The 57,671-nt window shown below is 54.2% G+C and carries 47 protein-coding genes and 2 riboswitches (1 of these 49 running past the window's edge); of the genes, 29 read left to right on the plus strand and 18 right to left on the minus strand.

Annotated elements, in window-relative coordinates; genetic code table 11:
• The 7 genes from H7U12_RS14930 to H7U12_RS14960 all read left to right on the plus strand — a co-directional run.
• Positions 1-728, plus strand: a 728-nt coding sequence (locus H7U12_RS14930) for an inositol-3-phosphate synthase (RefSeq protein ID WP_186639419.1), incomplete at its 5' end; no start/stop codon positions are given.
• 7 nt (positions 729-735) lie between these two features.
• The gene (locus H7U12_RS14935) at positions 736-1,194 is read left to right on the plus strand and encodes a phosphatidylglycerophosphatase A family protein (protein WP_186639420.1); all 459 of its coding nucleotides are present in this window, start codon (positions 736-738) and stop codon (positions 1,192-1,194) included.
• Entirely contained in the window at positions 1,195-1,566 is a 372-nt protein-coding gene (locus H7U12_RS14940) for a GtrA family protein (protein ID WP_186639421.1), read from the plus strand.
• Positions 1,553-4,156 carry a DUF5686 and carboxypeptidase-like regulatory domain-containing protein gene (locus tag H7U12_RS14945; protein ID WP_186639422.1) on the plus strand — a complete coding sequence of 868 codons (2,604 nt, stop codon included), beginning with the start codon at positions 1,553-1,555 and terminating at the stop codon, positions 4,154-4,156. The genes H7U12_RS14940 and H7U12_RS14945 overlap by 14 nt, the downstream gene beginning before the upstream one ends.
• A gap of 11 nt (positions 4,157-4,167) precedes the next feature.
• Positions 4,168-4,902 carry a CDP-alcohol phosphatidyltransferase family protein gene (locus H7U12_RS14950; protein WP_186639423.1) on the plus strand — a complete coding sequence of 245 codons (735 nt, stop codon included), beginning with the start codon at positions 4,168-4,170 and terminating at the stop codon, positions 4,900-4,902.
• 11 nt (positions 4,903-4,913) lie between these two features.
• Positions 4,914-5,480 (plus strand): DUF4833 domain-containing protein, encoded by a 567-nt coding sequence (locus H7U12_RS14955; RefSeq protein WP_186639424.1) that lies wholly within the window; start codon positions 4,914-4,916, stop codon positions 5,478-5,480.
• Between the two features lie 145 nt (positions 5,481-5,625).
• Positions 5,626-6,576, plus strand: a complete 951-nt coding sequence (locus H7U12_RS14960) for a phosphatase PAP2 family protein (RefSeq protein ID WP_241749430.1) — start codon at positions 5,626-5,628, stop codon at positions 6,574-6,576.
• Between the two features lie 252 nt (positions 6,577-6,828).
• On the opposite strand, the gene H7U12_RS14965 is transcribed toward H7U12_RS14960, so the two are convergent.
• Both H7U12_RS14965 and mgrA read right to left on the minus strand, forming a co-directional pair.
• Entirely contained in the window at positions 6,829-7,638 is an 810-nt protein-coding gene (locus tag H7U12_RS14965) for an NIPSNAP family protein (RefSeq protein WP_186639425.1), read from the minus strand.
• A 211-nt stretch (positions 7,639-7,849) separates the two neighbouring features.
• Positions 7,850-8,839 (minus strand): L-glyceraldehyde 3-phosphate reductase, encoded by a 990-nt coding sequence (gene mgrA / locus H7U12_RS14970; protein WP_186639426.1) that lies wholly within the window; start codon positions 8,837-8,839, stop codon positions 7,850-7,852.
• Positions 8,840-9,085: 246 nt separating this feature from the next.
• On the opposite strand from mgrA, the gene H7U12_RS14975 reads away from it, so the two are divergent.
• Together H7U12_RS14975 and H7U12_RS14980 are read left to right on the plus strand one after the other, a co-directional pair.
• A complete protein-coding gene (locus H7U12_RS14975) occupies positions 9,086-11,020 on the plus strand; it encodes a PAS domain-containing sensor histidine kinase (protein ID WP_186639427.1) in 1,935 nt (644 codons plus the stop codon).
• Between the two features lie 62 nt (positions 11,021-11,082).
• Complete coding sequence (locus H7U12_RS14980; protein ID WP_186639428.1) at positions 11,083-11,796, plus strand: outer membrane beta-barrel protein; 714 nt, start codon at positions 11,083-11,085, stop codon at positions 11,794-11,796.
• 150 nt (positions 11,797-11,946) lie between these two features.
• Here H7U12_RS14980 and H7U12_RS14985 read toward each other — a convergent pair whose 3' ends face one another.
• A complete protein-coding gene (locus tag H7U12_RS14985) occupies positions 11,947-12,801 on the minus strand; it encodes a dienelactone hydrolase family protein (protein WP_186639429.1) in 855 nt (284 codons plus the stop codon).
• Positions 12,802-13,237: 436 nt separating this feature from the next.
• Entirely contained in the window at positions 13,238-15,532 is a 2,295-nt protein-coding gene (locus tag H7U12_RS14990) for a GH92 family glycosyl hydrolase (protein ID WP_186639430.1), read from the minus strand.
• A 292-nt stretch (positions 15,533-15,824) separates the two neighbouring features.
• Here H7U12_RS14990 and H7U12_RS14995 point away from each other — a divergent pair, with 292 nt between their 5' ends.
• The 3 genes from H7U12_RS14995 (at position 15,825) to H7U12_RS15005 (ending at position 19,776) form a co-directional block, all read left to right on the plus strand.
• Positions 15,825-16,844: a zinc-dependent alcohol dehydrogenase family protein gene (locus tag H7U12_RS14995; protein ID WP_186639431.1), complete on the plus strand. Its 1,020-nt coding sequence runs from the start codon at positions 15,825-15,827 to the stop codon at positions 16,842-16,844.
• A gap of 496 nt (positions 16,845-17,340) precedes the next feature.
• On the plus strand, positions 17,341-18,717 hold the full coding sequence (locus H7U12_RS15000; RefSeq protein ID WP_186639433.1) for an APC family permease: 1,377 nt from the start codon (positions 17,341-17,343) through the stop codon (positions 18,715-18,717).
• Positions 18,718-18,792: 75 nt separating this feature from the next.
• Positions 18,793-19,776, plus strand: a complete 984-nt coding sequence (locus H7U12_RS15005) for an aldo/keto reductase (protein ID WP_186639435.1) — start codon at positions 18,793-18,795, stop codon at positions 19,774-19,776.
• A 497-nt stretch (positions 19,777-20,273) separates the two neighbouring features.
• On the opposite strand, the gene H7U12_RS15010 is transcribed toward H7U12_RS15005, so the two are convergent.
• Complete coding sequence (locus tag H7U12_RS15010; RefSeq protein WP_186639437.1) at positions 20,274-21,224, minus strand: NADP-dependent oxidoreductase; 951 nt, start codon at positions 21,222-21,224, stop codon at positions 20,274-20,276.
• A 279-nt stretch (positions 21,225-21,503) separates the two neighbouring features.
• On the opposite strand from H7U12_RS15010, the gene H7U12_RS15015 reads away from it, so the two are divergent.
• From H7U12_RS15015 to H7U12_RS15030, 4 genes are all read left to right on the plus strand, one after another.
• Complete coding sequence (locus H7U12_RS15015) at positions 21,504-22,967, plus strand: aminoacyl-histidine dipeptidase (protein WP_186639439.1); 1,464 nt, start codon at positions 21,504-21,506, stop codon at positions 22,965-22,967.
• Positions 22,968-23,524: 557 nt separating this feature from the next.
• Positions 23,525-24,583 (plus strand): J domain-containing protein, encoded by a 1,059-nt coding sequence (locus H7U12_RS15020; RefSeq protein ID WP_186639441.1) that lies wholly within the window; start codon positions 23,525-23,527, stop codon positions 24,581-24,583.
• A gap of 178 nt (positions 24,584-24,761) precedes the next feature.
• A complete protein-coding gene (locus H7U12_RS15025; protein WP_186639443.1) occupies positions 24,762-24,953 on the plus strand; it encodes a CsbD family protein in 192 nt (63 codons plus the stop codon).
• Between the two features lie 230 nt (positions 24,954-25,183).
• Complete coding sequence (locus tag H7U12_RS15030) at positions 25,184-25,600, plus strand: hypothetical protein (protein WP_186639445.1); 417 nt, start codon at positions 25,184-25,186, stop codon at positions 25,598-25,600.
• Between the two features lie 425 nt (positions 25,601-26,025).
• Here the strand turns inward: H7U12_RS15030 and H7U12_RS15035 are convergent, their stop codons facing one another.
• Positions 26,026-26,304 carry a hypothetical protein gene (locus H7U12_RS15035; RefSeq protein ID WP_186639447.1) on the minus strand — a complete coding sequence of 93 codons (279 nt, stop codon included), beginning with the start codon at positions 26,302-26,304 and terminating at the stop codon, positions 26,026-26,028.
• A 276-nt stretch (positions 26,305-26,580) separates the two neighbouring features.
• On the opposite strand from H7U12_RS15035, the gene H7U12_RS15040 reads away from it, so the two are divergent.
• Entirely contained in the window at positions 26,581-27,876 is a 1,296-nt protein-coding gene (locus H7U12_RS15040; RefSeq protein WP_186639449.1) for a TCR/Tet family MFS transporter, read from the plus strand.
• On the opposite strand, the gene arsC is transcribed toward H7U12_RS15040, so the two are convergent.
• Positions 27,866-28,207: an arsenate reductase (glutaredoxin) gene (arsC, locus tag H7U12_RS15045; RefSeq protein ID WP_186639451.1), complete on the minus strand. Its 342-nt coding sequence runs from the start codon at positions 28,205-28,207 to the stop codon at positions 27,866-27,868. The two genes, H7U12_RS15040 and arsC, sit on opposite strands and share 11 nt — an antisense overlap.
• 296 nt (positions 28,208-28,503) lie before the next feature.
• Between arsC and H7U12_RS15050 the strand changes: the two genes are divergently transcribed.
• From H7U12_RS15050 to H7U12_RS15085, 8 genes are all read left to right on the plus strand, one after another.
• A complete protein-coding gene (locus H7U12_RS15050) occupies positions 28,504-29,544 on the plus strand; it encodes a threonine aldolase family protein (protein ID WP_186639453.1) in 1,041 nt (346 codons plus the stop codon).
• A 655-nt stretch (positions 29,545-30,199) separates the two neighbouring features.
• Complete coding sequence (locus H7U12_RS15055; protein WP_186639456.1) at positions 30,200-30,964, plus strand: hypothetical protein; 765 nt, start codon at positions 30,200-30,202, stop codon at positions 30,962-30,964.
• Between the two features lie 322 nt (positions 30,965-31,286).
• On the plus strand, positions 31,287-31,796 hold the full coding sequence (locus tag H7U12_RS15060) for an RNA polymerase sigma factor (RefSeq protein WP_186639458.1): 510 nt from the start codon (positions 31,287-31,289) through the stop codon (positions 31,794-31,796).
• Entirely contained in the window at positions 31,790-32,377 is a 588-nt protein-coding gene (locus H7U12_RS15065; RefSeq protein ID WP_186639460.1) for a hypothetical protein, read from the plus strand. The genes H7U12_RS15060 and H7U12_RS15065 overlap by 7 nt, the downstream gene beginning before the upstream one ends.
• 197 nt (positions 32,378-32,574) lie before the next feature.
• On the plus strand, positions 32,575-33,249 hold the full coding sequence (locus tag H7U12_RS15070; protein ID WP_186639462.1) for a Crp/Fnr family transcriptional regulator: 675 nt from the start codon (positions 32,575-32,577) through the stop codon (positions 33,247-33,249).
• The gene (locus H7U12_RS15075) at positions 33,230-33,946 is read left to right on the plus strand and encodes a CatA-like O-acetyltransferase (RefSeq protein WP_186639464.1); all 717 of its coding nucleotides are present in this window, start codon (positions 33,230-33,232) and stop codon (positions 33,944-33,946) included. Before H7U12_RS15070 ends, H7U12_RS15075 begins: the two co-directional genes overlap by 20 nt.
• A 73-nt stretch (positions 33,947-34,019) precedes the next feature.
• Positions 34,020-34,262, plus strand: a complete 243-nt coding sequence (locus H7U12_RS15080; RefSeq protein WP_186639466.1) for a hypothetical protein — start codon at positions 34,020-34,022, stop codon at positions 34,260-34,262.
• A 332-nt stretch (positions 34,263-34,594) separates the two neighbouring features.
• A complete protein-coding gene (locus tag H7U12_RS15085) occupies positions 34,595-36,763 on the plus strand; it encodes a S9 family peptidase (RefSeq protein WP_186639468.1) in 2,169 nt (722 codons plus the stop codon).
• Between the two features lie 244 nt (positions 36,764-37,007).
• Here H7U12_RS15085 and H7U12_RS15090 read toward each other — a convergent pair whose 3' ends face one another.
• The 6 genes from H7U12_RS15090 to H7U12_RS15115 form a co-directional block, all read right to left on the minus strand.
• Positions 37,008-38,204, minus strand: coding sequence for an anhydro-N-acetylmuramic acid kinase (locus H7U12_RS15090; protein WP_186639470.1), 1,197 nt, complete (start codon positions 38,202-38,204; stop codon positions 37,008-37,010).
• A 492-nt stretch (positions 38,205-38,696) separates the two neighbouring features.
• Positions 38,697-39,782, minus strand: a complete 1,086-nt coding sequence (locus H7U12_RS15095; protein WP_186639472.1) for a fatty acid desaturase family protein — start codon at positions 39,780-39,782, stop codon at positions 38,697-38,699.
• A 199-nt stretch (positions 39,783-39,981) separates the two neighbouring features.
• Positions 39,982-40,932, minus strand: coding sequence for an alpha/beta hydrolase (locus tag H7U12_RS15100; RefSeq protein ID WP_186639474.1), 951 nt, complete (start codon positions 40,930-40,932; stop codon positions 39,982-39,984).
• A gap of 108 nt (positions 40,933-41,040) precedes the next feature.
• On the minus strand, positions 41,041-41,547 hold the full coding sequence (locus H7U12_RS15105; RefSeq protein ID WP_186639476.1) for a DinB family protein: 507 nt from the start codon (positions 41,545-41,547) through the stop codon (positions 41,041-41,043).
• A 96-nt stretch (positions 41,548-41,643) separates the two neighbouring features.
• Positions 41,644-43,137: a peptide MFS transporter gene (locus H7U12_RS15110; RefSeq protein ID WP_186639478.1), complete on the minus strand. Its 1,494-nt coding sequence runs from the start codon at positions 43,135-43,137 to the stop codon at positions 41,644-41,646.
• A 256-nt stretch (positions 43,138-43,393) separates the two neighbouring features.
• A complete protein-coding gene (locus H7U12_RS15115) occupies positions 43,394-44,242 on the minus strand; it encodes a CPBP family intramembrane glutamic endopeptidase (protein ID WP_186639480.1) in 849 nt (282 codons plus the stop codon).
• Between the two features lie 48 nt (positions 44,243-44,290).
• Between H7U12_RS15115 and H7U12_RS15120 the strand changes: the two genes are divergently transcribed.
• Positions 44,291-44,536: a hypothetical protein gene (locus H7U12_RS15120; RefSeq protein ID WP_186639482.1), complete on the plus strand. Its 246-nt coding sequence runs from the start codon at positions 44,291-44,293 to the stop codon at positions 44,534-44,536.
• 74 nt (positions 44,537-44,610) lie between these two features.
• Here the strand turns inward: H7U12_RS15120 and H7U12_RS15125 are convergent, their stop codons facing one another.
• On the minus strand, positions 44,611-45,279 hold the full coding sequence (locus H7U12_RS15125) for a hypothetical protein (protein WP_186639484.1): 669 nt from the start codon (positions 45,277-45,279) through the stop codon (positions 44,611-44,613).
• A 363-nt stretch (positions 45,280-45,642) separates the two neighbouring features.
• A riboswitch (SAM riboswitch) is annotated at positions 45,643-45,748 on the plus strand.
• A gap of 375 nt (positions 45,749-46,123) precedes the next feature.
• Here H7U12_RS15125 and H7U12_RS15130 point away from each other — a divergent pair.
• Positions 46,124-48,724: a M14 family metallopeptidase gene (locus H7U12_RS15130; protein ID WP_186639486.1), complete on the plus strand. Its 2,601-nt coding sequence runs from the start codon at positions 46,124-46,126 to the stop codon at positions 48,722-48,724.
• Positions 48,725-49,408: 684 nt separating this feature from the next.
• Here the strand turns inward: H7U12_RS15130 and H7U12_RS15135 are convergent.
• Positions 49,409-50,785: a RagB/SusD family nutrient uptake outer membrane protein gene (locus H7U12_RS15135; RefSeq protein WP_186639488.1), complete on the minus strand. Its 1,377-nt coding sequence runs from the start codon at positions 50,783-50,785 to the stop codon at positions 49,409-49,411.
• Between the two features lie 10 nt (positions 50,786-50,795).
• Positions 50,796-53,756 (minus strand): SusC/RagA family TonB-linked outer membrane protein, encoded by a 2,961-nt coding sequence (locus H7U12_RS15140; RefSeq protein ID WP_241749439.1) that lies wholly within the window; start codon positions 53,754-53,756, stop codon positions 50,796-50,798.
• 479 nt (positions 53,757-54,235) lie between these two features.
• Positions 54,236-54,339, minus strand: a riboswitch (SAM riboswitch).
• Positions 54,340-55,273: 934 nt separating this feature from the next.
• Between H7U12_RS15140 and H7U12_RS15145 the strand changes: the two genes are divergently transcribed.
• Positions 55,274-55,756 (plus strand): phospholipase D-like domain-containing protein, encoded by a 483-nt coding sequence (locus H7U12_RS15145; RefSeq protein ID WP_186639493.1) that lies wholly within the window; start codon positions 55,274-55,276, stop codon positions 55,754-55,756.
• 20 nt (positions 55,757-55,776) lie between these two features.
• Here H7U12_RS15145 and H7U12_RS15150 read toward each other — a convergent pair whose 3' ends face one another.
• On the minus strand, positions 55,777-56,115 hold the full coding sequence (locus tag H7U12_RS15150) for a hypothetical protein (protein ID WP_186639496.1): 339 nt from the start codon (positions 56,113-56,115) through the stop codon (positions 55,777-55,779).
• Positions 56,116-56,256: 141 nt separating this feature from the next.
• Positions 56,257-56,556 (minus strand): hypothetical protein, encoded by a 300-nt coding sequence (locus tag H7U12_RS15155; RefSeq protein WP_186639498.1) that lies wholly within the window; start codon positions 56,554-56,556, stop codon positions 56,257-56,259.
• A gap of 570 nt (positions 56,557-57,126) precedes the next feature.
• Here H7U12_RS15155 and H7U12_RS15160 point away from each other — a divergent pair.
• Positions 57,127-57,671, plus strand: partial view of an isoaspartyl peptidase/L-asparaginase family protein gene (locus H7U12_RS15160; protein WP_186639500.1) — the 5' portion only. Its footprint extends 379 nt past the window's final position; 545 of the gene's 924 nt are visible here — the first part of the coding sequence; it begins with the start codon at positions 57,127-57,129; its stop codon lies off the right edge, out of view.

Here is a 57,671-nt window from a genome sequence, read left to right on the forward strand (position 1 = left end):
TGATCTACGCCTACGCCGCCATCAAGACGGGCGTTCCCTTCGCCAACGGCGCGCCTAACCTGACGGTGGACATCCCCGCCATCGTGGAGCTGGCGAAAGAGCACGGCATCGCGGTCTCGGGCAAGGACTTCAAGACCGGCCAGACGCTGATGAAGACCATCCTGGCCCCGGGCCTGCACGCGCGGGCGCTGGGCGTGAAGGGCTGGTTCTCCTCCAACATCCTGGGCAACCGCGACGGCTACGTTCTGGACCACCCCGAGAACTTCAAGACCAAGGAGGTGAGCAAGCTGAGCGTGCTGGACGAGATCTTCCGCCCCGAGTCCAACCCCGAGCTCTACGGGGACATGTACCACAAGGTCAGGATCAACTACTACCCGCCCCACGGCGACAACAAGGAGAGCTGGGACAACATCGACATCTTCGGCTGGCTGGGCTACCAGATGCAGATCAAGATCAACTTCCTGTGCCGCGACTCCATCCTGGCAGCGCCGCTGGTGCTGGACCTGGCCCTGTTCACGGACCTTGCGCAGCGCGCGGGCATGAGCGGCATCCAGGAGTGGCTGAGCTTCTACTACAAGTCCCCGCAGACGGCGGAGGGCCTGGCCCCCGAGCACGACATCTTCAAGCAGCTCATGAAGCTGCAGAACACCCTGCGCCACATGATGGGCGAGGACCTCATCACCCACCTGGGCCTCGACTACTACCAGGAACTCGTAGACACCCTGTAGTACCTGCATGATCCAACTACACAAACTCATTTCCACCAGCCTCGGCATCGGGTACGTGGGAAAAGGCGGAGGCACCGTTGCTGCGGTGTTCACCTGCCTGGTCTGGTACTTCTGCCAGGGCAGTGGAAATGAGCTTGTTTTCTGGCCACTGGCCCTCACGGTGCTCCTCACCGCTCTGGGCGTCTGGTCCGCGAATGAGGTGGAGCCGCTCTGGGGAAAGGACGACAAGAAAGTGGTGATAGATGAAGTGGCGGGCATGTGCATCAGCCTGCTGTTTATCCCGGTGACGGTTCCTTACCTGCTGGCAGCGCTGGTGCTGTTCCGCTTCTTTGACATTGTAAAACCCCTCGGCATCAGAAAAACCGAGAGATTGCCCGGCGGATGGGGCGTGATGCTCGACGATGTGCTTTCCGGTATCTATGCGAACGTGCTTTTACAACTCCTTCTATTCTTCGATCTGTTCTAAATGTGGACCTTCTTAAGGTCCCAGGCCGCCTCCCTGATTGCCTCAGGGGTCGATTACCTGGTGACGATTTTTGCCGTGGAGGTAGCAGGGCTCTGGTATGTAGCCGCTACCGTTCTGGGGACCATCTGCGGGGGAATCACCCATTTCTCCATTGGCCGGACCTGGGTTTTCCAGGCGGCTCATAAAAATATACCTACCCAAGCCACCAAGTACTTCCTGGTCTGGAACGGAAGTCTTCTCCTGAATGCGTCAGGGGTTTTCCTGCTGACCCATTACCTGGGTCTCAACTATATTTTCTCTAAAGTCACCGTTTCTCTGCTGGTGGGCTTTTTCTACAATTTCATTCTACAAAAGAGATATGTATTCAACTAAGAATGTATATGTCAACACCTTACATATACTGGTTTGCTGTCTGGCCTTTCTAGCCCTGGGAGCAAATTTCAACCCTCTTCAGGCACAGAGTGTCACCACTATTAAAGGGAATATCAAAGACGCCCTCACCAAGGAACCACTCATTGGCGTGTCCATCTTTATTCCGGGCACCACGTTGGGCACCACGTCTGACCTGGAGGGAAACTACGCCCTGAAAACCAACCAGGCCCAAAACAAAATCCAGTTCACCTACCTGGGCTATAAATCCGTGACTCTGGACTTCACCCCGGGCGGCACCCAGGTGCTGAACGTGCAACTGGAGAGCGACGCCAAGAAACTGAAGGAAGTGGTCATCAAAGGCCGTAGCAAAAACTACAGCAACAAGAACAACCCGGCGGTAGACCTCATCCGGTTGGTGGTGGACAACAAGAGTAAGAACCGCATGGAGAGCTATGACTTCGTGCAGTACCAGCAATATGACAAGCTGCAGCTGGCGTTGAGCAACTCGCCGGAGAAGCTTCGGAACAACATCCTCCTGAAGCGCTATGACTTCATCATGAAGAACATAGACACCACCACCCTGCCGGGCACCGGTATTCTGCCGCTGTACATGCAGGAGTCGCTTTCGCAGCGGTTTTACCAAAAAGACCCCGAAAAACGGAAAACGGTGGTGCAGGCCGAGAAGAAGGTGGACTTTGGCGAGTTTGTGGTGATCAACTCCTACGTGAAGCACATGTACCAGGACGTGGACATCTATAAGAATAACATCACGATTCTTACAAACCAGTTCCTGAGCCCCATCGCTGATCTGGCCCCCACGTTCTACCGGTTCTACATCACCGACACCGTGGTGGTGGACGGCCAGAAACTGACGGAGCTTTCCTTCAGCCCTAAAAACGAGACCGACTTTCTGTTTACCGGCAAGCTCTACGTGACCATGGACGGCAACTACGCCGTGCAGAAAGTAGACATGGAGGTAGGCAAGAAAGTGAACATCAACTGGGTACGTGACCTGCACATCAACCTGGACTTTGACCGCCTGCCCAACGGCCGCTTCAACCTGAGCAAGAGCGTCATGAAAACCGAGTTTGCCGTGGTGGATAAAAGCAAGGGCGGTGTGTACGGCGAGCGCACGGTGTCTTACAAAGATTACCGTATAAACCAGCCGCAACCCGCCGGTCTTTACGAAGAGGATGATCTAACCAAAGGCGGGCCGTTTGCCAAAGAGCAGACAGAGGCATTTCTGGCGGCAAACCGCCATGATTCCCTTACCTTTTCCGAGGCCAACACCTACGAGAGCATTGACAGCCTCCGGAACACCAAATCCTTTAAACGCACCCTGGACATTGCCACCCTGTTCATTGCGGGCTTCAAAAAAGCGGGTCCGTACTTTGAGATAGGTCCGGTGAACACGTTCTACAGCTTTAACCCGGTAGAAGGCTTTCGGCTGCGGGCGGGCGGTAGAACCACCACTACGTTCAGCCAGAAGGTCATGTTTGAGACCTACGCCGCGTACGGGTTCAAAGACGAGAAATGGAAATACTTCCTGGGAGGAACCTACTCCTTCACAGACCGGTCCATCTTTGCGTTTCCGGTGCGCGCTTTGCGGGTGAATTACCAAAAAGACACCAAAATCCCGGGGCAGGACCTGCAGTTCATCCAGGAAGACAACTTCCTGCTCTCGTTCAAACGCGGCACCAATGACAAATGGCTCTACAACGAGACGTATAACATAGACTACCTGCACGAGTTCCGGAACCGGTTTTCGTTCAGAGTGGGGTATAGAAATTGGAAACAGGCTCCGGCCGGAAGCCTAGAGTACATCAAAGCCAGCAGCACACCGCCGCAGGAAGGTGAACCGGCCCCGGAGGTAAACCGCGTGGACAACATCACCACCTCAGAGTTTCGGCTGGAGTTGCGCTGGGCACCGCACGAAGAATACGTGCAGGGCAAACTGTACCGCTTCCCCATCGTGAACCGCTACCCGGTGTTCACGCTGCGGGCCGCCGCCGGGGTGAAAGGCCTCTTCAACGGCGACTATGACTACCAGAACCTGACCTTGAACGTGGCCAAACGGTTCTACCTGTCGCAGCTAGGGTATTCAGACGTGATTGCCGAGGGCGGCTATATCTTTGGCAAGGTGCCGTTCCCGCTGCTGGCTATCCACCGGGCCAACCAGACGTACTCGTACCAGCCGCAGTCTTACAACCTCATGAACTTCCTGGAGTTTGTGAGCGACCAGTACGCCAGCATCAACATAGACCACTGCTTCAACGGCTTCATCTTCAACAAACTGCCCCTGCTCAAGGAAACCAAGCTGCGGGAGTTTGCCACCGTGAAAGTGCTCTACGGCAAGGTGCGGGAAGAGAACGATCCTAAAAACGATCCGGAGCTGCTGGCTTTCCCTACCTATTCCACCGGTTTGCCCATCACCTATTCCCTAGACAAGAAACCCTATGTAGAAGCCAGTCTGGGTGTGGGGAACATCTTCAAGTTCTTCCGTCTGGACGTGGTGAAACGCCTGACCTACCTGGACAATCCGGGCGTGTCTGAGTTAGGCCTGAGAGGCCGGTTTAAATTTGACTTTTGAGTTCACACATTATGGAGAGTACGCTTTCTAAAGGCACCGCTAGAGATGCTTTGCAACAAGGCATTTACAAGATCATCAACCCGTTTGTCAAAGGAATCATTTCGCTGGGCTTCACTCCCAATACGGTCACCATCACCGGATTTATGCTGAACCTGGGCGTGGCGGTCATTTTTATCCTGGGCGGGGAACAAGGCAACCGCGGAGATTTGTCCTATGTGGGATGGGCGGGATTCCTGATTCTGTTCGCGGGTTTGTTTGACATGCTGGACGGCCAGGTGGCCCGCATCGGGAAGATGAGCTCGGCCTACGGCGCCATGTTTGACTCAGTGATTGACCGCTACAGTGAACTGATCATGTTCCTGGGCATCTGTTACTACCTGGTGGCGCACCATTATTTCCTGAGCTCGCTGCTGGCGTTCATCGCCATGATCGGGTCCATGATGGTGAGTTACACCCGGGCCCGGGCCGAGGGGTTAGGCGTGGAATGCAAGGGCGGCCTGATGCAGCGGCCGGAGCGGGTGGTCTTGATCGGCCTCTCTTCCATGCTCTGCGGCGTGATGGCTTCCTGGCTGGGCGGCGACTACAAAGTCCTGTTCCCCGGCACGCAGATTCAGGTGTTCGAGACCATGTCCATCTTTACGTTTCCGTTGGCGGTGCTGGCGGTGATGACCAACATCACGGCTTTCAACCGGTTGCTGGAAGCGAAAAAAGCGTTGGAACAGAAAGAGGCCCAGGCCGGTAAGTAGACAGTTTTCTCATGCGTAGATCTTTCTTTTTCATCCTGATGGCGATTGCGTGCTGGCTAGGTACCGGGGTTTCTCCGGTACTGGCCCAGGAAACAGTGAAAACCAACACGCAGCAGGATCTGCCCTTGCCCAAGGGAATCCCTAATATGTTGTTCTACGTGCAGCGCGACCCCAACACCAACACCGTGGTGTACGAGTTGAACCTGAACAGCAAGGGAGTCCTGAACGAAGAAGAGCCGGTGAAGATCTACTGGCTCCGGTACGCCGATGGTGGGGCCAAGCAGGACCTGAACTTCATCCAGCGGAAATTCGCCTACGGGCTGAACGTCAAGAAAATCAACCCGGAGAAGTACGAGCTGAAATTTGTCTCTTACAACAAACGCGCCTTCTACCTCATGAAAAGCCCGGACGGCAAGTTCCATGTGTACGCCACTATCGGGAAGAAACAGGCGTTCCTGAAGCGGGTTTTCGTGCGCATTGAAGGCGGCTCGTTCTGGGTTCCCAACGTGGTCTATGTGGAGTTCACGGGCCTAGATCCCGCCACCGGCAAAGAAGTCCTAGAGCGTTTTAAGCCCTAAAAACCAAAAGTCCAACAAAATCAGTTTACCTGCCGATGTAGGAAAACACCCCTGAAACGCCTTTCCCATTTATCTCTGAGAACGGGAGGCGCCGCGAGGTTTTCCTCCTTCCTCCGCAGTTTTAGACAAGAAGACACGTATTCACATGCGAACTATGTCAACGGTAGCCAAACAGAAGAAAGAAAGCGTCTCGCCCAAAGGGGCGCTCTGGGTGACGGCCTTTTCCCTGGGCTACTTGCTGTTATCCTACGGGCTCATCGGCTTCAAACCAGAGCAGCTGCTGCTGGTGGGGCTCTTCAACTCTTTGTACTATCTCTCGCCGGTCACCCGGAAATTTGCGCTGGGCTTCACCATCTTTATTGTGTTCTGGGTGCTGTTTGACTACATGCGGGCCTTCCCCAATTACTGGTTCAACACGGTGCACATCAAAGACCTGTACGAGGCAGAGAAAGCGATTTTTGGCGTGGGCTCCGGCAGTGCGCGGCTCACGCCCAATGAATTCTGGCTCCAGTACCAGCACACGTTTCTGGACGTGCTTTGCGGCATTTTTTACCTGTGCTGGGTGCCGGTGCCCATGGGCTTTGCGGCCTACCTTTTCTTCCGGAACAGAACGCAGTTCACGTATTTCTCGCTCACCTTCCTGCTGGTGAACCTGCTGGGCTTTGTGCTATATTACCTCTACCCGGCGGCCCCGCCCTGGTACGTCCAGCACTACGGCTTCGAGTTCATCCCGAACACGCCCGGCAACACGGCCGGACTGTCCCGCTTCGATGCGTTTTTCCAGATTGAGCTTTTCCGGGGGATGTATGCCAAGGCGTCCAATGTCTTCGCGGCCATGCCTTCGCTGCACTCGGCTTACCCGCTGATTGTTTTTTACTACGGTTTGAAAAACCGGGTCAAAAGCGTGAACATAATCTTTGGCATTATTATGCTGGGCATCTGGTTTGCCGCGGTGTACCTGTCGCACCACTATATCCTGGATGTGCTGTTCGGGATTCTCTGCGCCGCGACCGGCATTGGCCTGTTCAACTTCCTGATGAACCGGAAAGGTGCCGCGTACCGTGCCGTGCAGCGTTTCATCAAGGCGATTTCCTAAAGGGAAGGACGGATGACGTGTCAGTTTTAAGCCCGTTTTCTGAAAACAGCCTCTAAACCGCCCCCATGTAGGGAAAGTGTACCTTTTGCTGGAAGGCCAACGCACGCCATCAGCTATCACTTTCTTATGTGGTACTTATTCCTATAAAACGATTCGGCCTTCTCCTTGAATAAGGAGAAGGCCGAATCGTTTTAAGCCCATTTTCGGGAAAAGACCGCTGAAACAGCCGAAGCATTTTCCGCTGGGGGTGAATTAGATTTCTGAGTAGGAAGTGGGGTGCAACAGATAGATATCCGCCCGAAGGAAGTTATTGGCGTACTCGGGGGCGGCGCTCATCTTTTTCCAGGCCGGATCATCGCCGAAGGCTTTCCACCGGGCATCACGCTCGGCTTTGCTGTCAAAGGAAGTCATGTACATCAGGTTGGGCATTTTACCTCCGGCTTTCACCTGGGCGTAGAACACCGGATTGAACCCCAGGCGCTGGAAAATCTCCATCTCGCCGTTGTTGAACATGGCAATCTTGTTTTCGTGGAGTTTCTCGGTGGCGGCTTCGTAGCTGCGCAGTTCGTAGATGCGTTCAGCGGCGGGAGCTTTCAGCTTGGGAGCCGTAAATAGCGGTTTCCCGGCGAAGGCCTCCATCAGCACTACCTCCATCCGCTGGTAAACGGGCTGGTTATGCGCCGCTTCCAGGTAATCTTTCCCGGCGGAGGCAAACGACTGGTCTTTGGTTACCTCGGTTTCCACTTTGAAAATCTGCTCCACGGAGGCATAAGGAATGAACACGTACACCAGCTTCTCAGGAGCCGTGGCGGCGTTGGTGGCAGCTGCTTCGGCGGGTTTAAAGACGCCCACTTTGGGTACTCCAGCCCGGTGCAGGGCTGGCAGATAGGCGTTCTTCAGAAACGCATCCAGCCGGTCTTCCTGGGCCTGGTCTTTCAGGTGGTAAATTTTGAGTTGGTAAAACTCGCGCTTGGGCGCGGCCACCGCCTGAAAACACACGGCACTCCACAACAGCGCCACGCACAGCAGCAAAACGGGTCTTTTTCTTATCTGAATAAACATAGTAAGGGATAAAATAGAAGGATAGATCTAGTAGAATGAAGGAAGATGAAGGTGAGATTTCCGGCGATTCATGGAAGCAAATAGATTCAATGCAGTGCCTTATTGGAACAAGCCTCCCCCACTTGGGTAAAAACCTGTGAGGTTTTGAAAACCTCACAGGATATATCGTTTTCGGCCTGTTTTCAGAAAATCAGGCTGAAAGCAGAAAAGTTTACCGCAGAATGGTTTCAATCTGCGCCAGTTCCTCAGGGCTGAATTGAATGTTCTGCATGCATTTGAGCGAATCGGCGAGCTGGGCGGGCGTGCTGGCCCCAATGAGCACCGAGGTCACCCGTGGGTCTTTCAGGAGCCAAGCCAGCGCCATCTGCGCCAGTGACTGACCGCGGCTTTCAGCGATGGCATTGAGCTGCGAAATCTGGTGGAGGCGCGCTTCCGTGATGTCTTCTTCCTGCAGGAAACCGTGCGGCTTGGCGGCCCGGGAGTTCTCCGGAATGCCTTTCAGGTACTTGCTGGTGAGCAGGCCCTGCGCCAGCGGCGAGAACGGAATGCACCCTACCCCCTGCTGCTCCAGCAAATCCAAAAGGGTTTCCTCTACCCAGCGCACAAACATGGAGTATTTCGGCTGATGGATGAGGCAGGGCGTGCCCAGTTCTTTCAGAATCTCAATGGCGCGGGTAGCCTCCGGCGTTTGGTAGTTGGAAAGGCCCACGTACAGCGCCTTGCCCTGCCGCACAATAGAATCAAGCGCGCCCATGGTTTCCTCCAGCGGAGTTTCGGGGTCTGGGCGGTGGCTGTAGAAAATGTCTACGTAGTCCAGCTTCATGCGCTTGAGGCTTTGGTCCAGGCTGGAGATGAGGTATTTCCGGGAGCCCCAATCGCCGTAGGGACCTTCCCACATCTTATAGCCGGCTTTGCTGGAGATGATGAGTTCATCGCGGTAGCCCCGGAAATCCTCCCGCAGGATCTTCCCGAAGTTCTCCTCTGCCGAGCCGGGCGGCGGTCCGTAGTTGTTGGCCAGGTCAAAGTGGGTCACGCCGGCGTCAAAGGCATCGCGCAGGATCTGGCGGGAATTCTCCAGCACATCTACGTGCCCGAAGTTATGCCACAGCCCCAGCGAGAGAGCAGGCAGTTTCAGGCCGCTGTTGCCGCAGCGGCGGTACTCCATGGCGGCGTAGCGCTGGGGGGAAGGGGTATAGCTCATAAAGGTTTCTGCATGGTTGAGGGTGGTAAAATACAGCTTCTCCGCCCATCTGCCAAACCTCTTTTTATTGTGCAACTCCTATTGTTTTTCTACGTATGGCAAGGTTTAATTTTAACTAAAAGAGGAAAACAGTAGTACAATAATAAAAAACGGTTGCTTTCTGGTCACAATAATTGATATTGAGCTCTCACCCAAAATTTGAATTTTTTACAACTCGCGTACCCGCACAGACTTTAGCGAATTTTTATGACTACCGAAGACCCTGAAGTCGTATCCACCCCCTTACCGATTTCGCAGACTGAAGATCGGTACAGGCTTTTAATTGAGAACGTCACCGATTACGCCATCTTTCTGCTGGATTCCACCGGCCACGTGGCCACCTGGAACGCTGGAGCCAAGCGGATCAAACAGTACTCGCAGGAAGACATCATCGGGAAACACTTCTCCACTTTTTACACCGCCCAGGCCAAAGAAACCGGCTACCCAGACTTTGAGTTACGCGAGGCCAAACGGTTGGGCCGGTTTGAGGACGAGGGCTGGCGCGTGCGCAAAGACGGTTCGGTCTTCTGGGCCAACGTCATCATCACCCCGGTATACAACGACCAGAAGCAACTGGTGGGGTTCTCCAAAATCACCCGCGACCTCTCTGAACGGAAAAAAGCCGAAGACGACCTCTACAAAGCTTACGAAGAGCTGAAGGAAAGTGAGGAAAGATTCCGGTTGTTGGTGGAAGGGGTTACCGATTACGCCATCTTCATGCTGGACCCCGCCGGCAACATTGCCACCTGGAACCAGGGCGCCAAAAACATCAAAGGGTACGAAGCCGGTGAAATTATTGGCAAGTACTTTTCCAAGTTCTACAGCCGGGAGGCCATTCAGGAAGGTTATCCGGAATACGAGCTGAAAATGGCCCGAGCCCACGGCCGGTTTGAGGACGAAGGCTGGCGCTACCGTAAAGACGGATCGGCGTTTTGGGCGAACGTGATCATCACGGCCATCTACAACCCCCGGAAGGAACTCATTGGGTTCTCCAAAATCACCCGCGACCTCACTGACAAGAAGAAACTGGAGCAACAGCTGTTCCAAACCCACCAGGATCTAAAGGAAAGCGAGGAGAAAAGCCGCCTGCTCATTGACAGCGTGAAAGACTACGCCATTCTGATGCTGAACACCGAAGGCTACATCACCAGCTGGAACACCGGGGCCGAGCGCATCAAAGGGTACAACGCCAAGGAAATCATAGGCAAGCACTTCTCCACTTTTTACACCCGCGAGGCCATTGAGCGCGGTTTTCCGCAGTTTGAACTGGCCCAGGCACTGGAAAAAGGCCGGTTTGAGGACGAGGGATGGCGCATCCGGAAAAACGGGACCGCCTTCTGGGCCAACGTGATCATCTCGCCGGTCTACAACGAAGACAAGCGCCTGCTGGGTTTCGCCAAGATCACCCGCGACCTCACGGAGCGCCGCCACAACGAGGAGCTCACCCAGAAAAACCAGGAACTGGTGCGCATCAACAATGACCTGGATAGCTTTGTCTACACCGCCTCCCACGACCTGAAATCACCCATCACCAACCTGGAGGGCCTCCTCTCCGCCCTGCGGGAAGATTTGGGGCCTGAAGCCGAAAAACACACCCAAATCCTCTCCCTGATGAAAGGGTCGCTGGAAACGCTTCGGAAGGTAATCTTAGATCTGGCCGAAGTCACGAAACTGCAACCCGAAAAGTACAACCAGGAACGCATCTCTGTTCCTGAGCTGGTGGAAGAAGTCCTCCAGAACCTGTGCAACCTCATCCAGCACTCCGGAGCCACCATCACCATAGATGAAATGGGCTTTGAGCAGTTGTATTACTCGCGCAAAAACCTGCGCAGCATCCTGCACAACCTCATTTCCAACGCGATCAAATACGCAGACCCCAAAAGAAAGCCCGAAATCAAAATCTGCACCTATCTATCTGACGCCGGCGAACACGCCCTCACCGTGGAAGACAACGGCCTGGGAATCCCAGGACATCAGGTGGAGAAAATATTTGGGATGTTCAAACGGGCGCATGACCACGTGGAGGGTTCTGGCGTAGGCCTGTACCTGGTCAAAAAGATCCTGGACAACTCCGGCGACCGCATTGATGTGGATAGCAAAGTAGGAAACGGCTCCAAGTTTAGTGTCTATTTCAAGCAATAAAATCCAACACCTAGCGTACTTACTTCATATTTAATCCAAAATTATATAAAATTAGGAAGACTATGAAGAAGTACGCTAAGTGCCTGGCATTGCTATTGTTCATCCTGAACGGATCAGATCTTTTCGCCCAGGAAGTAGACTCTTCCAGAACAAATAGGCCAAAATGGTATCTAGGGGTAGGACTCTCCAACAGCATCTATTACCTTTTTTATGATCAGCCTAAAAATCCGAACTTGTTGCTAAATAGCAGATTTTCGCCAGTAGATTTTCACCTAAGGTACAGGGTAAACCAAAGGCTACATCTGGAAGGAGGTCTCGCTTATGGTGGAGATAAGTTTCACATCAAATCACAGGGCGTACTTACAAGTGGGGAAATGGTAGAGGAGGAGCATAAATCACGTACCCATGTGATTGCCCTGCCGCTAACGGCCAAGCTCATCCTGATTAATGCAAATAAAGCGCTGCCAATTTATGTTACTGGTTCTGTGATGCCTGCTTACGGCACAACCAGGTACTTAAATAGAAGGACCGGTAATAATGAAACCACTACGGTATTTGACGTTCAGGACGAAGGAATAAACGTGTTTGCGATGGCTGGCGTTGGTTTCAATTATAAAATATGGAGGCGCTTTAGCGGTAAAGCCGAACTGCTTCTTCTCAGAAGAAACCTTACGAACCATTATGGAAACGTTAAGCGCGGAGATCCTTGGGGAGAAAGGGCTGTCCGCTCGCTCGCCATCGGGTTCAACTATTATTTGGGCAAGAGAAGCAGATAGCATCTTCTCTTTATACACCTGAACGAGACAGCCTGGTTTGAAGCGCTTTTGGTTTTTACAGGCCTAAAACGCAAAAAGGAAAAGGGAGAAGCAGTCATTTTCTGCTTCTCCCTTTTCCTTTACTGAACGACGTTCCTTATTATTTCTGATTCATTTCAGCTTCCGGTGGAACAGTTCCAGCGTGCGGTCCCAGGCCAGTTTGGCAACAGCCTCGTTGTAGCGGGCCGGCGAGGTATTGTTGTTGAAGGCGTGGTTGGCACCTTCGTACACGAACAGCTGGTACTTCACGTTGGCTTCCTTCAACGCCTGTTCAAACGCCGGGATGCCGGCATTCACCCGTTCATCCAGACCGCCATAGTGCAGCAGCATTTCGGCCTTAATCTTAGCCACATCAGCGGCCTCTGGCTGACGGCCGTAGTAAGCTACGGCGGCATCCAGCTCGGGGGAGTGCACCGCCAGTTGCCCCACCAAGGCCCCGCCCCAGCAGAAGCCCACCACGCCGGTTTTGCCGTTGCTGGCCTTGTGGTGTTGCAGGTACTCCAGCCCTTTCATAAAATTGGTGAGGTTTTGCTGCGCATCCAGTTTAGAGAACAAAGCTCGGGCCTCGTCTTCGTTGGCGGGCGTACCGCCGTGGGGAGAAAGCGCATCGGGTGCCAACGCCAAGTACCCCGCCTGAGCCACGCGTAAAGTCACGTCCTTGATATGCGGATTCAATCCCCGGTTTTCATGAATCACCATGACCGCGCCCAGCTTCTTCTTGCCCTTTGGCTGCGCCAGGAAACCTTTCATGGCCACCCCTTCGGCCCCGGGGTAGGTAATCTCTCCTGATTGGATGTCTTTGTCGTCCACGGTAGCGGCCTGGGCATAGTTGTTCTCTAGCATGGGCAGCAACGACATAGCCAGGGTAAGGCTGCCCGTGAGTTTGGCCAACCTCGTGATGAACTCTTTGCGGGTAAGCGGAGCGTGGGTGTACTCGTCAAACAGGTTGATGATGCGCTGGTCCATTTTTTGATTGCTGATTGTTTGTTGTTGATTGTTAGAGGGAAGAGAAGGTAGCTATTTATTCTTGTTTTAAGGCTACTTTTCTGAAAAAGGCCTCAAAACGGAACCTGAACTCTTTTTCACACCCCGCCCTTCGGGCACCCCTCCTAAATTAGGAGGGGAGTTATTGCCAACCGAAGATTGGTTGCTCTAAAGACCTCGTAGCGTCCGGAGGGACCTGCGAGCGTCTGTGCCAATGGCCATCCCTCTTCGCCATTCAGGAAATTTCCAGCTGGTAGTTTCCAATGCTTTTTTCAAAGCAAGGAGTAATCCACATCATCGTTAATATTGTCATGGCCAATCACACATTAGAAAAGAAAAGCGTTTCGGGGCTGATTTGCAGAAATCAGCCCCGAAACGCTTGGGTTGTTAATTCAAGGGAAAAGGTGGAGCCTCGCTCCTACTTCTTCGGTTTAGAGCTCATGAAGAACGTGAGTTTGCCACCTTTCACCAGGTCTGAGTGGTTGAGGACTGGCTGGGTCAAGGTCTTTCCATTCAGCTCCACTTTCTGCACATAGACGTTTTTCTCACTCTGGTTCTTGGCCTCGATCTGGAAAGTCTTGCCGTTCTCCAGTTGAATGGTGGCGTCTTTCACCGCCGGGCTGCCCAGGGAATATTGCTCAGAACCGGGGGCTACCGGATAGAACCCGAGGGAACTGAACAGGTACCAGGCGCTCATCTGACCGCAGTCATCGTTGCCACCCAAACCATCCGGAGCAGCTTGGTACTGCTTCTTCAAAATCATGCGCACACGTTCCTGGGTTTTCCAGGGTTGGTTTGTCCAGTTGTAAAGGTAAGCCACGTGGTGGGCGGGTTCGTTGCCGTGCACGTAGTTCCCGATGATGCCTTCGCGGGTGATGTCTTCGGTGTCTTTGAAGAACTCATCCGGCAGGTGCATGGTGAAAAGCGAGTCCAGGTGGGGCACGAATTTGGCGTTACCACCCATGGTCTGGATCAATGCGGTGGGGTCTTGCGGCACGTAGAGGCTGTAATTCCAGGCGTTGCCCTCAATAAAGCCTTGGTTGTGGGTGCTGAGCACATCAAACTCTTTTTTGAACGTGCCATTGCTCAGTTTGGGGCGCATGTACCCGATGCTCTTGTCATACACATTCTTCCAGTTCTGAGCGCGTTTGCTGAACTCCTGGTAAATATCCTGACGGTTCAGTTTCTGGGCGATTTGCGCGATGCACCAGTCGTCATAGGCGTACTCCAGGGTCTTGGAAACCGAGGAACTGTTCTTGTCCTCGGGCACGTAGCCGAGTTGCATGTAGAAGTTCAGGCCGTCATAATAGCCTTGGCGGGCAGTAGCTACGCAAGCGTCCAGCGCGCGGTTGGCATCGCCGGTGTAAGTGCCTTTTAGGATGGCATCTGAAATCACCGACACGCTGTGGTACCCAATCATGCACCAGTTTTCGTTGGCGTGGTGCGACCAGACGGGCAGCATGTTGTGGACGCTCTGGTCATAGTGCGCCAGCATGGATTCCACCATATCGGCGTTGCGTTTGGGCTGCACCACGTTGAACCAGGGGTGCAGGGCGCGGTAGGTATCCCAGAGCGAGAAGGTGGTGTAGTTGGTGAAGTTCTGGGCCTGGTGGTTGTTCTGGTCCAGGCCGCGGTACTGGCCGGTTACGTCCATGTAGGTGGTGGGGCCGAGGAACGTGTGGTACAGCGCGGTGTAGAAGTTGATGTAGTCGTCTTTGGTAGGCAGGCTGGCGCGTACTTTACCCAGTTCCTGGTTCCATTGGGCCTGACTTTCGTCTTTCACGCGGTCGAAGTCCCAGTGCGGAACCTCGGCACGCATGTTGGCCAGTGCTCCCTCGGTGCTCACCGGCGACAACGCGAATTTCACTTTAATCTTCTCCCCTTCGGTGGTCTTGAAATCGAAATAGGCGCGGAGCTGTTTGCCGGCCATCTCGGGGAAGTTTTTGCTCTGGTCAAACTTGCGCCAGAAGCCGCGGTACACCTGGGCCTTGGAGTAGTCTTTGTTCCCGTAGGAGGTAAAAGGCTTCGAAAACGACATCGCGAAATACACCGTGCGGGTACGCGCCCAGCCGTTCGTCTGGCGGTAACCGGTCACCAAGGTATCATTCTCGATGCGCAGGAACGTCCAGGTGTTTTTGTCTTCGTAATTATAGATGCCGTGCATCAAATCCAGGATGATGTGCGCTTCGTCTGACTTGGGGAACGTGTACTGGTGCATGCCCACGCGGTTGGTGGCCGTGAGCTCCGCCTGTATGTTGTGGTCGTCCAGCTGCACGCTGTAGTAGGCGGGCTCCGCACGTTCGTTGTTGTGCGAGAACTTGGAACGGTAGCCGCTTTCCGGCTTGGCCTCGGTGCCGGGGTTCAGCTGCAGTTTGCCGGTGGTGGGCATGAGCAGAAAATCGCCGAGGTCTGAGTGGCCGGTGCCGCTGAAGTGCGTGTGGCTGAAGCCCACAATGGTGGGGTCATCGTACTGGTAGCCCGCGCAGTATTTGTAGACGTCTTTGTTGTAGCCGCCGTTCACCTCGTAGGGAATGGTATCGGTGTCGGGGGAGAGCTGCACCATCCCGAAGGGCGCCGTGGCTCCCGGATACGTGTGGCCCATCTTATGCGTCCCAATCATCGGGTTTACCCAGCGGACTAAATCATACTTGGATTTTTGGGAGAAAGCGGGCAACTGACAGAGCAGAAAAGCGAAAAGCAGAAGTTTTCTCATGTTGGTGAAGGAGCTTTGCTAAAGCGATTTAGTAACGATTGAATCCTCAAAGATAAGAGAGTTTTAAGAAGCGCAAAGCGGACGGGTGTTTTAAGCCTGATTTCTGATAAACAGGCCCAAAAGGGATGATTCCCTTCCGGTTCAGCTCCCCTCTTTTCCTTTTCTGTTTTCTTATTTAAACCTAGCTCCAGCCATTTTTCAGAATAAGTGGTATAAACAAGGAAACTACTTCTTGCCTTTCCAAACCTTCAACTGTTCTCGTAAGAGCATTATTGTTATAGCGATAAATACCATGAAAGCATACAGACTGCACGCTCCCAAAGGCTGGGAGAACCTGAAAAAGGAAGAATGCCAGGAACCTAGCGTTACCGGTAACCAGATAAAAATCAACATCAAAGCCGTGTCGCTGAACTTCCGGGATACGGCAGTGACCCGAGGTGGCTTTGCCTACCCCGGCGAGAAACTGCCCATGATTCCGTTCAGTGACGGCGCGGGTGTGATTACCGAGGTAGGGCCAGACGTTCGGAAATTCAAAGTAGGCGACCGCGTTTCACCCAACTTTTTCCCCGACTGGCACGGCGGTAACTTTTCGGCCCAAAAGGTGTTTCGTTCCCTGGGCGGCAGCACCGATGGTGTATTGGCCGAGTACGTGGTGTTTTCTGAGGATTCTGTCGCGAAGGTTCCAGACTTCTTCTCGTTTGAAGAGGCGGCCTCGTTCCCTTGTGCCGGCGTGACCGCGTGGCACTCGCTGGTCACGAAAGGCGGAATCAAAGCGGGCGAAACTGTTTTGGTGCAAGGCACGGGCGGGGTGTCCGTTTTCGGGCTGCAGATTGCCAAACTGTTCGGGGCCAAAGTCATCATCACTTCCAGCAGCAACGAGAAACTGGAGGAGGCCAAAGCCCTAGGTGCCGATTACCTCATCAACTACAAAGAAACGCCAGACTGGGGCAAAAAGGCCCTGGAACTCACCAACGGCGCGGGCGTGGACTACATTCTGGAAGTAGGCGGCAAAGACACCCTGCCGCAATCTTTGGAGGCGCTGAAACCCGGGGGCAGCATTTACATCATTGGGGCCGTAGGAGGCGGTGCCCCCGGACAAGCCAATGAGCTGTTCCTTTCCCCGCTTAATATGGTGAACTTACAGGGCATCTACGTGGGCAGTGTAGACATGCTGGAGGAAATCTTCACCGCCTTTGCCCCCAACCAAGTGAAACCCGCCATCGGGAAAACTTTTGAATTTGACCAGGTGCACCAAGCGCTGGAGTTCATGAGCAACGGGGCCCATTTCGGGAAGATAGTAGTGACTATTTAGCATCTTGCTTACTCATCCGTTTCAGGGCTGCTTTCTTCAAAGCAGCCCTGAAACGTTATTTCCTATCATTTCGCTGGCGCGAGCTTCCAGCTCGTGTCCGCACGCATTTTACAAGACGGACCATCCATGGCGCGGAAGTTACTTCCGTTACTTTCCGTCATAAGTCACGGAAGTAACTTCCGCGCCATGGATGGTCTATATAAATCATCTCCCTCCCGCAAGTTTGAGCGCAGCGGGAACTTGTGGGTTCCATTATGACAGTTTGCAACTGGCTTCCAGAATTTCGCCAGTTACCAACTGGCTGTTAACTAAAGCCACAAGTACGCTGTCGCTAAACTTGCGGCAGGTTTTTAGAGGCGTGTTTTTAGGCTATTATCTGCAAAACTGACCAGAAACCTTCCCTGCTTTCCTCCTGGAAACCAGTCTACGGGCGGCGTTGCTCCGTAAAAGATGCATCTTTAGCCAACCAACTCCCTCCATCTGATTTTACTGCTACATGTCTGCACCTCACTTAGAACGTCGCCTGGGGCTGGCGCAAGCCACCGCCATTAACATGATTGACATGGTGGGCATCGGGCCGTTCATCACCTTGCCCATGGTCATCGGCATGATGAACGGCCCGTACTTTCTGTATGCCTGGATTGCCGGCGCGGTGCTCTCCATTGTGGATGCCATGATTTGGAGCGAGTTGGGCGCGGCCTTCCCAAGGGCGGGCGGCAGCTACAATTTCCTGAAGGAAGCCTACGGCGAACGCGGGGCGGGCCGGTTCATGAGTTTCCTGTTTGTGTGGCAGACCATGATTCAGGCTCCGCTGGTAATCGCCTCGGCGGCCATTGGGTTTGCGTCTTATTTCTCGTATCTGGTGCCGCTTACAGACATTACCTCCAAACTGGTGAGCGGCGGTGTGGTGATTCTGATTGTGGTGCTGCTCTACCGCAAGATTGAATCCATTGGCAAAATAAGCGTGCTGCTGTGGGTGGGCGTACTACTCACCATGGCCTGGATTATTGGCGGCGGACTGGCCAACGGCAACTTCCTGCAACCGCTGCGCGAGATGAACGAGGGCCTCAAGGTGAACTACGGCTTTGTGGCGGCCATCGGGTTTGCGAGCGTGAAGACCGTGTACAGTTACCTGGGCTACTACAACATCTGCCATTTAGGGGCCGAAATCAAGAATCCGACCCAAAACATCCCGCGCAGCATGTTCTACTCCATTGCGGGCATCGCGGCACTGTACCTGCTCATGAACATCAGCGTGGTGAGCGTGGTGCCGTGGCAGGAAGCCAAAGACAGCGAGTTTGTGGTGAGCCTATTCATCCAGCGGCTGGCCGGGAACACCGCCGCTACGGTGGTCACGGTACTCATTCTGTGGGTTGCGTTTGCCTCGGTGTTCTCCGCCACGCTGGGCTACACCCGTATTCCTTACGCGGCGGCGGCCGATGGCGCTTTCTTCAAGATTTTCGCCCGGCTGCACCCTACCAAGCATTTCCCGCACATTTCTTTGCTGTTTCTGGGCGCAGTGGCGTTTGTGTTCAGCATGTTGTTCCGGCTGAGCGATGTCATCAGCGCTATTCTGGCCATGCGCATCCTCATTCAGTTCATCGGGCAGGGCGTGGGCTTGCTGCTGCTCCGGAAGAACCGCCCCAAAGAAGATTTCCCGTACAAGATGCCACTGTTCCCGCTGCCGGTGATTATTGCCTTGCTCATGTGGGCGGGCATTCTGATTTCCACGGGCTGGACGATGGTGGTCTCCGGGTTGGTGGTGATTACGCTGGGAACCATCGTGTATTTCATCAAGGCGAAACTAAACCGAGAGTGGCCCTTCCGGCCTCATACATCCGCTCAGGAAACAGGCACCCATCCTTCCGCTTAGGTTTTCTTTTCTGTCAGGTTTTGGGGCCGTTTCGTAGAAAAGGGTTCTAAAACAGAAAAGCAAGACTGAACTGCTATGAAATACAGAGAACTAGGTAATACCGGCGAAAAGCTGTCGGCGCTGGGCTTGGGTTGCATGGGCATGAGCCAGGCCTACGGCTCCCGCGACGATGCCGAATCCGTTGCCACGCTGCACCGCGCCCTGGAACTGGGCATCAACTTCTGGGACACCGCCGATGTCTACGGCCCTCACCACAACGAGGAACTCATCTCCCAGGTGCTGGTGCCCAACCGCGACAAAATCTTCATCGCCACTAAATTCGGGTTTACCCATACGCCTGATGGGAAAATGGCCTTCGATGGCTCCCCCGCGTACATGCGCACCGCCGTGGAAGGCAGCCTGAAACGCCTGAAAGTGGACGTGATTGACCTGTACTACGCCCACCGCATTGACCCCAACGTGCCCGTGGAGGAAACGGTGGGTGCCATGGCCCAACTGGTGCAGGAAGGAAAAGTGCGCTACCTGGGATTGTCCGAGGCCTCGGCTGCCTCCATCCGGAAAGCCCACGCGGTGCATCCCATTGCCGCCGTGCAGTCGGAATACTCCCTCCTCACCCGCGATGCCGAAAAAGAAGTCATTCCGTTGTGCCAGGAACTGGACATCGCATTTGTGCCGTTCAGCCCGTTGGTACGTGGCCTGGTGACCAATACCGTGAACCTGGAAAGCCTGCCCGAGGGCGATATGCGCAAATCGCTGCCTCGCTTCCAGAACCAGGACAACTGGGACAACAACCAGAAACTGGCCCACGCGTTCGCGGAGTTTGCGGCTGGCAAGAATTGTACGCCCGCCCAACTGGCGCTGGCCTGGGTCTTGGCCCAAAGCGAGAACATCATCCCGATTCCCGGCACCAAACGCCGGAAATACCTGGAGGAAAACGCCGCCGCTGTGGACGTACAACTCACCATAGAGGACATCAAAGGCCTGGAAGATTTGCTGGCCAAATACCCGCACGTGGGCGAACGTTACAACCCAGAGCAATATAGATTGGTGAATAATTGATGCGTACTGTTTTAGAGCCGATTTAACAAAACTAGCCCTAAACTAAAACAGGGCGCTTCGATGGCTCGGAATAACCTTCTATGGCGCGGAAGTTACTTCCGTGCCTTGCCTAAACATTTCTTAAGGCGCGGAAGTAAATCCGCGCCATAGAGGAATAACCCACCCCTACCCCTCCGAGGAGGGGAGTAATCTGATAATGTAGGGGCAACCCTTGTGGTTGCCCTTTCTCTGCATGATAAGCAACGCCATAGAAGAGCTAAAAGCAGATTCTCCCCTTGAGGGGAGATAAAGAGGGGTGTTAACACAGGAGAACCCGCATTTAAATGGAAGGAAAGCCATCTGTAATTTTCCTACTCTCCAACCTTGCAAAATTATCCGCAGGTGTAAACACCCCTCTTCGCTCCCCTCAAGGGGAGAATCTTTCAACTAGAGATATAGAGGTTTTGGAACTGGTTTCCGATTATGAAAGCCAAAACAGGCTTATCCAATTTTCCCCCTTACGGCACCACTACAATCTTACCTTTGGTGTGATGGCTGGCGATTTGGGCCAGGGCGTCTCCGGCACGATCCAGGGAGTAGGTTTCGCTGACGTGTACTTTGAGGGTTCCGGCCTCGGCTAGTTCGCGCAGGTGCTCCAGTTCTGTGGAGTTGGGTTCTACGAAGACGTATTGGAAGTCGAGGTTCTTGTCCAGGTCTTCGCCCGTGTTCAGGATGGATATAATTTTTCCGCCGGGTTTCAGGGCGAGGAGGCTTTGCTGCAGGGTTTCGCCGCTGGCTGCGTCAAAGATCAGGTCTACGCCGTCGGGGAAGAGGGCTTTAACGGCTTCGCCCACGTGGGTGCCGTTGTAATCAAGGGTGTGGTCAGCGCCAAGTTCCTGCATGAAGGCATGGTTTTTTTGGCTGGCAACGCCAATGACGGTGGCTCCTTTCCACTTGGCCAGCTGGATGCCCAGGTTCCCGATCCCGCCCGATGCTCCCAGGATCAGCACGGTTTGCCCGGACTGCAGTTGGCCGGCATCAAACATGGACTGGTACGCCGTGAGGCCCACCAGCGGAATACCGGCGGCTTCCTCAAAACTTAGGTTCTTAGGTTTGTGCGCCAGGTAACTCTCGGGGATGACCAGGTACTCGGCAAAAGTGCCGTGCTGCACCGTGGGCCGCCGGGCATAGGCGTACACCTCGTCGCCCACGTTAAACCGCCGGGCGCTGAACGCGCGGTCTTCCACCACGCCGGCTACGTCCCACCCCGGAATGGCCGGAAACTGAACGGGAATATGGCTGCTCAGCCAACCCGCCAGCACCGCATTGTCTACCGGGTTCACGCCGGCCGCTTTCACGCGCACCAGCACCTCGCCCTCCTGTAACTCCGGAATCTCCAGGTGACCGGTTTTTATCTGCTCTGGTCCGCCAAACGCCTCATAGAACGCCGCTTTCATTTGTTTCGCCATGGTATTTTTCGTTTTTGAATGAAGTCATGAAACTCTTTTTACCTGCTTTTGCGGGAAGTGGTTGAGGGAACCGGCTCATTTGGGCAGCACCAGAACCGGAAGAAGTTGTTCGTTTCAGGGTTACTTTTCCTAAAACGGCCCGTAAACGGAAATCGGGAATAGTGCGCCGGTAGTCCGGCAGGTATCCAATCTGTTTCTTACCTTTACCTTGCAAGCGTACCCCTATCCGCTCCGGACTGAGGCTTTCGGGCTTCGGGCTGGGCTAATCTACATGACCATATGAGCACCCAGATAGCATCTTTAGAACCCCAAGCCCTGTGGCAAAACTTCGAGGCCCTGAACGCCGTGCCCCGTCCGTCCAAGAAAGAAGAACGCGTGATCAAGTTCATCCAGGACTTCGGGAACAGCCAGGGTTTTGACACCATCACCGACGAGGTAGGCAATGTTATCATCCGGAAACCGGCCTCGCCCGGCATGGAAAACCGCCAGACCGTGGTACTGCAAAGCCACCTGGACATGGTGCACCAGAAAAACGCTGATACCGATTTTGATTTCGAGAGCCAGGGCATTGACATGTACGTGGACGGCGATTGGGTGAAAGCGAAAGGCACGACTCTGGGCGCCGACAACGGCATTGGGGTAGCCACACTTATGACGCTGCTCACCTCAAAAGACATTGCGCACCCGCCGTTGGAGTGCCTGTTCACCATTGACGAGGAAACCGGCATGACCGGTGCCATGGGCCTGAAAGGCGGCCTGCTCACCGGCTCTATCCTGCTGAACCTGGACACCGAGGATGACCGCGAACTCACCATTGGCTGCGCGGGCGGCGTGGACGTGACCGCCACCGGTTCCTACAACGAAGAACATGTTCCCTTTGACTTTGCCGGGTACCGCCTCAGCATTACGGGCCTTACCGGCGGCCACTCAGGCATGGACATCCACCTGGGCCGGGGCAACGCGAATAAACTCATGAACCGCATTCTGTACCAGGCTGCGTCCAAATTCAACGCCCGCGTGTACAGCATTGACGGCGGCAGCCTGCGGAACGCCATCCCCCGGGAGTCGTTTGCCGAGGTGGCCGTACCAGAAGCCAAAGCCGATACGTTTGAGCAGTTTGTCTTAAAACAGGCCGAAATCCTGCAGGAGGAATACGGCCTCACCGATGCCAACCTGCAGGTAGTAGCCGAGCCCATTGACCTGCCCTCCTTCGCGATTTCCTATGATTTCCAGAACCAGCTGCTCCGGGCGCTCTATGCCTGCCCCAACGGCATTTACCGCATGAGCCCGGCCATTGCGGGCCTGGTGCAGACCTCCAATAACCTGGCGCGCGTGCTGGTGAAAGACGGAACCTACTCCATCCAGTGCCTCACCCGGTCATCCGTGGACACGGAGAAAGCCGATCTGGCTCAGGCTATCCAGAGCACCTTTGAACTAGCCGGCGCCAGCGTGACCCTGAAAGGCTCCTACCCCGGCTGGACGCCAAAGCCCGATGCCACCATCGTGAAAACCATGACGAACCTGTACCACGAGCTGTTCCAGGAAGCCCCGCACGTGAACGCCTGCCACGCCGGTCTGGAATGTGGTATTCTGGGCACCCATTATCCCGAAATGGAAATGATCTCCTTCGGCCCCAACATCACCGGTGCCCACTCCCCGGATGAAAAAGTCCAGATCAGTTCCGTCCAGAAATACTGGAACTTCTTGCTGGAAACCCTGAAGCAGATCCCGGAAAAGGCGTAAACTATTCTGCCCTGTTTCCAGCTCCCTCCTCAATTAAGAGGGAGCTGGAAACAGGGCTGGCGTAGACACTCGTAGGTCTGAAAGACGCTACGAGGTCTTTTGAGTTGGCGGCATTGCCGTTTGAAATGGAATGCGCCTGCCTTTGAGGAGGGGAATACGTTTTGAATAAGAAAGCAATGCGTGGTGGAGACAAGGCATGCCTTGTCTCTACGGTATCTGATGTTAATATCTGTTGACTTTCCCTTTTCCAGCCTTCCGGCCTCGCGCCTTTGTTTTAGACCTGGTGCCGCGCATGCGGCAGGCCTGCTGGCCAAGGCTAAAACAACAGCGCGAACCCGGAAGGCGGGGCCTCGCGGCCGTGAGCGCACGAAGGAAACCATGCAACAACCCAGCTCCTGCACCCACGCCAACAGCGGCCCTTCGCCAGCAAAAGCAAACGGCATGCACTAACACAAACGGGCTACATGCACTATTCAGCTTAAGCAAAAGGCCACTCATTTAGTACCTCAACCCCTTCCTTTCTTCAAGGAAAATTTCAAAGAACCACTTCCCCAGTCATGTCAGAATCTGAACACCTTCCCCAATTCACGCCGCAGCCCAAAGCCACGTTATCAGAGCTTCAGCAACAGTTTAACGCCAGCATCCAGACCATTGACCACCTGAAATCGCAACTGGCCGAGCGGGCCCGGATCATAGAACTGGCGCGGGCAAGGGTGCAGAAAGAGGTGCAGCCGCTCGTGCGGGAAATGGTGGCGCGGCGGGTGAAGTTGGTGCAGCTCCTGGATGAGACGTACCTGCGGGAAGAGTTGCCGCGCCTGGAAAAAGAGAAACTGGCGGAATTCATCAGGGAACAAGCTGCGGCGCTGGTGCACCAGTATGACGCCGACGAACTAGCCGAGCTCCTGCACCGGTACACGGCCCCACCGGAGACAGCTCCTGCCTCCCCCCCAGACGCAATCAAAACCGAAACACAGAATCTGCTCAAGAACGTGCTAGGGCTGGACGTGAACCTGGAAGACCTTTCCAACCTGGAGGCGTTTCAGGCCAAATTGGAGCAGCAGATGCAGGAGGAACAGGAACGGCGCGAGGCCCAGCGCACGCATCGGCAGAAATCCAAGGCACAACTGGCCAAGGAAGCGAAACTGAAAGCCCAATTGGAGAGCATCAGCAAGGCCAGCCGCCGGCTGTACACCACCCTGGCCAAACTCCTGCACCCTGACCGCGAGCGCGACGCCACCGCCCGTATCTGGAAGGAAGAGGCCATGAAGAAAGTGACCATCGCGTACCACCAGGACGATTTCTTTGAGTTACTGCGCCTGCAGATGGAGTTTATGCACGAGCAGGAGCAGCTGCTCACCCAGGTCCCCGAAGACCAGCTGACCTACTACGTACAGCTGCTGCAGGAACAGATCCAGGAAATGGAAGACGAGCACAGCAATTACTACATGGGCCCCGATGCGCAGCTTTACCAGGAGTTCGGCGGCACGCCCAAGCAGATGGAAACCAAGTTCAGAAGCGCCAAAAAAGGCCTGCGCGAAGAAATTCAGCACCTGGATTACGCCCTTTCAGATTTCAGCGATCCTGCTTCTGTGCGCGATTTCCTAAAACGCCTCTAAAACGTTTGCGCGTCTGTAAAAAAATCTGTAGTTTAAGACATTGTTGTACAATCTGTTCTAAAAAGCACAGGCAAAACAAGCATTTCAGACAGCTTCGTGAGTGACCGGCAGACCAACCCAGTTCCGGGGATCTACGTATAGGTATTCATATATAGGATAACTTCTAAAACTGGAAATCATGCACGAAGCAGAATATAGAGCACGCGGAAACTGGAACGAAGTGAAAGGCAAAATGAAACAAGCCTACGGCGACCTTTCCGATGACGATCTCGCCTATGACGAAGGTCAGGAGGATGAGTGGCTGGGCAAGCTCCAGCAAAGAATAGGCAAAGCGAAACATGAGTTGAAATCTTGGATTGACTCTCTCTAGCTTTCTCTAATTTGTGTAAATCCCTTGCTCAGCCTGTCCGGTAGAGCAGGGATTTTTGCGTTACGGGCCCTTCTGCTGCCTGTTTATCGCCTTGTTTCCCCAAAACGGCCCTAAAACGAATTCCTGCCTTTGGGAAGCGATTTTTTCAGCAAATAATTTCTGCCCTCCCCGCCCGAAACGGATGGAAGTACGAAGCAGATTTCTGTTCTTTGCTCCCCCTAACGTTTTCTATGATCTTATATCAGAACGGACTGATTCAGCTGGAGTACCAACCGTCCACCGACATCCTGCGGGTGACGCTCCCCAATGCGCAGCACATCGGGCTCACAGAGTTGCAACGCTCCCTGGACACCATTGCCGGGTACATTCAGAGTTATGACGTGAAGAACCTGTTACTGAACAGCAGCAATACTGTTTTGCACGACCTGGATGACACTGCTTACCGAGAGATGGTGGTCCGGTTTTTCACCGACCTGAAGCGAACCAGACTGCAACGCATTGCCCGCATCGGTACCTCATCGGCGGCTCACGAGATGCGTTCCGCCGTCCTCACCTCTGCGCTGGAGCAAGAAATGATCACCTCCTTTATCCTGGAGTCGTTCCCTAATGAGGGCGTTGCGCTGCAGTGGCTTCAGGAAGAGAAGTAAACCTACCACTTCTGCCGTTTACTTTCCATTTCAGGAACGTTCTGGCGAGTTATGCTACACTCCTGCTTCTCTGGTTATTGTATCTGCCGGTGGCTCCACGCTTTTCTATGGCTCTTTTCTTACTATTCCAACTATTTTATACTCACGAGTATATAACTCCTTCTTCTACCTTCCTCTCAGGACATAGCCCACTATGGCGCGGAAGTTACTTCCGTGCCTAAAAAAGAATCTGGTAGTCACGGAAGTAACTTCCGCGCCATAGTGACCTAAAGTGGGGAAGACTTAATACCTATTACTTAAGACCTATTATCGGTTTCGGTATAAAAGTATTAGTTATATGTTTTATGCCTGATTTTCTGAAAACGGCCCTAAAACAGGAAGACCCGCTCCTGGGAGCGGGTCTTCCTGTTTTAGGCGGCAAGCTTCTACTGCAGCTGGGCGATCTGCATGGAAGGGTTTGCTTTGGCAAAAGCCTGGAAAGCTACTTTCTGCTCCGCCGATAACACTTCCAACAGGGCGGCCGTGTACTTTTTGTTGATGGCGGCCACATCGGCTTGTGGTTCTTTCACCTCTTTCATGCGGCCTTGTTCCAGTAATCTGATTTTCAGATATTGGGCTTCGTTCAACTGCAACGCGTTCGCAATTTCGCGGGCCGTCACAGTTGCCGTTTGCGGAGTATCAGCCATAGAAACTCCAAAGATCATAAAAGAGAAGGCAAGGGTTAGTAGATATTTTTTCATATTTCAATATTAAATGTGGTTTTTACTGTTTATTTAGCAAATATGTGTTTTTACCACATAATATTCTAATTATTTAGTCGAATTTTTATAAATAACCGTTTAAGGGTTCTTTTCACCGGTTAAGATTTGCTGCGCTCTTGGTTTTACTGTGCGGAAGTGTGTTTTTCAAGTTGCGTTTTATTTTATCACCTTTGCTTTCCGGAGGTTTTCCAGTGAAACCCGGTAAATCAGGACACACCTATGAAAAGGAAACGCACTGCTGCTTTGGGGTTTATCTTCGTGACCCTGCTGATAGACGTCATCGGGTTTGGGATTATTATTCCGGTACTCCCTAGGCTCATCAGTGAACTGATTCAGGGCAGCCTGAGCGAGGCCTCGTTGTACGGCGGCTGGCTCATGTTCGCCTATTCCATGACCCAGTTTATGTTCTCCCCGGTGCTGGGCAACCTGTCAGACCGCTTCGGCCGGCGTCCGGTGCTGCTGTTCTCGCTGTTCGGGTTTGGGATAGATTACATTCTGCTGGCGCTGGCCCCCAACATTGGCTGGCTCTTCATTGGCAGAATCATAGCCGGCATCACCGGGGCCAGCATGACCACCGCCACCGCTTATATTGCAGACATCAGCACGCCGGAGAAACGGGCGCAGAACTTCGGGATGGTAGGCGCGGCGTTTGGGTTGGGGTTTATCATCGGGCCGGTCATTGGCGGGGTACTGGGGCAGTTTGGGCCCAGGGTGCCTTTCTACGCCGCCGCGGCCATCACGCTGCTCAATTGGCTGTACGGATACTTCATTCTGCCGGAATCTCTTTCGCCGGAACTGCGGCGTCCCTTTGAACTGAGACGGGCCAACCCGGTGGGTTCTCTCCTGCAACTCAAGCGTTATCCGGTGGTGGCCGGACTGGTAGGCGCCCTCATTTTTGTGTACATCGCGGCGCATTCCACGCAAAGCACCTGGTCATATTACACCATGGAGAAATTCCAGTGGAACGAGGCGTGGGTGGGCTATTCGCTGGGCGCGGTGGGGCTGATGGTGGCCATTGTGCAGGGCGGCCTCATCCGGTTCATTAATCCGGCCCTGGGGCCTAAGCGATCGGTTTACTTCGGGCTGGCGTTGTACGCGCTGGGTTTTCTGCTTTTCGCGTTTGCCTCCCAGCCCTGGATGATGTTCGCGTTTCTGGTACCGTACTGCCTGGGCGGCATTGCGGGCCCGGCCTTACAGGGCATCATCTCCACGCAGGTTCCCGCCAACGAGCAGGGCGAGTTGCAGGGAGGGCTCACCGGCCTGGTTAGCGCCACTTCCATTGTGGGGCCGCCGCTCATGACGTACCTTTTCGCGTACTTCACCGGCGCAAACGCTCCGGTGTATTTTCCCGGTGCGCCGTTCCTGATGGGGGCCGTGCTCACGGTGATCAGTGTGGTGCTGGCGGTGCGTTCGCTGTCGCGGCAAGATCTGCAGGTTACTGCGCAAACTCCGCCGCAGGACCTGGTTCCGGTACCCGATGAGGCTCCGGCGGTGGCTCCCGGCCTTACAAAATAGACAAGACGTTCTCCGGGGGCCTTCCGATCACCGCCTTCTCGCCGTTCACCACAATGGGCCGCTCAATCAACACGGGGTTCTGGGCCAACACCTGGAGCCACTCCTCTGGGGTGAGGTGCTGGGTCGCATACACTTCTTTGTAGAGCTTCTCCCCTTTCCGGAGGATGTCTTCGGGCCCTAGCTGGAGTTTGGCCAGTACCTCTCTTAACTCTTCCACGGAGGGCGTAGCCGTGAGGTACGGGACAATCTTTACCTCCTGCCCGTGCTTCTGGAGCAGTTCCAGGGCTTGGCGGCTTTTGCTGCAGCGGTTGTTATGGTAAATGGTGACCATGGTTTTCAAGTTAACGTGACGGCGTACCTGCGCCTGAAAAGAAGCTTTCCGGGGCTTTGCCGGGCTCTCAACAAGGCGCAAGCTCCGGTCCAAAGATAGGCGAGATCGTTTACATTTCCTGTTTCCTGCGCCAGCAGGAGCGCGCGAGAACCTGCCCGGCCGTTTTAGGCTTCTTTTCCTGAAAACAGGTAAAAACCCTTCTCACGCTCCTAAGAGTTACTGCCGGAAACCTCTCCTTCTGGAAATTGAGCCGTATCTTTGGCAGCACCTCAGCACTACCTAACTAATACGTTGTCATGCTTTACAGTTTCACCAATGACTACAGCGAAGGCTGTCACCCCAACATCCTCCAACGCCTGACGGAAACCAACCTCACGCAGCAGGCCGGCTACGGAAACGATGCGTTCACCCTGGAATCAGTGGCGGCCATCAAGCAACTGTGCCAGCGCCCCGAGGTAGACGTGCATCTGGTGGCAGGCGGAACGCTGGCGAACCTCATTGTGCTGGGGGCTTTCCTGAAAACGTACGAATCGGTGATAGCCGCTGAGACCGGGCACATCAACCAGCATGAGGCCGGCGCCATTGAAGCCACCGGGCACAAAATTGAAACCGTGGCTACCCCCGATGGCAAACTCCGCCCGGAGGCCATCCGGCCGCTCATCAACAAGTTTCCCGAGTACCACACCGTGAAACCCCGGATTGTGTATATCTCCAACTCCACCGAGATCGGGACCATTTACACGAAGCGCGAATTAGAGGAGCTTTCGGAATTTTGCCGCCAAAACAACCTGCTGCTGTACATGGACGGTGCCCGCATGGCGATGGCCTTAACCGCCCAGGGCAATGACCTCACCCTCGCGGACATCGCCGCCCTCACGGATATCTTCTACCTGGGGGCCACCAAATGCGGCGGCCTCATCGGCGAAGCTATTGTGCTGGCGAACGTGAGCCTCCAGAAAGACTTCAAATACTACATCAAGCAGCGGGGCGCGCTCATGGCCAAAGGACGGCTCTTCGGGATGCAGTTCGCCGAGCTGCTGCGCGACAACCTCATGTTTGAACTGGCTGGCCACGCCAATGCCATGGCGCAACGCATGGCGTCGCAACTGCAACGCCTGGGCTATTCTTTCCTCACCCAATCGCAGACGAATCAAATCTTCCCCATTCTGCCGGATGCCCTGATTACGGAGCTCTCCAAGAAATACGGGTTCTTTGTCTGGCGGAAAATGCCGGAAGGCACCTCGGCCATCCGACTGATTACGTCCTGGGCCACGCCGCAGGAACAGGTAGACCAGTTCCTGCAGGAGGTGACAGACCTTTCTGAGCGGTTGAAGTAAGCTCAGGCATGAATTCCTCTTCTCCCGTTTAGGAGCCGTTTTCAGAAAATCGGCCCCTAAACGGGATTTTCTTTTTACAGGGAGTGATTACCGGTGCTTTGCAAAAAGACACACATTACGTCCCCCTTCAAAGGATAGCGCCGTTAAGTTCAAAAAATAGAGCTGGTTCAAGTTTCCAACTTGGACCTAACATGAGCTGAAGTTTGCAACTTCAGTGAGCCGCTAGGCTCAAAATATGCATGGTGATGCTGCAATGCCTTCTCGAAGGGATTAATTCATTAAAATAGAACTTAACGGCCCTACCCCTTTCAAAGGGGTACGATATGCGTGTGATCTACTGGCACGTAAGGTCAACTACAAAGCATGTAACTAGCTTTTACTAATTAGGTGAGCCCGCTAGTTTTCAGCCACTTTTCTAATAAGACCTTTAAAACAGCCTTCCGTCTGGCACACTTCACCCATCACTTCAGGCGGTGTATTTCCGGGTTGATTCTGAAAAAACACGCTTACAACCGATTTTGGAAAACGGACATAGGGGCCAGCCGGGGTGCGCTGGTCTAGGAAAGGAAATGTAACCAGGACTACCGCCTCAGTAAGGCCGTTCGTCCTTTTCCTCTACATCCATTTAATTTCTCTTACTTGAATGAAAGCTTTTTTGAAACCCCTAGCCTACTGCCTGGCGCTGGCGTTTTTAGGTTTTGCCTGTTCAGAAGAGGAGCCGGAAGCGCCCCAGCCGCCCACGAAGGCCCTCAATGAATGGGACCAGTCTATGTGGCAGATAGAACAGATTGCCACCGAGGTGGAACTGCTGGTGCGGGACACGTACCCTACCGGCAGCAATTTTCTGGCGTGTTCCTCGGTGCAGAATGCCCTGGACCCCGATGGCCTGGAAACCACGTTCACGTTCTCCGGAACGACATGCGTGGACGGGAAAACCCGAAGCGGCAAGATTTCCATGTTCACCAGCAGCAAAATCAACCTGGAGGGCGTCATTTACCTGGACAACTACCAGGTGAACGGCACCACGCTGGAAGGAGCCTTTGCGTTCCAGCGGCAACAGGTATCTGGCAAAGTGCAGGTGTTGCGCCTGGTAAGCAGCAATGCGCAGGTGCTTCCGGCCAACGGTGGCTCGTTCCGGTACTCGGTGAACCGGGTAACGCACCAGACCGCGGGCACCGCCTCTCCCTATGACACCTCAGACGATGTGGTGGAAGTCTATGACGCCCAGTACAGTTGCCTGAAACAGAACGGCGCGTTTGAAGCGTCTCTGGTGGCCCCCGTGGTGCTGAAGAAAACCTGCGCGGCCCCGGCCAACTTGAAACCGGTACAGGGCAAGGTGCTGATTGAATTAACCACCGGCCAGAAAAGCACCGTCAACTTTGGGGATGGCACATGCGCGGCCCAGCCGTATGCTGAGTAATAGACCAAAGGAGCCTTCCGCCGGTCTTAGTGTGAGACAAGTGGAAGGCTCCGTTTTTATCTTGTTCAAAGAATAGGTTTGAGGTGGTGTCCTTCCCTTGCTCTACTAAGGCAATCTCCTCGGGCTGAGGCCCTGGAGTTGGTACACTCGCTGGACTAGCTCCCTTTCTTTCACCTTTCTGATGTTCTTTGACGGTTTAGGCCTGTTTTTCCGAAATCAGCCTGAAAACGCCTTCTGAGTACTATCAATTTTTTTCTCCCCCGCTGTCATATTCCGGGCGTTCGGCACACTAACTTACTGAACCGGCCAAACTACCGCGCCCATGACCGCACCTTCGGAAACGCTTTTCCTGCAACACCTGGAAACCGACAAAGAACGGATTTTCCGGATTTGCCGCTCGTACGCGCAAGACCACCAGGAGGCGCAGGACTTGTTTCAGGAAACGGTTTTGCAGATCTGGAAATCCTGGGCCTCGTTCCGGGGCGAGGCGCAGGTACGTACCTGGGTGTACCGCATCACCCTGAACGTCTGCCTGCAAGCCCGCCATAAAAACCGGAAAGCGCAGAAACGCACCCGTCCGCTGGATAGCATCCAGTTCATGAACCTGCCCGAGGCCCCGCCGGAACCGGAGAAAGAAGCGCAACTCCAGGCCCTGCACGCCTGCATCCAGAAACTGAACGACACAGACCGTTCGCTGGTGCTGCTGTACTTAGAAGACTTGCCCTACAAAGAGATCGCCGCTGTGACCGGCCTCACCGAAAACCACGTGGCCGTGAAGATGAAACGCATCAGAGAAAAACTGTTCACCTGTTTAAGCCCCGCCGTATGCTAGACCAAGATTTGAAGAACCTGTGGCAGAACGCCCGCCCGCAAGACCAGATTCACCTGAACCAGCATTTGCTGCTGCAGGAAGTAAGCCAGGAGGCCAAAACCGTAGACCAAAAGATACGCCAACGCGACCGCACCGAGATAGCCGTTGCGCTTATCATGATTCCGCTGTTTGGGCTAGTGGCTTGGCGCCTGCCCTTTCCACTAACCAAACTAGGAGCAGCACTGGTCATTCCGTGGTGTTTGCTTGTCATCTACCAGTTGAAGCGCGCGCGCCGTCACAGCGTGCAGAATTTCTCGACCCCGTTAGTCCACTATCTTCATCAGTACCGACGTTACCTGCAAGACCAAATACAACTGCTGAAAGGTGTCCTGTTTTGGTACATGCTGCCGTTCAGTGTGTGTTTAGTGCTCTATTTCATGGGTTTCTCTTCTAGTCCAGCGGGACTGGCCATGTATGTAACATTTATTGTGGTCATGAACGTGCTCATCTACTTCAATAACCGAAACGCGTTAAAGCAAGACTTGGAACCGCTGCTGGAGAAAGTAGACCGCACCATCGCCTCGCTGGAGAAAGCGGAGTAAGGGTTTGCGCACCCCTCCTGCTTTGGAGCCGTTTTCCGGAAAACGGCCCCAAAGCAGGAGTTTATCAAAGAAATCATCCACCCGCCCAGCGAAACCTGAGGTATCCATCAACCGACAACAAATAGAAATTATCCTCTGATTCTTCTGGCATGACAAATGTCCTTTCCTGTGTTTGGAGAAGGCCGTACGTTTGTGGCATGGAAGAGCATTTCTATACCGAGTACCGCACCAAGATCACGTCGTTCCTGCAAACGAACGGGGCCTTGCTGGCGCGTTACCAGATCAGGGAGGTCAGTCTAGCGGCGCAGGAGACACTTTTGCAGCAAGGCACCCCGCCCAAGGGAGTCTATATCTTAGCCTCGGGGTTGGTGAAGGTGACCAGAACCACCGCCGCCGGGCAGCAGTTCACCCTGGGCGTGTTTGGCCCCGGCGAAGTGGAGGGTGACGTGGAAGCGCTCATGCACATGCCCCATTTCTGCACGGTACAGGCCCTCACCGCGTGCCGGTTCTTCCACATCAGCAGTGAACGGTTTCTCCAGATGCTGGCCCAGGAACAGGAGTTCAACCTGCTCATGCACCGTTCCATCGCTTCCAAAATGCTGAACACCTCGTTGCAGAGTTCCATCCAGAACACCAACCGGCTGTACTATACTTTGCTCATTGTGCTGCGGGAGCTTTCCCGCCTCAACGAGTTGCAGATTTCCAAGCCGCTGCTCACCGAGCTGCTGGGCACTTCGCAACGCAACCTGAACCGGTTGCTGGGTCAATTGGAGGAGGAAAACCTTGTAAAAATGAAAGGAACCCTGGTCGCGCAGATGAACCGACCGGGCATTGAAAAAAGAATTGAAACCTATGACTTCGAAATACAATAAACACCCGTTCCCGGTAGAGGGCTGGGCCCGCGAGGAGCAGTTCCGCTTCTTCAAGACCTTTACCCAACCGTTTTTCAACGTGCACACCCAGGTAGACATTACGCCGTTGTACCACCGCTGCAAACAACAGAACCACTCCGTTTTCCTGGGCTATCTGTACGCCACGCTGGAAGCGGCCCGGGCCACCGAGAGTTTCCGGCTGCGGCTGGAGGGCGAGGCGGTGGTCCTTTACGAGGGGGTGGACCTTTCCACCACCGTGCTGCGGCACGACCATTCCATCTCGTTCGTGAGTTTGCCGCATCAGCCTTCGCTGGCCGAGTTCTGCGCCCACTCCCGGGATTTAATCTCGGCCGCGCAGGCCGGAAAGCAACTGTTCGTCGGGCACCAGGGTCCTGACCTGCTGCACCTCACCACTTTGCCCTGGTTTAAATCCACGGGCATAGAGCACGCTTATTCTGTGAATCCGCAGGAAGCCGGCGTGCCTAAAATTGCCTTCGGGCAGCTGGAGGTGCAGCCTGGGAAAGTCATTCTGCCGCTGAGTATCGCCCTGCACCACGCCCTCGCCGATGGCTACCACGTGCACCTGTTCCTCCAGCAGATGCAACGCGTGATCCAGGACCTGGCGGAAGAATTTTCAAACGAAATGCCTGTGCAAGAGGAACCCGTTTTACCGGTATTTTCAGAAAATCGGCTCTAAAACAGGAAAACCCTTATCTTTTCGGGTCGGCGTCCGTTACATTCCCATTCCATCATCCTCAACTCTGACTGACATGACGCAACGGGAAGTAACCGACCAAGACAACCTCACCTGGACCTGCGTGCAGGCCTACGCCGGACTGGAAGGCAAAGCCGCCGAGAAAGCCACCGAACTCTCTGCATCTGAAGAGGGCACTGTCACCGTGATCTGCACGCCCAGCGGCCAGGCCCAAACCGTCCGACTGGAACTGCCCGCCAATTGGCTGGACCAAACCTCAGACGAAGAGCTCTTGCAACAGATCGCGCAGAAAAGGTAAACTATACAGAACTGTAGGGGCAATCCTTGGTGGTTGCCCTTTACGTTTGCTCTTGCATGCGGGCAACCACCAGGGATTGCCCCTACTCTCTATCGGAGATTACCCAAGTTATTACAGAAGGTCTGGCTAACTCTAAGCCATGAGGTGACCTTACCAACTCTGTTTTTCATATGAAATCCAGGAAACGGCCCTAAAACGAAGTGACTCCGTCGGGAGAACTGGTAGGCTGGTGCATTCCCCTGAAAAAGCCTGCGGGGAGAAGGAATAAATTTTTAGCTTTAAGGCAGAGAGTAATCTGTCGTCCAGCTTTTTCCATTCCTTCCAACGCGTTTATGAACAAACAACTCGCCGCTTTCCTGCTTTTGTGGTGGGCAAGTCTCTCCTGGGTGCAGGCCCAGCAAACAAACAACCTGGTGCAGGTCACCGATTTACTCAAAATCAAGCAAGTGGGTGCCGTGGCCGTATCGCCGGATGGCAAACAGGTGGCGTTTACCGTCACTTCCATTGAGCCAGACCCCGAGAAGAAAAACGAGTTCCGCTACAACACGCAGTTGTACCTGCAGCCCACCAATAAGAGCCAGGCACCGCGCCAGCTCACCTACGGCAACAGCAATGCCACCCAGCCCGCCTGGAGCCCCGATGGCCAGCAGCTGGCGTTTGTGCGTGTGGTGGAAAGCAAACCCCAGATCTTCCTGCTCTCTTTTTCCGGCGGCGAGCCGGTCCAACTCACCAAGTTCAAGCACGGCGCGGGCAACCCGGTCTGGAGCCCCAACGGTCAGCAATTGCTCTTCACCTCGGGCATCGCTTTGAATGAGTTACTGTCCGATTCCACCCTGAACCCGGCCCGAGATCTGCCCAAATGGTCGTATGAGAAACCGGGCTTCTTCCAGAACGAGAACCTGCGCACCAACACCGCCAAACCCAACCCAGACGGCACGCTGGCCGAGATCAGGGGCTACCTGGACCAGAACGAGAAAGACAACAAAGCCAAGGTCATCAACCAGCTGCGGTTCCAGGAAGAGTCTACCACTTCGTCTAACCTCAACCTGTCGCACATCTTCCTCATTGACGCTAAACCGGGTGCCACGCCTAAGGACCTCACACCGGGGTTCTTCTCCAGCTCCAACCCCAACTTCACAGCCAACGGCAAACAAGTCATCTTTGACGCCAATGCCGACGAGACCGAGAACCCCACCCGCTCCCAGGAAAACGCCATTTACCAAGTAAACCTTGACGGCACCGGCCTCAAACAACTGCTGGGCAAGAAAGGCATGTCGTACTCCGGGAGCACCGTGTCGCCCTCGGGCAAATGGATCGCGTTTCAATACAGTCCTTCTAACCAGGTGAGCATCCCGGCTTTGGGAATACTGCCCGTGGGCGGAAAAGCCTCTGAGCTGATCACCATCGCCTATGACCGCAACAAAAGCAACCTGGTGTGGAGCGAGAACGAGAAACACCTCTACTTCACCTCCCCTTCCAACGGCGGAATCCTGTTGAACCGCGCCGATGTGCAGAAAAGAAAAGTGGAGTCCCTGACCGATGTCACCAAAGGCGTAAGTGCTTTCGATCTGCGGAAAAACCAGCTGGCCTATGTCATCACCGAGGTAGCCAATCCCAATGAGCTGTACGCGGCTTCCGCCGATGCCAAAAAGCCCGTTCGCCTCACGTCCTTCAACCACGACTGGGTAAGTCAGAAGAAACTGAGCCAACCCCAGAAACATACTTTCACCAACGCCAAAGGCCAGACGGTGGAGTACTGGGTCATGAAACCCACCAACTTTGTGGAAGGCCAGAGATACCCGCTCCTGCTGGAGATCCACGGCGGCCCGACTGCCATGTGGGGCCCCGGCGAAAACAGTATGTGGCACGAGTATCAGTACTTCACTAGCAGAGGTTACGGCGTGGTGTACGCCAATCCGCGCGGTTCCGGCGGCTACGGCGAGGAGTTCATGAAGGCCAACATCAAAGACTGGGGCGCGGGTCCGGCCAGCGACGTGCTGACCGCCCTGGACAAAGCCGTAGCCGAGGGCTGGGCCGATACTTCCCGCCTGGCCATTACGGGCGGTTCTTACGGCGGTTACCTCGTTTCCTGGATTCTAGGCCATGATAAACGCTTCAAAGCGGCTTGCTCCCAACGCGGCGTGTATGACCTGAGCACCTTCTTTGGGGAAGGGAACGCCTGGCGCCTAGTACCTAATTATTTTGGGGGTTATCCGTGGGAAGAAGCCCACAAAGGCATTATCCAGAGCGAGTCACCGCTGACGTACGTGCAGAACATCACCACCCCGCTCATCATCTTCCACGGCGAGAATGACCTGCGCACCGGCGTTATCCAAAGCGAGATGCTCTACAAAAGCCTCAAAGTCCTGAACCGCCCGGTGGAATACGTCCGGCACCCCGGCGCTACCCACGAGATCACCCGCGCCGGAAACAACCGTCAGCGTATTGACCAGATGCTGCGCACCTACGAGTTCTTCGAGCGGTATTTGCAAGCAAAATAAATCAGAGAAAGTGCCCGCACCACCGTAGAGACAAGGCATGCCTTGTCTCTACGGTGGTGCCCGTATGATCCTTTCCGATATGCAACCAACTTGCCCCATTTCAAGGCAGTTTTCACCAAAATACCCCTAAAACAGAAGAGCGGCCCCAAAGGGCCGCTCTTCTGTTTTAGATAGCTGGGTTAGGGGTGTTTCGGGGTTGTTCAAACGCTCCTAATAGTTCATATACTAGCCCGCTGCCACAGAATTAAGGCAGGCTGATTTTGCCCATCTGCACCGATGGAATGCTTTGTTTCCCTGACCCAAAATCGATCTTCTCTCCTACTAGGCATTCGTTGGCCAGCGTAGCAAACAGGACCGCTTCCTTCGCATCCGGTGACACGCCTAATTCAGCGGTGTTTCTGATGACGGTGTCACCCAGCAATTCCCTCATGTTTTGGAGCAGCAACGGGTTGTGCATGCCGCCGCCGCTCAGGAAAATCTCAAAGGAATTTTCCTGAGTTGAACGGGTAATGGCCTCACAGATGGCCGTAGCCGAAAACCGATTTAAGGTAGCCAGTACATCCTGCGCAGACAGGTGACTCGTGTTGGAGGCTTCCTGAGCTTGTTCCATATAAGCAAGATTGAAGAGTTCTGGCCCCGTGGTTTTCGGGAAACCTAACCCAAAGAACGGGTGGTCCAATAACGCCGTCAACAAAGCAGCATCATATTTTCCCCGAGAAGCAATTTCCGATTCAGCGTCATAGAACTTTCCCGGGAACTTCAATTGCACATAGGCATCCATGAGCGTGTTGCCCGGACCTACATCGGTGGAGAAGATGCGGGTGGTGTCCAGGTCGCCGGGCAGGAAGGTGAAGTTGGCAATGCCGCCAATGTTGAGCATGATCCTATTCTGCCCTTTTTCGGAAAACAGCAGATAATCGCCGTACACGGCTAGCGGCGCGCCTTCTCCCCCGGCGGCAATGTGCTTCTGCCGGAAATCGCTGAGGGTGATGATGCCGGTTTTCACGGCGATGTGGTCGCCGTCGCCAATCTGCAAGGTGGCGTTGGGCATGCCGTTGAGTTTATGCTGCGAGGCGGGCGCGTGGTAAATGGTCTGGCCGTGGCTGGCAATGACATCCACCTCCTGCGCCGAAACGCCCCACTTCTCCAGACAGGCATTGATCAACTCGGCGTGGTAGGTTCCTATGTAAGCGTTCATCAGACAGACTTTTTCCAGGTCCACCTCGCGTTTAGAGAAGATGGCTTTTACCTGCTCTTTGAAAGCGGCGTCATACGGCATGGTGTCAAATTGCCGGAGGACCAACTGCGTCTGGGTGCCGTGGCCGGTCATTTCGCAAAGCGCTACATCCAGTCCATCCAGGGAGGTGCCGGACATCAATCCGATGATGGTTCTTTTATCTTTTTCTGCTATTTCCAGCAGACGGCGGAGATTTGTATTCATAGCTGTTCGGGGAAAGGGGAAAGGTAAAGCAGATTTCTGAGAGGCAAAACTGTGACCGTTCTTTTTTGCAGTGGCATCTGTTCCTTTATACCATCAAAACCGGTACCCTATGGCGCGGAAGTTACTTCCGTGACTTAAGAAAAACGCTAATGCAAGTCACGGAAGTAACTTCCGCGCCATAGTACTTGATATTCTGCGCGAGTAGATCATTCCTCCGCTGCCTCCCTTCAAAGGGTAGGGCCGTTAAGTTCTAAAAATATAGCTGGTTCCAGAATATAGCTGGTTCAAGTTTTCAACTTGGACCCAACATGAGCTGAAGTTTTCAACTTCAGTGAGGCGAAGCCTCAAAACGATGGCTGGCAGAAAAATTTCGACCAACCCAAATCCACACGCAACCACGCTTTACCCCTACTTTAGTGAAATCGGCCCTAAAACAAAGAATCCCGCGCTGTAGACCAGCGCGGGATTCTTTGTTTAAAAAATAGAGTTTCTCTACCGCTGCACCAGTACGGGCTGAAGCGCCAATTGACGCAGATGCGATATATGGGACGTGATGGCGTTTCTGGTCTTGGGGTACTCGTTGTAAGTCACCCCAAACTCGGCGCAGGCTTCCTTGATGATCTTGCTGATGGCCGGGTAATGCACGTGCGAGATCTTAGGGAACAGGTGGTGCTCAATCTGGAAGTTCAGGCCGCCGGTCAACCAGGACACCACCTTATTTTTGGTAGCGAAGTTGGCGGTGGTTTTGAGTTGGTGCAGCGCCCATTCGTCTTCAATGCGGTTGGTCAATTGCGTAGGCATAGGAAAATGCGCGTGCTCCACGGTGTGCGCCAACTGGAACACGATGCTCAGCACCAAACCGGTGAACATGCCATACACCAGAAAGCCTACCAGCCAGGGCAGGAAACCCACCGTGTAGATAGGCACCACCACAAACAGCACGAAGTGCATCACCTTGAATCCCCAGAAAGAAAGATGGTCTTTGGCGTTCATCTTCTTGATAGGAATATCGCCCACTTTCTGGGTGAAGTACTTCATGTAATCGGTGAAGAAAATCCAGTAGATGTAGAGCATGGCATACGCGCCCCAGAAGTAGTAATGCTGGTACTTGTGGATTTTCAGGTGCTCCTGGTTTTCGCAGAGGCGCAGAAACGGCTTGGCGTCCAGGTCATCGTCTACGCCGTCAATGTTGGTGTAGGTGTGGTGGATGATGTTGTGCTTGGTGGTCCACATGTGGATGTTGGCGCCCAGCACGTTCAGGGAAAGCCCGGCCAGCTCGTTCACCCATTTCTTGCGGCTGAAACTGCCGTGCCCGCCGTCGTGCATCACGTTGAACCCGATGGCCGCGGTCACCCCGCCAATCAGGATACATTCCACCAAAGCCAACCAAACCGGCGGCGTGAAAAACACCAGGTGCACGTACAGGAACACCAGGCTGGAAAGCAGCACGGCGGCTTTGATGTAGAGTTTATAATTGCCCGTGGGGTGACTGCCTTTCTCCTCAAAGTAGGCGTTGGTCCGTCGTTTTAGTTCTGAATAAAAGGAAGTGGAAGGGGCAATGAATTTGGGTGTGGCCATAAAGACGATTAAGTTGAAAAATAAGCTATCGGGCTATCTCAACGGGGAATCGTCAATCAAATCCATAACATCTTTGAAAGGTAACGCTTTCTTGGAGGGTATTAATTCAGAACACCGGAAAAACAGCAACTATATTTTTCCATACGGCTTCGGTTTATACGGAGTTTGGAGAATACGCTGAAATACTATGCTCCTACCTTTACTTTCCTTGCGGGGCCGGTTTGGCGGGCACCAGCAGCTGGTTGCTTCCCATCCAGTTCAGGCAGCGGTCAAACCACAGGTCTTTGGTGGTTTTGTTCACCATGCCAAACCCGTGGCCGCCGCGCTGGTAGACGTGCAGCTCCGCGGGAACCTTGTGCTGGAGCAGCGCCTGGTAAAACACCACGCTGTTCTGGACGGGCACCAGGTCATCATCTGAGGCATGCACCAGAAAGGTAGGCGGCGTTTGGGCGGTCACCTGCTGTTCATTGGAGTAGGCCTGCATCTTCTGTTTTGAGGCTCCTTTCCCCAAAAGCCGGTCAAACGAACCTTGGTGCCAGATGGCCGTATCGCTGCTGATGACCGGGTAAATCAACAGCAGGAAATCAGGGCGAAGCGAGAGGTTCTCGGGGTTGGGGATCTGGGATTTGGTGTAGTGCGTACCCGCCGTGGAGGCCAGGTGTCCGCCCGCCGAGAAGCCCATCATGCCCACCTGCTCCGGGTTGATGTTGTATTCCTTCGCCTTTTTACGCACCAGGTAAAGCGCCTGCTGGGCATCCTGCAAGGGCGTGATCTCGGGCTGGGAGGTGATGGCGGGGTCAGGGAGCCGGTATTTCAGCACGAACGCGGTCACCCCGTTGGCCGCAAACTTACGGGCCACGTCGGCCCCTTCATGCCCGGCGGCCAGAATCCAGTACCCGCCGCCGGGGCAGATCACCACGGCCGTGCCGTTGGCTTTGCCTTTGGCCGGCAGGTAAACCGTAAGCGTGGGCTGCCGCACCAGCGAAGTGATCTCCACGTTGCCTTCTCTCACTTCCATTTTCTCCTGGTTGGGGCCGGGCACCTCGTTCGGGATTTTTCCTTCGTACAGCGGAATCACCGCGGGTTTTGATTGGCTACAGGCCGAATACGCCACGGCAGCCAGCGTGAAAAGCAGGATCAGTTTCTTCATGTTCAAAAAATTAAGGCAAGCACCAGTAAGCCGTTTTGAGGGCATTTTCAGCAAAACGCCCCTAAAACAGCATTCACATATACGGTTTCCACTTCTTTCATCGGCAGCTTAGCCGCCAATCCTTTCATCGGCGGAGGGGCCGTACATGCCGGGTACCGGTACGTCCAGCAGGCGCAGGTACACGCTCAGTTGGCCGCGGTGGTGAATGAAATGATGAAGGGATAAACTCCGGATGACCACCATCCGGGGCATGGAAAAAATCACGTGCTCCCCCTTGCGCATGGTCCAGGTTTTTTTCAGTTCCTCCGGATCGGCTTGGGTCAGGGCCTCCACCGCTTTCTGGTAGTTTTCCTCAAAATAGGCCATTAACGCCTGGTGGGTGATGCCGGCAAAAGGGACGTACTTCTGCTGGTTGAAATCCAGCTCATCCGATAAAATCACCTGGCTAATGAACATGCCCGGCAACTCGGCTATGTGCGCGGCCAGCGCTTTCAGAGACATGCTTTTGGCGTGCGGTTTAAAGTCGAAATGCTCCTGGGGCACCTGCTCCAGCATCTTTCTGGTGTTACTTGCTTCCTGCTCAAATTGCCGCAGGAGTTGTTGGTTCAGCTCCATTCTGTTGGTGGTTTAGGTGTTCTGATGGGTAAGTTAGAAAAAAGAACGGGAGCAGGAAAAACTCCCGCTCCCGTTTCACACATTCTATAAGTTGGATTAGCGCACCTCGCCCATCCACTTCCGGATAACCCGGCTGAACAGGATGAGCACCACCCCGATGCCCAGCGACCAAAGCCCGATCTGGTTCAGAATCTGGGCGTAATACGGCAACGAGAGCACGGGATTGTCCACCACGTTCTGGGGCACGCTCATGAGCGCGCCAATCTTGCTGGCCAGGAACTCGCCCACGGCGCTGGCGAAAAACCAGATGCCCATCATCATGGCCACAATGCGGGCCGGAGACAGTTTGGTGATCATGGACAACCCGATGGGCGAGATACACATCTCGCCGCAGATGATGAAGAAGTAGCCGGCAATGAAGGTGATCAACGGAATCAGGCCACTGCCCTCGCTGGTCACGCAGCCCAGGTAGAACACGTAAAAACCCAGCCCCACCAGCACAAACGACAACCCGAACTTGGTAGGCGTGTTAGGCTCCATGCCCATGCGGTTCAACTTTGGCCACAGCCAGGCGAAGAAAAAGCTCAGAATCACCACCCAGGCCGGCGGCAAAAAGTTGTTCACGGCCAGGGCCGGAAGCTCTACCCCGCCCACGTGCATGTCCACGTTGCGCATGGCGAACAGGTTGAGCGAACCCGCGTTTTGCTCATAGAACGCCCAAAACAGCGCTGAAAACACAATGAGCACCAGGGCCGCAAACAGCTTGAAACGCGCCGCCGCTTCCATTCTGAACGCGATGAACAGGATGTACACGATTGACAACGCCCCCAGCCCGAACATGATGAAGTCCATGATCTCGTAGCGGTTAAACAGCGCCACAATCACGGGGATCACCGCCAGCGAAGCCCCGTAAATCACCACTTCCTTGCTGATGCCCGCGAACACCGGCTTTTTCAGGTCCTCGGGATTTGGCGGCAGCCCGTTCTGGCCCAGCGACTTCTTGCCCAGCGCAAACACCACCAGCCCCAGAATCATAAACAAGCCCGCCAGCCCGAATCCGTAGTGCCAGTTGATCTGCTGCCCTACGTACCCGCAGAGCAAACCGCCCAACGCCGCGCCAATGTTAATGCCCATGTAGAAGATGGAGAAGGCACTGTCTTTGCGCGGATCATTGTCAGAATAGAGCGTGCCTACCAAACTGGAGATATTGGGTTTGAAGAAGCCGTTGCCGCAGATGATGAACGCCATGCCGTAGAAGAAACTCCAGTCCTGCGGCACCGCCAAGACTAAGTGCCCGATGGTCATGAGCACCCCGCCGTACATCACCGCCTTGCGCCCGCCCAGAAACCGGTCACTCATCATGCCGCCAAACATGGGCATGGTGTACACCAGCGCGGCGTAGGAGCCCAGAATGGCGTAGCCTTTGGGTTCATCAAACTTGAGTTCTGTGATCATGTACGCCAGCAGCAGGGCCTTCATGCCATAGAAAGAGAAGCGCTCCCACATCTCGGTGAAAAAGAGCATGTAGAGCTGCCTGGGGTGTCCCGTGGAGGCCGGCGCCTCAGGGATCTGCGGTTCAGTTAAATCCATATCAGGTAGTAAACGGAAAGAAAACTCAGTTATCGACCTGACAATTTAGCGGATATTGGCGGGATTTAATGAAAAGCGGAGAATTTCTGTTTGGGGGCTGGTTTTAGGAAATGAGGCCTAAAACAGAAATCCCTTCGCATGTTTGGGCCGGGAAATGGGCAGCGGAGGCAGACACTCGTAGGACCTCCGGACACTACGAGGTCTTTGGCGCCAGCGGTTTGCGGTTGAATTTAGGATCGATTGAAAGCGAATACGGTCAGACAACCGCCGTGGCTTCGGGGAATGGGTCTAGCGCCACTTCCGGGGACTTCGGCATTCGTTTGTTCAGGAACCAGACACCTGCCCCGACGAGAAGCAGAGAGGCTGCCACCAGTACATAGTAAGCAGTTGGAGGCATCAATTCCTCCAAAGAGGTGACTGTATCTCCCCAGGCCAGCCACGTGAAAAAGCTGATGGCATTGTTGGCAAAGTGAATCAGGATACCCGGGTAAATGGACCTGGTTCTATAATACACCCACCCGATGAACAGCCCCAGCACCACGCCGGTAATGCCCTGCCACGGATTCAGATGCATGGCCCCAAACAGCACCGCCGACCAAATAATGGCTTTGGGGACCGAATACCGCTCCAGCAATCCTTTCAGAATGATGCCCCGGCACAACATCTCCTCCAGAAGCGCGGGCGCAACGGCAATGGCCAGAAAGGAGATAACATTGGGTTGCATGAGCTCTTTGAAGGCTTTGTTCAGAAATTCGGGCGGGGGCGGCAACAGGTTGAACAAAGGCTCCAGCAGGATGCCCAGGAAAGGCGTCAGCAGGACAACCACTCCCAACACCCCATAATCGATTCTAGCGAACTCCTCCTTCATGTCTTTGCGGAGATCGCTTTTACTCCATTTCAGCCCGACCCTGATCACCAACACAAAAGGAAGCGCATAGGTGAGCAACGACCCCAAAGACGATAGCAACGGTGGCACCGTATACCCCTCCATCAGCATCTTCCCGATTAACAAAGGAATAGACAGCAATATGGAGAAAGCAATTAACCGAAAGATCAGGAACCAGCCCTGCTTCACGGTTAAACCGGAATATTCATTGAATGTCATTTCTTCTGCGCTGCTTTTAACGGGTGTGACTTAACTGACTGGTGTTGTATGATCAAAAAGCAACCTGGCGCAACGCGCTGGGTTTGCTCCAGGCTGCTTTGGGGCTGGTTTCTGAAAAACAGGACTAAAACCGAAGGTAAGTTAAAAGTTATCCGCAGATTTCTGGCCGGGCACGAAAGAAAAATAGCTCAAGCGGCCACGTTCATCTGGCTGCCTGAGCTATTTACCGGAGCCCCTTCTTTCATGGGCCAATTGAAATTCACGAGTTTCTTGCCGCCGATATTCTTCGGCTAAAGTAGGACGTCTGCGCGAACGCCTCGGGCCTGCCCCAAGACTTTCGCCCGCCGTGGCGTGCTCCCGCGCTACGTTTAGTGGCGGAACTGGGCCAGTTGCTGTTTCAGTTCCTCTACTTTGTTGGCTTCTGACTGCTGCTCCCGCTTCAGTTTGATTTCCTTTTCGCGGGCCAGCTGTTTGTGGTTCTTGAATTCCTCGGTGAGTTCGTCATACGCCCTGATTTTCTCTTCGGTCACGCGGTTGCTGTTTTTGTACATGAACGCGAAAACGGCCGCCACGGCTCCCAAGGCCAGGATTATGATCAGGCTGATGATCACGTACACCTGCTTGTCCATGTCAATCCCCAGCACCGACAGGCTGGCCACGTCATGCGCGCCCTGCTGGATCTGCTTTTCCTTCTGGGCGTTCACCTCCTGCAGAGACTGCACCTGCAGTTTCTGATCGGCGAGTTCTTTCTGCGTTTGGGCCAGTTTCACGGCAGTTTCTTTTCCGGCGTTCTTGATGCTTTGCTCCCGCGCCCGCAAGGTGTCCTGCACATTCTTGAAGAAGGCATCCAGGTTGGCTTGCTTTACCACTTTGTACGGTTGGTTGTACTCTGTATGGGTGGAAGAGCGGAACTTGAGCGAGTTGAACTGCTGCTGCAGGGTGTACGAGGCTTTGTTCTTGGCGGGGGCAGCGGTCTGTGCCTGCCCTGTGAAACCTACCGCAAGGCTGAGGAAAAGAAAAAACGAAAAAACTTTCATAGGCAATAATTAAAGATCAACGGTTTACCTGAGCAGCTAAAATTAACGATTTCGGCAACGCATGCTGACAAAAAAACAAGACTTCTGCTAATTAACGAAGTTCTGGAGCATAGATTTCTACCAACCGCCACTTTTGCCTGATTATTTCAGGAATAAGCTAATCGCATCCTGTTTTTTTCAACTTACCTTCTTTTTTGGTGACCGATGAGGATATTTTCTCTACCAGAAGCCGTTTTCACCCTCTTTTCCAGAAAAGGGCGCTAAAACGCTGTCCGCTCCATAAGATAGGCGAACAGGAGGAAAGCTGTAAATAATGGCTAATTCTTTTGCGATCTAGCTGCCGGCCATTTACCTTAGCCCCTGACATTATACCGAAGAGGGGAGAGAGCAGGCTCTGAGAACCTCTAGCAACCGTTAACCATGTTAAAAAGGTGCTAACTCCTGCCCAGACCAATGGGAAATATAAGTTTTCAGACCATGATCCGCCGCCGCACCCTTTCCAAGTACCTCCTTCTTTCCGTTTCAACTGCCCCCGTCATCTCCTCTATTGGCCGGCGTTTCTGTTGTTGCGGTTAGTTTCTCCTGAGCTTCCGGCTCTTCCTGATTTTTGTTTCGGGGCGCGGTTCTAGCGCTTCTTTCTAGCATTCTTTTACTTCTATGTACACGGCACTTGCGCAGGCAAGGGCAAAGAAACCGGCTCTTGCCTGGGGTACTTCTTTGCCCGCCTGCCTCTCCTCTACCCTGGCGGCGCTCTATCGCTTCCTCTCGCTTTGCTGTTGCGGAAACGTCTTTTTCTCGCCGCTACGCTTTTAACCTATTTTCTGAAAATCACCCTTAAAACAACATGACATCAGCCTTACGTACTTACAGGCCCCTTCTGTTCCTGGCCGCCTGGATTCTGACCCTCTTCCCGGCCTTTGCCCAAAGCAGTTATTATTTCCCTAAGACGAAGAACTTTGACGCCGCCATTCCCACGCCTGAGCAGTTCTTGGGCTACGGCATCGGCGAGCGCCACAGCCGCTACGAGCAATCGGTGGCCTACCTCAAGGAACTGGACCGCCTCTCCGACAAAGTGACCGTGCAGACCATCGGGTTAACCTATGAACTGCGGCCGCAGCTTGTGGTGATCATCACCTCCCCCGAGAACCACGCGAAGCTGGAGAGCCTCCGGCAGGAACATCTTCAGCTAGCCGATGTCTCCAAACCGCTGCCCAACCTGGCCAACGCGCCGGTGTTCGTGAACCTGGGTTACGGCGTGCACGGAAACGAAGCCTCCAGCCTGGAAGCCTCGCTGCTCACCGCCTATTACTACACCGCCAACCAGGACCCCGAAACCCAGCGCGCGCTCAAAGAAGCGGTGATTTTGCTGGACCCCGCCCACAACCCCGATGGCCGCGACCGCCACGCCAACTGGATCAACGTGCACCAAAGCGAACCCTCCGTCTCAGATCCCGCCGACTGGGAGCACAACGAAGTCTGGCCCGGCGGCCGCGGCAACCATTACTGGTTTGACCTGAACCGTGACTGGCTACCCATTGCGCACGTGGAAAGCAGAAATCGCCTTAAATTCTACCATGAGTGGCTGCCCAACGTGGTCATTGACTTCCACGAGATGGGCACCAACTCCACCTATTACTTTGAGCCCAGCAAACCCTACGGCTCCGAGAACTACCTGGTGCCCCGCAGCACTTACGACAACCTGAACGTCATCATTGCCAAGTACCACGCCGCCGCGTTGGACGAGATCGGGTCACTCTATTTCACCAAAGAGCAGTACGACAACATCTATCCGGGCTACGGCTCCACCTACCCCGATTTCCAGGGTGGCGTGGGCATCACCACCGAGCAGGCCAGTTCCCGCGGCAACCGGCAGGAGAACTCCACCGGCGTGCTGACCTTCGCCTTCGGCATCCGGAACCACCTGAGCACCGGTTTGGCCACGGTGAAAGGAGCCGTGGAGAACCGAGAGACCTTCCTGAAACACCAACGCGAGTTCTATAAATCCGGCATCGCCGACGGCCGCAAGAATCCGGTGAAAGCCTACGTGTACGGCGAGAAGTACGATGCCACCCGCCTGCGCACTTTCACCGAGCTGCTGCTGGCCCACAAGATTGAGGTGTATGAATTGCCCGGCAACCAGACCATTAATGGCACCGCCTTTGAGAAAGGGAAATCCTATGTGGTGCCCACTGAGCAACCACAGTACCGCCTGGTGGAATCCATCTTCGCGAAGAACACCAATTTGCCCGACAGCGTCTTCTACGATGCCTCCACCTGGACCCTGGCCCTGGCCTATGGCCTGCCGCACGTGGGCGCCACCAAACCAGTGAACCGCGGAAACAAAGTAACCGCCCTGCCCGCCCTTTCCGCAGCAGCCCCGCCAAAAAGCAACTACGCCTACCTCATGGACTGGACCGATTACAACACCGCCGGTGCCTTGTACCAACTGCAATCCCTGGGAGTAACCGCCCAGACGGCTTTGAAACCTTTCACAGCCAACACCACAACTGGCGCCAAAGACTACCTGCCCGGTGCCATCACCATCCCGGTTGCCTCGCAGAAAATCTCTTCTGACTCACTGTACAAAGCCATCCAGAAAGTAATTGCGGAGCGCAAAATCAACATTGCTTCGGTGAATAGCGGGTTCAGTGCCAAAGGCATTGACTTGGGCAGCAGCAGCATCCAGACCCTCCGCAAACCTGAGGCCCTGATGCTGGTAGGCAACGGCGTGATGGGCCCGGAGGCCGGCGAGGTCTGGTTCCTGCTGGATTCGCAGCTGAAGATGCCCATCACCAAAGCCGAGCTGAGTTCTTTCCCGCGTATAAGTTTGGCCCGCTACAATACCATTGTGCTGGTGAGCGGCGCTTACAACAGCCTGGACAAGAATACCGTGGACAAGCTGAAGCGCTGGGTCACCGAAGGCGGCACCCTGATCACCTTCAAAACCGCTTCTGAGTGGGCCATCAAACAAGGCATCGCCAATGCCCGCCTTATCTCCCCTGCTGATACCGCCGCTAAAACCGTGCGCCATGACTACATCAACGCCCGCGAACTGGAAGGAGCGAAATCCGTGGGCGGCTCTATTTATGAGACCGACCTGGACATCACGCACCCGCTGGCCTTCGGCTACACCTCGCGCAAATTGAGCGTGTACCGCAACAGCAGTGTGTTCCTGGCTCCCAGCAAAAGCTCCTATGAAACCGTAGCCCAGTACACGGCCAATCCGCTGCAGAGTGGTTACGTCTCCAAAACCAACCTGAAGAAAATCGCGAACTCAGCCTCGCTGTTGGCGCAGAACCAGGGCCAGGGCACCGTGGTGCTCTTCGCCGATAACCCCAATTTCCGGGGCACCTGGTACGGCACCAACCGCCTGTTCTTCAACGCCCTGTTCTTCGGCAACATCACTAAAACCGTTGGCGGCGTGCCTGCTGGTGCGGAGGAATAGAGATTTTCGACGATGACCTTGCTTGGCTCTCTGATTAGTCAAGGTGAGACCAAAAGTGCACCTCCCTCCTTGTCATCCTGAAAGGATCTTGGTAGCGAACGGTAATAACGTTAACTAAAGGCCTTTCTAGCTTGCCCACAAGATCCTTTCAGGATGACATAAATGGAGAGTCTGAATCTCAAGGCTATTTATATGAAGGCGGCTACCAATTAGGTAGCCGCCTTTATTGTTGCCGTTCTGATAGCAAAGCTTGTACAGCATCCTTCATTTCTCTTTTCACGCATTCCGTCCCCCTTGGAAGGGGGTAGGGGGATGACAAAGTCGTTTGAAGCTTGTTTGCTGTGCTACGAAGCAAGGGCAACCACAAGGGATTGCCCCTACAGTTCAGGAATGACATAATCAGCACGAGCAATCATCCCTCTACCCCCTTCAAAGGGGGACGAAATGCGTACCTTATCCACAAAATATTTACATGGTTCAAGTTTTCAACTTGGACCTAAAATGACCCGAAGTTTGCAACTTCATTGAGGCGATAGCCTCAAACTATACAACTGATAAAGTAAACAGTGCAACCTAAACCACTGTTTTAGGCCTACTTTCCTAAAAACAGCTCCAAAACAAAGGGCAAAAAAAAAGAGCACCGCTTATGCAGTACTCCTTTTCAACAACAAAGCAGAAATGAGATCAATAGCCGGGGTTCTGGTCTTCCGGACCTAGGTCTGGATCGGCGACGATGTCAGCGTTGGGGATGGGGTACAGGAACTTGTTGGGGTCCGAGATACCCAATACAGCCTGGGCGCGGTCCGTCCGGATGAGGTCAAACCAGCGGTGGCCTTCAAAGGCGAGTTCCAGTTTGCGTTCCTGCTCAATGGCCAGCAACAAACCGGGAGCATCTTGCAAGGTCAGTTTCTCCACGCGGGCTCTCTCTCGGATGGCATTCACATCGGCTAAGGCACCTACTAGGTTCGGGGCGGCTTTCTTTACGCGGGCCTCGGCCCGGATGAGGTACTGCTCAGAGATCCGCAGCAGATAGGCCGGGTCATCGCTGGTGCCGTTCCGGAAGTACTTTTTGCCATAGACGATGGTACCTGACGTGCCGATGAGGAGGCTGCGGGCCCCGCCCACGGCCGGGTTGCGCAGTTCAGCAGCGATGGTTTGGCCTGGCACCCATTCCAAGCGTCCGCCGCTGACGCTGGGCAGCCAGTAATAGGCGTGGCTGTTGCCGTTGGCGGTGGTGTAGGCCAGTTCCAGAATGCTTTCGGGGGTGAGCAGGCCCTGGATGGTTTGCTCGTAAGGAGAAACTAGCTGCGCCTTTCTCGCGTCAATCACCTTCGTAGCGTAGTTTTCGGCCTCGGTCCAGTTTTCCTGGTAGAGGTAGAAGCGGGCTTTCAGGGCCCAAACTGCCAGCAAAGAGGCGCGGGCGGGCGTGGTATACGAAGCACCCACGGCTCCATTCTCCACTTCGGTGAAAAGCTGCTCGGCTTGGTTTAAATCTGCCAGTACCTGGGCGTAGGTTTCGGCTTTGGTGGATCTGCCGATGCCTTGGCCGTCCAGTTTAGACTCCGTGGGCGTCAGGACCAGCTGGGCGCCGCCCCAGGCCCGGGCGATGTCAAAGTACGCGAGGCCACGCAGGAAATGGGCTTCGGCCAGGGTGGTTTTCCGGAGGTTATCGGTTAGGGCGGCGTCCTGGATGGCGGGTACTTTGCCGATGAGGTTGTTGGCCAGGTTGATCACGCGGTAAATCTGCCGCCAGGTGCTCAGGATAGAGCTGTTCTCGGACTGGATGGCATTGCGGTCAAACTGCCGGTAAAAGTCATAAGACCCGATGGACTCCGCCTCGTCGGAGGACAGGTAAGACAAAGCCGGATAGTCCAGGCCGTAGTAGTTGTTGCTTTGCAGCTCGCTGTAGGTTCCCAGCAAGGCAGCCTGGGCACCCCGGGCATCTACCAGAGCCGTGGAAGATAACACCTCGGTGGCGGGGTCTGGCTCCAGTAAATCGCAGCTAGAGAAAAGAACGGCGGCGGCTAAGACGAAGGTTTTATAGGAAGAGAAAGTTTTCATGGCTGTTTTTTTAGAAAGTAACATTGGCACCTATCTGGAAACTTCTGGGCTGCGGCACCACAGCGTGGTCAATGCCCAGCACGTTCTGGTTGTTCGCCGCCGCGTTCACCTCGGGGTCAAGGCCGCTGTAATTGGTGAGCGTCCAGAGGTTGGTAGCCAGCGCGTACAGGCGCAGGTTGGAGATTTTAAAGCGGTTCACCAGCTCCGTGGGCACATTATAGCCCAGCGTGATGGAGCGCAGACGCAGGAAGGAAGCGTCTTCCAGGTAGCGGCTGCTGGGCAGCGTGTAGTTGTTGCCTTTTTTGGTCAGGCGCGGCACATCGGTGATGTCACCGGGTTTCTGCCAACGGTTCAGCTGGTTCGGGAAGAAGGTAATGCCGCTCTGGGTGCCGCCATGCTCCATGAAAAAGCGGTTCAGGTTGATGATGTCGTTTCCAGACTGGAAATACAAAAGGGCCCCTAAATCGAACCGCTTGAAGCGCACGGTGTTGTTCAAGCTCCCGAAGAAATCCGGCGCGCCGTTGCCCATGATCTTGCGGTCGGCGGTGGTGATGGTGCCGTTTTTGTCCACGTCATCGTACACGGCATCGCCGGTCTGCGGATCTACATACAGCTGGTCGTACACCCAGAAAGCGAAGAGCGAGTTGCCCTGTTCCATGCGCACCCAGTCGCGGGAGTGGGCGGTGATAGGCGTGGGCAGTTTCTCAATGCGGTTCTTGTTGCGGGCGATGTTGAAATCCGTGGACCACTGGAAATCATCTTTCTGGATGTTCACCGAGGAGATGCTCAACTCCACCCCTTTGTTGCTCACCTCGCCCAAGTTCTCGTACACGCTGGAGTAACCCAGTTTGGAAGGCACCGGCACCTGAATGAGCAGGTCTTTGGTGTATTTGCTGTAGTAGTTGGCCTCCACTTTGATCCGGTTCTGCAGGAACGCCAGATCCAGCCCCACGTTCCACTGCCGGGTGGTTTCCCAGGTCAGATCGGGGTTGCCCAGCTGGCTCGGGCTGATGCCCGGGTTGTTCTGGTAATTCCTTCCGGCTCTCCACAAACTCTGCGACGGGAAATCACTGATGCCGTTCTGGTTTCCGGATAACCCGATGTTGGCGCGCAGCTTGATCTGGTCAAACGGCAGGTCTTTCGCAAACGCCTCCTCGGAGACAATCCAGGCCACTCCTATGGACGGGAAGTAGCCCCATTTGTTGCCCGCGGCAAACTTAGAAGAACCATCGGCCCGGAGGCTACCATCCAGGCTGTACTTGTCTCTGAACGTGTAACTCGCCCGCCCGAAGAACGACACCAAGCCATTCTGGCTGGAACTGGTGCTCCCCGTCTGGATAGACGACGAAGCAATCTCCTGGAAGTTATCGCTGGGAAATTTCTGGCCCGAGAGCGTCAAAAAGTTGTATTTGCTGCTTTGGAGGGTATTTCCCAAAACCAGGTTCAAAAGGTGGTCATCGCCCAGCGCCTTGTTGTAGGTCAGGACCTGCTCGTTGATGAGTGTCACTAAACTAGTCTGGGTGTTGCTGCCGTTGCCGGCCGGAAGGCCCACGCTGATCTGGGTGTTGTTGTAAACTTTGTCCAGGTAGCTGTTGTAGTCCAGGCTCCAGCTGGATTTAAACGACAGCCCCGGCAGAAACTCATACTCAGCGTACAGGTTCCCGATGAGGCGGTTGCTGTGCCCCTGAATGTTCAGGTTTTCTATGAGGGCTAGGTGATTGTCAAAGATGCTGTGGCGGGCGTAGCTGCCATCTTCGTTAAACACCGGCAAAAACGTCTGCACGTACAGCGCCGAGTTAATCACGCCCTGGGCGCTGTTGTCGTTGCGGCTGATGTTGCGGTGGCTGTACGCCCCGGAGGCGCTGATGCCCACCGTCAGTTTCTTGTTGAGGTTATGGTCAAAGTTGAACCGTCCGCTGAAGCGCTCGAACTGTGCGGGTTTCACAATGCCTTCCTGCGAGAAATAACTGCCGCCAATAAAGTAGCGGCTTTTGTCTGAGCCACCGGAGGCCGACAGGTCATAGCTCTGGGTTTTGGCCGTCTGGAACACATCTGGGATGCGGGAATAGGTGGTCTGCTCTTCGGGCAAACCGCGACCACCTTCGGCTTTGGGGCGGAACGGACGGGAGGCGAAAGCGCCACCATCGTTCAGAAACGACTCGTTGATGAGTTCGGCCTCCTGCTGAGCGTTCACGGTTTCATACAGTTTGGGTGCCTTGGCCCAGCCAAAGTACGTCTGGAAACTAATCTTGGAACCCGCGTTCAGCTTGCCCCGCTTAGTGGTGATGAGCACCACTCCGTTCGCTCCTCTGGAGCCGTAAATGGCCGTGGCGTTGGCGTCTTTCAAGACCTGGATGCTTTCAATATCCGCGGGGTTCAAATCAGCTAAGGGGTTGAACGTCTGTCCGCCCAGGCCCAGGTTACTGAGCGACTGGTTGTTGATGAACACCCCGTCAATCACGTACAGCGGCGAGTTGCTGGCGTTGATGGACGTGGCCCCGCGCACACTCACGCTGATGCCGCCACCCGGCGCGCCACTGGCCGAGGAAATCTGCACGCCGGAGGCCTTTCCCTGGAGCAGTTGGTCAGGCGAGGAAACCGGCAAGCCTTTCAGGTCCTCCACGTTCACGGTGCTCACCGAGCTGGAAACCGCCTTTTGCGACTGCGTGCCATAGCCCACCACCACCACTTCTTCCAGGCTTTTGGTATCTTCCTTTAAGGTTACGTTGAGCGTACTTCCATTCACCACCACCTCCGCAGCGGTGTACCCGATACTGGAGAACACTAGCGTCTGGCCTTGGTTGGCCGCGATGGAAAAACGCCCCTCGGCGTTGGTGAACGTCCCGCTGGTGGTTCCTTTCACCACTACGCTGACACCCGCCAGGGCTTCATTACGATTGGTACTGGTGACTTGCCCGCTTACGGGCGGAGCTTGGGCAAAAGCAGCATGCGCCAGCAATATAGCCAACAAAACTCCTAGACTTACTAGACTTTTCAGAGTACTACTTGTATAGGTTTGCATTTTTATAAAATTCTAAAGACAAGACAATTCCAGCCCGGCATCAGGACGATACCGGCAATAGTCAAAACAGACGAAAAGCTATCGGATTAGTGCAACGGAAACGGCTATTTACAACAGCACATTCGGGTGCGGGCAGAGGCGGCACTCACAGAAAAAGCGGCGGTAGAAAACAGCAAGGATACTCCGTTAGGCGCATCGTTCTCCGGGGAAGAGAAGGGTAAAGAATAACTCATAATGATCTGATTGAATGAAAACAGGTAGACGAAAGGCACGCGTCACCGCACGGTGAACAAGGCTACGTCAGAAAAAGAAGAGGTGGTTACCAGCGCTAATTGCAACAACAGGCCTGCATGGGCAGCGAAAGGCACACAGCAGAAGAGGGGTTAGAAGCTTGGCGAACGGGCAAGTACAGTGGTTGCATGGTCAAATATTTATAGTTCCCAAAAATGGGCAGGTGTTAGCACCTTTTCGGCGGGGCCGAAGGTTGCTAGAGGGTCCCGGAGCCTGCTCTCTCGCCTCTTCTTTATAAATCTCCAATAAAGATGCCCAAAGGTAAGGGCGTAGATTTCACAAAAACAACTTTCCGGGATAAATAATTTTTTCAAGTTTCTCTTCAAACCACCCCAACCTACGAATAATCCAACCGATCAGAGTTTCAGGCCCCCTTCTTCTGCTTTTCATTCAACTCACTCTTTTCAGATGTTTTTCGCTGTTGCCCCCACCCTGACTGGAATTTCCACACTTGAAAAGCCAGATCTGTTTTAAGCTTCTTTTCAAGAAAATAGGTGGAAAACGCAACTGGCGCGCGTTTGCCTATCTTCTTCCTGTCTCCCTAGGCGCGGAAGATTCGTCGTTTGACGGATTGGAGCAAAGGCATGGAAGTAACTTCCGCGCCATAGTTTTGTCATAGCCATTTAGTCGTAGCCATAGCAGCATTTACTCTTGGCAAGCTCCTGTTTTTTCAACACGCATTCTGTCCTCCTTTGAAGGAAAGGGCTGATAAGTTCTAAAAATATAGCTGGTTCAAGTTTTTAACTTGGACCTAAAATGAGCTGAAGTTTGAAACTTCAGTGAGCCGGGAGGCTCAAAATGTACAGTAATGGCAATACCTATTTGAAGGAACAAAAGCATTGAAATAGAACGTAACGGCCAAACCCTTTGAAGATGACAAGAACGTTTTCAAACCGTTCTCCTCTTGCTAAGAAACGACAGATTTGGGTGGAAACGAAAAGGGCAACCACAAGGGATTGCCCCTACATTTTTGATGTAATGAATACTAAAACAATGCCAAGTGAATACTCCGCGAAAGGTTTTTGAGAGGATAATGGCAAGCACCCTTTCTGCTGTTTTAAGGCTTCTTTCTGAAAACTATGCTTAAAACAGCTTGCCTTGACTTCAGGAAAGGCGGCAACCCTATGAGCGGGAAGTGTGTATCTTAGCCAGCAAAACACTTTAACCGTTCTTCTTTGAAAACATTATTTTCCTTTTTCAAAAACACGCCCAAAGTCAGGAATGCGGCTTATTTCAGCCCCGGGGAGGCTTGCCTCAAAGCCATTCTGGAATGCCTGAACGCGGCTACCAGTTCTTTGAAAATCTGTGTGTTCACCATCTCTGATGACCGGATTACCCAGGCTATTCTGGCGGCCCACCGCCGGGGCATCGCTATTCAACTGCTCACCGACAACGAGAAACTGTTTGACAAAGGCTCTGACATCCGGCAACTGGCGCAGGCGGGCATCAAGGTGAAGGTAGACAACACGGCCAACCACATGCACCACAAGTTCGCGATCATTGACCAGGTGCAGGTGCTCACCGGCTCGTACAACTGGACCCGTAGCGCCGCCCTCTACAACCACGAGAACGTACTGGTCACCTCAGAACCCACCGTAGTGGCCGGGTACCTCAAAGAATTTGACCGCCTCTGGAAAGAGATGAGTTTCCTGAAGTAAAAAGGGAAAGTTTTCTGCCCTCAACGGACTTCCGGCCGGCTGCCCGGCTGGATTTTGTTCAGCTTCATGCGGACCAGAAATTCCCCGAACCGGGCATTGCCGTAGGTGGAGCAATTGTCCAGAATGATTCCTTTGCTGCCGTTGGGAGCATCTACCACGTACAGCATGCTCACCGTATGGGTGCCCCGCCGTTTCTGGAACCGGTGACACGCGACCACCTGCATTTCCTCGGGCCAGAAAATTTCCTTTGTTTCCCCGCAATGCCACCCCTCTGGGCAGCAACTGAAGGTGTGGGTATACCCCTGCTGTTTCAGGTACTCCAGTGCCTCTTCTACATCTGTGAATTGTTCCAACTCCATGCTGCGTTCTCTCTCCTCCTGCTTGTGTCTGAAGTGTTACTCCTCTTTTCTGTTCTGGTAAACCCGCTCTTTTAAAGGCGGGCATACGGTGTTCTGGTCAGGAAACCTGCATTACGTGATAGGCTTCCTCTACATCAGGTACTATGGTGAAAAGCGGATGCACCTGCAACAAACGCAGCAAGCGTTGTGCTGCTTCCCTACCCGCAGCAGCCTGATGTTCGCGCCCATTGACTTAAGCACCAGCAACTGGCTGATGAAGTGGCAAACGCCAAAGGTTTTGATGCATTCCAGGCTAGAGCAGTCGATCCACAAACCAAGTTCCTGATCGGCTGGGCTCGGGTTCACAAATAGCCTGTTAAGACGCTGATCGGCGGCATCCAAATCGCCCTGCAGCAGAATAATTATCTTTTCCCCAATTTGCTCAGTACTAATTTTCTGCATAATTGTGTGCATCAAAAGCTAGCTTGCTTTCTCTTGCAAGGAAAGCGAGTACGGGAGTTCTCCGGTCTCCTCAGCGGAGGCGTGTCCATCGGGGCGGGAGCGCCAATCCCGGCGGTGTTGCCAAGGTTTTACGTTTCCGGTCTTCTTTCGCTAGGTTTTGGTATTTTTGGGGTGTACGGTCATCGGCTTATCCGTGAATCAGAACGTAGCGTCACCACTAAACTCTGGTAGGTGAAACAGGAAGCCAATTTGCCTGGACTTCCTTCAATATTCCTACATACGCTGACTACCCTGTAGAAAGTGCCGGAAAAAACACGGCAATTCACTTGCGTAAACACGGAATTTTTCAACAGTTTCATACCAATGATCTAAATAGTACTGCCAAAGGAGAATTTCCTTACCCGTCTCGTGGCAGGCAACTACCTGGCTTATTCAAGTAGCAGAATCCCTTCGGGTGTAAAACTCCGGGGCTAATTCCGTATTTATCAGGCCAACCGCGTCCGGGCCTTGCCGTACATCCAAACACATCGGGCATAAGGCCCAACAAAACTACCTTTAGACACTACCGTTATGAAGAAAAATTGGGTGATTGCGATTCATGGGGGAGCTGAAAACCAAAGCCGTGAAGAATTAGGCGAAACCAAACAGGCCGCCTATGAACAAGGCCTGGAGAACGCCCTGATGGCCGGTTGGCACATTCTGGAAGCTGGCGGCAGCGCCGTAGATGCCGTGGAAGCCGCCGTCCGGAGCATGGAAAACAACCCCCTCTTCAATGCCGGACGGGGCGGCAGCCTGACCAAAGACGAGAGCATTGAGTTTGACGCCGCCATCATGGACGGCAAGAACATGCAGGCGGGCGCGGTGTCTGGGGTGAAGCACGTGAAACACCCCATCACGCTGGCCAAGACCATTATGCTGCGCTCCCCCCACGTGCTGCTCACCAGCACGGGAGCCGAGGATTTTGCCCGGGATCAGGAACTGGAGATGAAATCAGACGATTACTTCAAAACCGAGGAAAAGATCAAATCGCTGAAGAAGGCCAAGAAGAAAGAAAAAGAGGAGCTGCAGAAAGACACCGTGGGCGCCGTGGCGCTGGACATGGACGGCAACCTGGC

Source organism: Rufibacter sediminis (genome assembly GCF_014269285.1).
Classification (GTDB): Bacteria; Bacteroidota; Bacteroidia; order Cytophagales; family Hymenobacteraceae; genus Nibribacter; species Nibribacter sediminis.

Excerpts from the sequence above, each read along its gene's own strand:
- H7U12_RS15095 (WP_186639472.1), bottom strand. The coding sequence starts at position 39,782 with ATGGCCACACCCAAATTCATTGCCCCTTCCACTTCCTTTTATTCAGAA.
- H7U12_RS15150 (WP_186639496.1), bottom strand. The coding sequence starts at position 56,115 with ATGGAGTTGGAACAATTCACAGATGTAGAAGAGGCACTGGAGTACCTG.
- H7U12_RS14955 (WP_186639424.1), top strand. The coding sequence starts at position 4,914 with ATGCGTAGATCTTTCTTTTTCATCCTGATGGCGATTGCGTGCTGGCTA.
- H7U12_RS14965 (WP_186639425.1), bottom strand. The coding sequence starts at position 7,638 with ATGTTTATTCAGATAAGAAAAAGACCCGTTTTGCTGCTGTGCGTGGCG.
- H7U12_RS15070 (WP_186639462.1), top strand. The coding sequence starts at position 32,575 with ATGGAAGAGCATTTCTATACCGAGTACCGCACCAAGATCACGTCGTTC.
- H7U12_RS14975 (WP_186639427.1), top strand. The coding sequence starts at position 9,086 with ATGACTACCGAAGACCCTGAAGTCGTATCCACCCCCTTACCGATTTCG.
- H7U12_RS14985 (WP_186639429.1), bottom strand. The coding sequence starts at position 12,801 with ATGGACCAGCGCATCATCAACCTGTTTGACGAGTACACCCACGCTCCG.
- H7U12_RS15115 (WP_186639480.1), bottom strand. The coding sequence starts at position 44,242 with ATGACATTCAATGAATATTCCGGTTTAACCGTGAAGCAGGGCTGGTTC.
- H7U12_RS15155 (WP_186639498.1), bottom strand. The coding sequence starts at position 56,556 with ATGCAGAAAATTAGTACTGAGCAAATTGGGGAAAAGATAATTATTCTG.
- H7U12_RS15015 (WP_186639439.1), top strand. The coding sequence starts at position 21,504 with ATGAGCACCCAGATAGCATCTTTAGAACCCCAAGCCCTGTGGCAAAAC.
- H7U12_RS15035 (WP_186639447.1), bottom strand. The coding sequence starts at position 26,304 with ATGATCTTTGGAGTTTCTATGGCTGATACTCCGCAAACGGCAACTGTG.
- H7U12_RS15005 (WP_186639435.1), top strand. The coding sequence starts at position 18,793 with ATGAAATACAGAGAACTAGGTAATACCGGCGAAAAGCTGTCGGCGCTG.
- H7U12_RS15110 (WP_186639478.1), bottom strand. The coding sequence starts at position 43,137 with ATGGATTTAACTGAACCGCAGATCCCTGAGGCGCCGGCCTCCACGGGA.
- H7U12_RS15075 (WP_186639464.1), top strand. The coding sequence starts at position 33,230 with ATGACTTCGAAATACAATAAACACCCGTTCCCGGTAGAGGGCTGGGCC.
- H7U12_RS15025 (WP_186639443.1), top strand. The coding sequence starts at position 24,762 with ATGCACGAAGCAGAATATAGAGCACGCGGAAACTGGAACGAAGTGAAA.
- H7U12_RS14950 (WP_186639423.1), top strand. The coding sequence starts at position 4,168 with ATGGAGAGTACGCTTTCTAAAGGCACCGCTAGAGATGCTTTGCAACAA.
- H7U12_RS15010 (WP_186639437.1), bottom strand. The coding sequence starts at position 21,224 with ATGGCGAAACAAATGAAAGCGGCGTTCTATGAGGCGTTTGGCGGACCA.
- H7U12_RS15105 (WP_186639476.1), bottom strand. The coding sequence starts at position 41,547 with ATGGAGCTGAACCAACAACTCCTGCGGCAATTTGAGCAGGAAGCAAGT.
- H7U12_RS15090 (WP_186639470.1), bottom strand. The coding sequence starts at position 38,204 with ATGAATACAAATCTCCGCCGTCTGCTGGAAATAGCAGAAAAAGATAAA.
- H7U12_RS15100 (WP_186639474.1), bottom strand. The coding sequence starts at position 40,932 with ATGAAGAAACTGATCCTGCTTTTCACGCTGGCTGCCGTGGCGTATTCG.
- H7U12_RS15000 (WP_186639433.1), top strand. The coding sequence starts at position 17,341 with ATGTCTGCACCTCACTTAGAACGTCGCCTGGGGCTGGCGCAAGCCACC.
- arsC (WP_186639451.1), bottom strand. The coding sequence starts at position 28,207 with ATGGTCACCATTTACCATAACAACCGCTGCAGCAAAAGCCGCCAAGCC.
- H7U12_RS15080 (WP_186639466.1), top strand. The coding sequence starts at position 34,020 with ATGACGCAACGGGAAGTAACCGACCAAGACAACCTCACCTGGACCTGC.
- H7U12_RS14940 (WP_186639421.1), top strand. The coding sequence starts at position 1,195 with ATGTGGACCTTCTTAAGGTCCCAGGCCGCCTCCCTGATTGCCTCAGGG.
- H7U12_RS15060 (WP_186639458.1), top strand. The coding sequence starts at position 31,287 with ATGACCGCACCTTCGGAAACGCTTTTCCTGCAACACCTGGAAACCGAC.
- H7U12_RS15065 (WP_186639460.1), top strand. The coding sequence starts at position 31,790 with ATGCTAGACCAAGATTTGAAGAACCTGTGGCAGAACGCCCGCCCGCAA.
- H7U12_RS15085 (WP_186639468.1), top strand. The coding sequence starts at position 34,595 with ATGAACAAACAACTCGCCGCTTTCCTGCTTTTGTGGTGGGCAAGTCTC.
- H7U12_RS14935 (WP_186639420.1), top strand. The coding sequence starts at position 736 with ATGATCCAACTACACAAACTCATTTCCACCAGCCTCGGCATCGGGTAC.
- H7U12_RS15050 (WP_186639453.1), top strand. The coding sequence starts at position 28,504 with ATGCTTTACAGTTTCACCAATGACTACAGCGAAGGCTGTCACCCCAAC.
- H7U12_RS15135 (WP_186639488.1), bottom strand. The coding sequence starts at position 50,785 with ATGAAAACTTTCTCTTCCTATAAAACCTTCGTCTTAGCCGCCGCCGTT.
- H7U12_RS15030 (WP_186639445.1), top strand. The coding sequence starts at position 25,184 with ATGATCTTATATCAGAACGGACTGATTCAGCTGGAGTACCAACCGTCC.
- H7U12_RS14980 (WP_186639428.1), top strand. The coding sequence starts at position 11,083 with ATGAAGAAGTACGCTAAGTGCCTGGCATTGCTATTGTTCATCCTGAAC.
- mgrA (WP_186639426.1), bottom strand. The coding sequence starts at position 8,839 with ATGAGCTATACCCCTTCCCCCCAGCGCTACGCCGCCATGGAGTACCGC.
- H7U12_RS15125 (WP_186639484.1), bottom strand. The coding sequence starts at position 45,279 with ATGAAAGTTTTTTCGTTTTTTCTTTTCCTCAGCCTTGCGGTAGGTTTC.
- H7U12_RS14995 (WP_186639431.1), top strand. The coding sequence starts at position 15,825 with ATGAAAGCATACAGACTGCACGCTCCCAAAGGCTGGGAGAACCTGAAA.
- H7U12_RS15120 (WP_186639482.1), top strand. The coding sequence starts at position 44,291 with ATGATCAAAAAGCAACCTGGCGCAACGCGCTGGGTTTGCTCCAGGCTG.
- H7U12_RS15040 (WP_186639449.1), top strand. The coding sequence starts at position 26,581 with ATGAAAAGGAAACGCACTGCTGCTTTGGGGTTTATCTTCGTGACCCTG.
- H7U12_RS14990 (WP_186639430.1), bottom strand. The coding sequence starts at position 15,532 with ATGAGAAAACTTCTGCTTTTCGCTTTTCTGCTCTGTCAGTTGCCCGCT.
- H7U12_RS14945 (WP_186639422.1), top strand. The coding sequence starts at position 1,553 with ATGTATTCAACTAAGAATGTATATGTCAACACCTTACATATACTGGTT.
- H7U12_RS15130 (WP_186639486.1), top strand. The coding sequence starts at position 46,124 with ATGACATCAGCCTTACGTACTTACAGGCCCCTTCTGTTCCTGGCCGCC.
- H7U12_RS15020 (WP_186639441.1), top strand. The coding sequence starts at position 23,525 with ATGTCAGAATCTGAACACCTTCCCCAATTCACGCCGCAGCCCAAAGCC.
- H7U12_RS14960 (WP_241749430.1), top strand. The coding sequence starts at position 5,626 with ATGCGAACTATGTCAACGGTAGCCAAACAGAAGAAAGAAAGCGTCTCG.